Annotated in this window: 61 protein-coding genes, 2 tRNA genes and 4 pseudogenes (1 of these 67 only partly in view); 30 read left to right on the top strand and 37 right to left on the bottom strand. The window is 47.8% G+C overall.

What is annotated here, in order from left to right; genetic code table 11:
• Positions 1-214: 214 nt before the first annotated feature.
• From HRE53_RS12080 to HRE53_RS12070, 3 genes and pseudogenes are all read left to right on the top strand, one after another.
• Positions 215-1,045, top strand: a pseudogene (locus HRE53_RS12080) (ABC transporter permease); the annotation flags it as partial.
• A gap of 4 nt (positions 1,046-1,049) precedes the next feature.
• Entirely contained in the window at positions 1,050-1,337 is a 288-nt protein-coding gene (locus HRE53_RS12075) for a hypothetical protein (RefSeq protein WP_212663650.1), read from the top strand.
• Positions 1,334-2,170, top strand: a complete 837-nt coding sequence (locus HRE53_RS12070; protein WP_235110714.1) for a prephenate/arogenate dehydrogenase — start codon at positions 1,334-1,336, stop codon at positions 2,168-2,170. Before HRE53_RS12075 ends, HRE53_RS12070 begins: the two co-directional genes overlap by 4 nt.
• A 12-nt stretch (positions 2,171-2,182) precedes the next feature.
• Here the strand turns inward: HRE53_RS12070 and HRE53_RS12065 are convergent, their stop codons facing one another.
• Positions 2,183-3,505, bottom strand: coding sequence for a leucine-rich repeat domain-containing protein (locus HRE53_RS12065; protein ID WP_235110712.1), 1,323 nt, complete (start codon positions 3,503-3,505; stop codon positions 2,183-2,185).
• Positions 3,506-3,816: 311 nt separating this feature from the next.
• On the opposite strand from HRE53_RS12065, the pseudogene HRE53_RS12060 reads away from it, so the two are divergent.
• A pseudogene (locus HRE53_RS12060) lies at positions 3,817-4,698 on the top strand (FAD-binding oxidoreductase); the annotation flags it as partial.
• A 199-nt stretch (positions 4,699-4,897) separates the two neighbouring features.
• On the opposite strand, the gene HRE53_RS12055 reads toward HRE53_RS12060, so the two are convergent.
• A complete protein-coding gene (locus HRE53_RS12055) occupies positions 4,898-5,440 on the bottom strand; it encodes a peroxiredoxin (RefSeq protein WP_235110710.1) in 543 nt (180 codons plus the stop codon).
• A gap of 26 nt (positions 5,441-5,466) precedes the next feature.
• Entirely contained in the window at positions 5,467-5,652 is a 186-nt protein-coding gene (locus HRE53_RS12050) for a diguanylate cyclase domain-containing protein (RefSeq protein ID WP_235110708.1), read from the bottom strand.
• Between the two features lie 148 nt (positions 5,653-5,800).
• Between HRE53_RS12050 and rpmF the strand changes: the two genes are divergently transcribed.
• Positions 5,801-5,980, top strand: a complete 180-nt coding sequence (gene rpmF, locus HRE53_RS12045; protein WP_212663645.1) for a 50S ribosomal protein L32 — start codon at positions 5,801-5,803, stop codon at positions 5,978-5,980.
• 5 nt (positions 5,981-5,985) lie between these two features.
• Positions 5,986-6,485: pseudogene (locus HRE53_RS12040) on the top strand (molybdopterin-dependent oxidoreductase).
• Between the two features lie 31 nt (positions 6,486-6,516).
• Here HRE53_RS12040 and HRE53_RS12035 read toward each other — a convergent pair.
• Positions 6,517-7,521, bottom strand: coding sequence for a vitamin K epoxide reductase family protein (locus HRE53_RS12035; RefSeq protein ID WP_235110706.1), 1,005 nt, complete (start codon positions 7,519-7,521; stop codon positions 6,517-6,519).
• A gap of 132 nt (positions 7,522-7,653) precedes the next feature.
• On the opposite strand from HRE53_RS12035, the gene HRE53_RS12030 reads away from it, so the two are divergent.
• The 7 genes from HRE53_RS12030 to HRE53_RS12000 all read left to right on the top strand — a co-directional run bounded on the left by HRE53_RS12030 (position 7,654) and on the right by HRE53_RS12000 (position 13,772).
• Positions 7,654-8,103, top strand: coding sequence for an ABA4-like family protein (locus HRE53_RS12030; RefSeq protein ID WP_212666438.1), 450 nt, complete (start codon positions 7,654-7,656; stop codon positions 8,101-8,103).
• A gap of 2 nt (positions 8,104-8,105) precedes the next feature.
• Positions 8,106-8,594, top strand: coding sequence for a GNAT family N-acetyltransferase (locus HRE53_RS12025; protein ID WP_235110681.1), 489 nt, complete (start codon positions 8,106-8,108; stop codon positions 8,592-8,594).
• Positions 8,595-8,598: 4 nt separating this feature from the next.
• Positions 8,599-9,642, top strand: a complete 1,044-nt coding sequence (gene trpD, locus HRE53_RS12020; protein ID WP_235110679.1) for an anthranilate phosphoribosyltransferase — start codon at positions 8,599-8,601, stop codon at positions 9,640-9,642.
• Positions 9,643-9,706: 64 nt separating this feature from the next.
• On the top strand, positions 9,707-11,254 hold the full coding sequence (locus tag HRE53_RS12015; RefSeq protein ID WP_212663640.1) for a helicase C-terminal domain-containing protein: 1,548 nt from the start codon (positions 9,707-9,709) through the stop codon (positions 11,252-11,254).
• Between the two features lie 114 nt (positions 11,255-11,368).
• Positions 11,369-11,596, top strand: coding sequence for a DUF2839 domain-containing protein (locus HRE53_RS12010; protein ID WP_212663639.1), 228 nt, complete (start codon positions 11,369-11,371; stop codon positions 11,594-11,596).
• A gap of 159 nt (positions 11,597-11,755) precedes the next feature.
• Positions 11,756-11,826 (top strand) — tRNA-Cys (locus HRE53_RS12005).
• Between the two features lie 650 nt (positions 11,827-12,476).
• On the top strand, positions 12,477-13,772 hold the full coding sequence (locus HRE53_RS12000) for a DUF1835 domain-containing protein (protein WP_235110675.1): 1,296 nt from the start codon (positions 12,477-12,479) through the stop codon (positions 13,770-13,772).
• 42 nt (positions 13,773-13,814) lie between these two features.
• Here HRE53_RS12000 and HRE53_RS11995 read toward each other — a convergent pair whose 3' ends face one another.
• From HRE53_RS11995 to HRE53_RS11980, 4 genes are read right to left on the bottom strand one after another with little or no spacing between them, the layout of a single operon-like run.
• Positions 13,815-14,663, bottom strand: a complete 849-nt coding sequence (locus HRE53_RS11995) for a DUF928 domain-containing protein (protein ID WP_235110674.1) — start codon at positions 14,661-14,663, stop codon at positions 13,815-13,817.
• Between the two features lie 31 nt (positions 14,664-14,694).
• Positions 14,695-17,817, bottom strand: a complete 3,123-nt coding sequence (locus tag HRE53_RS11990; RefSeq protein WP_235110673.1) for a CHASE2 domain-containing protein — start codon at positions 17,815-17,817, stop codon at positions 14,695-14,697.
• A 54-nt stretch (positions 17,818-17,871) separates the two neighbouring features.
• Positions 17,872-18,831, bottom strand: coding sequence for a DUF1822 family protein (locus tag HRE53_RS11985; protein ID WP_235110672.1), 960 nt, complete (start codon positions 18,829-18,831; stop codon positions 17,872-17,874).
• 35 nt (positions 18,832-18,866) lie between these two features.
• Positions 18,867-19,424, bottom strand: coding sequence for a sigma-70 family RNA polymerase sigma factor (locus HRE53_RS11980; RefSeq protein ID WP_235110671.1), 558 nt, complete (start codon positions 19,422-19,424; stop codon positions 18,867-18,869).
• Positions 19,425-19,494: 70 nt separating this feature from the next.
• Here HRE53_RS11980 and HRE53_RS11975 point away from each other — a divergent pair, with 70 nt between their 5' ends.
• Entirely contained in the window at positions 19,495-20,325 is an 831-nt protein-coding gene (locus tag HRE53_RS11975) for an IS1 family transposase (RefSeq protein ID WP_235108928.1), read from the top strand.
• On the opposite strand, the gene HRE53_RS34350 is transcribed toward HRE53_RS11975, so the two are convergent.
• Positions 20,307-20,441 carry a hypothetical protein gene (locus HRE53_RS34350; protein WP_255801402.1) on the bottom strand — a complete coding sequence of 45 codons (135 nt, stop codon included), beginning with the start codon at positions 20,439-20,441 and terminating at the stop codon, positions 20,307-20,309. The two genes, HRE53_RS11975 and HRE53_RS34350, sit on opposite strands and share 19 nt — an antisense overlap.
• Positions 20,442-20,809: 368 nt before the next feature.
• Between HRE53_RS34350 and HRE53_RS11970 the strand changes: the two genes are divergently transcribed.
• Together HRE53_RS11970 and HRE53_RS11965 are read left to right on the top strand one after the other, a co-directional pair.
• Positions 20,810-21,406 (top strand): thioredoxin family protein, encoded by a 597-nt coding sequence (locus HRE53_RS11970; protein WP_212663634.1) that lies wholly within the window; start codon positions 20,810-20,812, stop codon positions 21,404-21,406.
• Between the two features lie 122 nt (positions 21,407-21,528).
• Positions 21,529-21,828: a 30S ribosomal protein PSRP-3 gene (locus HRE53_RS11965; RefSeq protein WP_010478653.1), complete on the top strand. Its 300-nt coding sequence runs from the start codon at positions 21,529-21,531 to the stop codon at positions 21,826-21,828.
• 137 nt (positions 21,829-21,965) lie between these two features.
• Here HRE53_RS11965 and HRE53_RS11960 read toward each other — a convergent pair whose 3' ends face one another.
• Positions 21,966-23,429 (bottom strand): hemolysin family protein, encoded by a 1,464-nt coding sequence (locus HRE53_RS11960; RefSeq protein ID WP_235110669.1) that lies wholly within the window; start codon positions 23,427-23,429, stop codon positions 21,966-21,968.
• Between the two features lie 48 nt (positions 23,430-23,477).
• Positions 23,478-24,209: a hypothetical protein gene (locus HRE53_RS11955; RefSeq protein ID WP_235110668.1), complete on the bottom strand. Its 732-nt coding sequence runs from the start codon at positions 24,207-24,209 to the stop codon at positions 23,478-23,480.
• A 227-nt stretch (positions 24,210-24,436) separates the two neighbouring features.
• On the opposite strand from HRE53_RS11955, the gene HRE53_RS11950 reads away from it, so the two are divergent.
• Positions 24,437-24,509 (top strand) — tRNA-Ile (locus HRE53_RS11950).
• Between the two features lie 91 nt (positions 24,510-24,600).
• On the opposite strand, the gene HRE53_RS11945 is transcribed toward HRE53_RS11950, so the two are convergent.
• The 5 genes from HRE53_RS11945 to HRE53_RS11925 all read right to left on the bottom strand — a co-directional run bounded on the left by HRE53_RS11945 (position 24,601) and on the right by HRE53_RS11925 (position 26,844).
• A complete protein-coding gene (locus HRE53_RS11945; protein ID WP_235110667.1) occupies positions 24,601-25,047 on the bottom strand; it encodes a hypothetical protein in 447 nt (148 codons plus the stop codon).
• A 125-nt stretch (positions 25,048-25,172) separates the two neighbouring features.
• Positions 25,173-25,406 carry a hypothetical protein gene (locus HRE53_RS11940; RefSeq protein WP_235110666.1) on the bottom strand — a complete coding sequence of 78 codons (234 nt, stop codon included), beginning with the start codon at positions 25,404-25,406 and terminating at the stop codon, positions 25,173-25,175.
• Positions 25,407-25,431: 25 nt separating this feature from the next.
• A complete protein-coding gene (locus HRE53_RS11935; protein WP_235110665.1) occupies positions 25,432-25,722 on the bottom strand; it encodes a hypothetical protein in 291 nt (96 codons plus the stop codon).
• A gap of 4 nt (positions 25,723-25,726) precedes the next feature.
• The gene (locus tag HRE53_RS11930) at positions 25,727-26,167 is read right to left on the bottom strand and encodes a hypothetical protein (protein WP_235110664.1); all 441 of its coding nucleotides are present in this window, start codon (positions 26,165-26,167) and stop codon (positions 25,727-25,729) included.
• 194 nt (positions 26,168-26,361) lie between these two features.
• Entirely contained in the window at positions 26,362-26,844 is a 483-nt protein-coding gene (locus HRE53_RS11925) for a hypothetical protein (protein WP_235110663.1), read from the bottom strand.
• 286 nt (positions 26,845-27,130) lie between these two features.
• On the opposite strand from HRE53_RS11925, the gene ispF reads away from it, so the two are divergent.
• Complete coding sequence (gene ispF / locus HRE53_RS11920; RefSeq protein WP_212663629.1) at positions 27,131-27,616, top strand: 2-C-methyl-D-erythritol 2,4-cyclodiphosphate synthase; 486 nt, start codon at positions 27,131-27,133, stop codon at positions 27,614-27,616.
• A 23-nt stretch (positions 27,617-27,639) separates the two neighbouring features.
• Entirely contained in the window at positions 27,640-28,524 is an 885-nt protein-coding gene (locus tag HRE53_RS11915; protein WP_235110662.1) for an ROK family protein, read from the top strand.
• Here HRE53_RS11915 and HRE53_RS11910 read toward each other — a convergent pair.
• The 4 genes from HRE53_RS11910 to HRE53_RS11895 all read right to left on the bottom strand — a co-directional run bounded on the left by HRE53_RS11910 (position 28,498) and on the right by HRE53_RS11895 (position 31,850).
• A complete protein-coding gene (locus HRE53_RS11910) occupies positions 28,498-30,162 on the bottom strand; it encodes a CTP synthase (RefSeq protein ID WP_212663627.1) in 1,665 nt (554 codons plus the stop codon). The genes HRE53_RS11915 and HRE53_RS11910 overlap by 27 nt on opposite strands.
• A 62-nt stretch (positions 30,163-30,224) precedes the next feature.
• A complete protein-coding gene (locus HRE53_RS11905) occupies positions 30,225-31,013 on the bottom strand; it encodes an MOSC domain-containing protein (protein ID WP_235110661.1) in 789 nt (262 codons plus the stop codon).
• Positions 30,991-31,374 (bottom strand): VOC family protein, encoded by a 384-nt coding sequence (locus tag HRE53_RS11900; RefSeq protein ID WP_235110659.1) that lies wholly within the window; start codon positions 31,372-31,374, stop codon positions 30,991-30,993. The genes HRE53_RS11905 and HRE53_RS11900 overlap by 23 nt, the downstream gene beginning before the upstream one ends.
• Entirely contained in the window at positions 31,371-31,850 is a 480-nt protein-coding gene (locus HRE53_RS11895; RefSeq protein WP_235110658.1) for a VanZ family protein, read from the bottom strand. The genes HRE53_RS11900 and HRE53_RS11895 overlap by 4 nt, the downstream gene beginning before the upstream one ends.
• 191 nt (positions 31,851-32,041) lie before the next feature.
• Between HRE53_RS11895 and HRE53_RS11890 the strand changes: the two genes are divergently transcribed.
• Positions 32,042-32,674, top strand: a complete 633-nt coding sequence (locus tag HRE53_RS11890; protein ID WP_235110657.1) for a flavin prenyltransferase UbiX — start codon at positions 32,042-32,044, stop codon at positions 32,672-32,674.
• Between the two features lie 26 nt (positions 32,675-32,700).
• Here HRE53_RS11890 and HRE53_RS11885 read toward each other — a convergent pair whose 3' ends face one another.
• The 8 genes from HRE53_RS11885 to HRE53_RS11850 form a co-directional block, all read right to left on the bottom strand.
• Positions 32,701-33,132 (bottom strand): GFA family protein, encoded by a 432-nt coding sequence (locus HRE53_RS11885; RefSeq protein ID WP_235110656.1) that lies wholly within the window; start codon positions 33,130-33,132, stop codon positions 32,701-32,703.
• 58 nt (positions 33,133-33,190) lie between these two features.
• On the bottom strand, positions 33,191-33,634 hold the full coding sequence (locus HRE53_RS11880) for a DUF4079 domain-containing protein (RefSeq protein WP_212663622.1): 444 nt from the start codon (positions 33,632-33,634) through the stop codon (positions 33,191-33,193).
• Positions 33,635-34,278: 644 nt separating this feature from the next.
• Entirely contained in the window at positions 34,279-35,655 is a 1,377-nt protein-coding gene (locus HRE53_RS11875; protein WP_235110655.1) for a Rieske 2Fe-2S domain-containing protein, read from the bottom strand.
• Positions 35,656-36,438: 783 nt separating this feature from the next.
• Entirely contained in the window at positions 36,439-36,996 is a 558-nt protein-coding gene (locus HRE53_RS11870) for a GNAT family N-acetyltransferase (RefSeq protein WP_212663621.1), read from the bottom strand.
• 44 nt (positions 36,997-37,040) lie between these two features.
• A complete protein-coding gene (locus HRE53_RS11865; RefSeq protein WP_212663620.1) occupies positions 37,041-38,264 on the bottom strand; it encodes a hypothetical protein in 1,224 nt (407 codons plus the stop codon).
• 19 nt (positions 38,265-38,283) lie between these two features.
• Positions 38,284-39,591 carry a histidinol dehydrogenase gene (gene hisD / locus HRE53_RS11860; RefSeq protein WP_235110654.1) on the bottom strand — a complete coding sequence of 436 codons (1,308 nt, stop codon included), beginning with the start codon at positions 39,589-39,591 and terminating at the stop codon, positions 38,284-38,286.
• Between the two features lie 226 nt (positions 39,592-39,817).
• Positions 39,818-40,261: a hypothetical protein gene (locus tag HRE53_RS11855; protein WP_235110653.1), complete on the bottom strand. Its 444-nt coding sequence runs from the start codon at positions 40,259-40,261 to the stop codon at positions 39,818-39,820.
• A 99-nt stretch (positions 40,262-40,360) separates the two neighbouring features.
• Complete coding sequence (locus HRE53_RS11850; RefSeq protein ID WP_315876586.1) at positions 40,361-41,173, bottom strand: Nif3-like dinuclear metal center hexameric protein; 813 nt, start codon at positions 41,171-41,173, stop codon at positions 40,361-40,363.
• 165 nt (positions 41,174-41,338) lie between these two features.
• Between HRE53_RS11850 and HRE53_RS11845 the strand changes: the two genes are divergently transcribed.
• The 3 genes from HRE53_RS11845 (at position 41,339) to HRE53_RS11835 (ending at position 43,215) form a co-directional block, all read left to right on the top strand.
• Entirely contained in the window at positions 41,339-42,184 is an 846-nt protein-coding gene (locus tag HRE53_RS11845; RefSeq protein ID WP_235110650.1) for a hypothetical protein, read from the top strand.
• A 239-nt stretch (positions 42,185-42,423) separates the two neighbouring features.
• The gene (locus tag HRE53_RS11840; protein WP_212663617.1) at positions 42,424-42,774 is read left to right on the top strand and encodes a PipX family protein; all 351 of its coding nucleotides are present in this window, start codon (positions 42,424-42,426) and stop codon (positions 42,772-42,774) included.
• Positions 42,775-42,975: 201 nt separating this feature from the next.
• The gene (locus HRE53_RS11835) at positions 42,976-43,215 is read left to right on the top strand and encodes a DUF1830 domain-containing protein (RefSeq protein WP_212663616.1); all 240 of its coding nucleotides are present in this window, start codon (positions 42,976-42,978) and stop codon (positions 43,213-43,215) included.
• 42 nt (positions 43,216-43,257) lie between these two features.
• Here HRE53_RS11835 and HRE53_RS11830 read toward each other — a convergent pair whose 3' ends face one another.
• Genes HRE53_RS11830 through HRE53_RS11815 form a run of 4 tightly spaced genes read right to left on the bottom strand, consistent with a single transcriptional unit; the run spans position 43,258 to position 44,911 of the window.
• Entirely contained in the window at positions 43,258-43,791 is a 534-nt protein-coding gene (locus tag HRE53_RS11830; protein WP_235110648.1) for a DUF6155 family protein, read from the bottom strand.
• A gap of 27 nt (positions 43,792-43,818) precedes the next feature.
• Complete coding sequence (locus HRE53_RS11825) at positions 43,819-44,106, bottom strand: TMEM165/GDT1 family protein (protein WP_212663614.1); 288 nt, start codon at positions 44,104-44,106, stop codon at positions 43,819-43,821.
• A gap of 19 nt (positions 44,107-44,125) precedes the next feature.
• The gene (locus HRE53_RS11820) at positions 44,126-44,542 is read right to left on the bottom strand and encodes a TMEM165/GDT1 family protein (protein ID WP_212663613.1); all 417 of its coding nucleotides are present in this window, start codon (positions 44,540-44,542) and stop codon (positions 44,126-44,128) included.
• An 18-nt stretch (positions 44,543-44,560) separates the two neighbouring features.
• Positions 44,561-44,911 (bottom strand): YkgJ family cysteine cluster protein, encoded by a 351-nt coding sequence (locus tag HRE53_RS11815; protein ID WP_212663612.1) that lies wholly within the window; start codon positions 44,909-44,911, stop codon positions 44,561-44,563.
• A gap of 190 nt (positions 44,912-45,101) precedes the next feature.
• Here HRE53_RS11815 and psb30 point away from each other — a divergent pair, with 190 nt between their 5' ends.
• Entirely contained in the window at positions 45,102-45,221 is a 120-nt protein-coding gene (gene psb30 / locus HRE53_RS34345; protein ID WP_212663611.1) for a photosystem II reaction center protein Ycf12/Psb30, read from the top strand.
• Here psb30 and HRE53_RS11810 read toward each other — a convergent pair.
• Together HRE53_RS11810 and recJ are read right to left on the bottom strand one after the other, a co-directional pair.
• Positions 45,218-45,805: a hypothetical protein gene (locus HRE53_RS11810; RefSeq protein WP_235111315.1), complete on the bottom strand. Its 588-nt coding sequence runs from the start codon at positions 45,803-45,805 to the stop codon at positions 45,218-45,220. The genes psb30 and HRE53_RS11810 overlap by 4 nt on opposite strands.
• 12 nt (positions 45,806-45,817) lie before the next feature.
• A pseudogene (gene recJ / locus HRE53_RS11805) lies at positions 45,818-47,609 on the bottom strand (single-stranded-DNA-specific exonuclease RecJ); the annotation flags it as partial.
• Between the two features lie 102 nt (positions 47,610-47,711).
• On the opposite strand from recJ, the gene HRE53_RS11800 reads away from it, so the two are divergent.
• Together HRE53_RS11800 and psbA are read left to right on the top strand one after the other, a co-directional pair.
• Complete coding sequence (locus HRE53_RS11800) at positions 47,712-48,122, top strand: hypothetical protein (RefSeq protein ID WP_235110646.1); 411 nt, start codon at positions 47,712-47,714, stop codon at positions 48,120-48,122.
• 257 nt (positions 48,123-48,379) lie between these two features.
• Positions 48,380-49,462, top strand: coding sequence for a photosystem II q(b) protein (gene psbA / locus HRE53_RS11795; protein ID WP_010482631.1), 1,083 nt, complete (start codon positions 48,380-48,382; stop codon positions 49,460-49,462).
• 56 nt (positions 49,463-49,518) lie between these two features.
• On the opposite strand, the gene HRE53_RS11790 is transcribed toward psbA, so the two are convergent.
• Complete coding sequence (locus HRE53_RS11790) at positions 49,519-49,746, bottom strand: hypothetical protein (protein ID WP_235110643.1); 228 nt, start codon at positions 49,744-49,746, stop codon at positions 49,519-49,521.
• Between the two features lie 78 nt (positions 49,747-49,824).
• Between HRE53_RS11790 and HRE53_RS11785 the strand changes: the two genes are divergently transcribed.
• Positions 49,825-50,727, top strand: coding sequence for an alpha/beta fold hydrolase (locus tag HRE53_RS11785; protein WP_235110641.1), 903 nt, complete (start codon positions 49,825-49,827; stop codon positions 50,725-50,727).
• A 96-nt stretch (positions 50,728-50,823) separates the two neighbouring features.
• Here HRE53_RS11785 and HRE53_RS11780 read toward each other — a convergent pair whose 3' ends face one another.
• Positions 50,824-52,101 (bottom strand): MFS transporter, encoded by a 1,278-nt coding sequence (locus HRE53_RS11780; RefSeq protein WP_235110640.1) that lies wholly within the window; start codon positions 52,099-52,101, stop codon positions 50,824-50,826.
• A gap of 57 nt (positions 52,102-52,158) precedes the next feature.
• Between HRE53_RS11780 and HRE53_RS11775 the strand changes: the two genes are divergently transcribed.
• The 3 genes from HRE53_RS11775 (at position 52,159) to HRE53_RS11765 (ending at position 54,380) form a co-directional block, all read left to right on the top strand.
• The gene (locus tag HRE53_RS11775; protein WP_235110638.1) at positions 52,159-52,908 is read left to right on the top strand and encodes a sucrose-phosphate phosphatase; all 750 of its coding nucleotides are present in this window, start codon (positions 52,159-52,161) and stop codon (positions 52,906-52,908) included.
• Positions 52,905-53,531 carry a Holliday junction branch migration protein RuvA gene (ruvA, locus tag HRE53_RS11770; protein WP_235110636.1) on the top strand — a complete coding sequence of 209 codons (627 nt, stop codon included), beginning with the start codon at positions 52,905-52,907 and terminating at the stop codon, positions 53,529-53,531. The genes HRE53_RS11775 and ruvA overlap by 4 nt, the downstream gene beginning before the upstream one ends.
• Positions 53,532-53,897: 366 nt before the next feature.
• A complete protein-coding gene (locus tag HRE53_RS11765) occupies positions 53,898-54,380 on the top strand; it encodes a hypothetical protein (protein ID WP_235110634.1) in 483 nt (160 codons plus the stop codon).
• Here HRE53_RS11765 and HRE53_RS11760 read toward each other — a convergent pair.
• Positions 54,377-55,245: the 3' portion of a cobyrinate a,c-diamide synthase gene (locus HRE53_RS11760; RefSeq protein WP_235110632.1), read on the bottom strand. The gene runs 550 nt beyond the window's last position; only the last 869 of its 1,419 coding nucleotides appear in the window; the start codon falls outside the window, past its right edge; the stop codon is at positions 54,377-54,379. The genes HRE53_RS11765 and HRE53_RS11760 overlap by 4 nt on opposite strands.

The raw sequence follows: 55,245 nt of genomic DNA, 5'->3' as shown, positions 1-55,245 counted from the left end.
ATCCGCTTTTAGCCCTGATCGGACCACCTTCGTCACCAACGCCGGCAAAACCGTGCGCCTCTGGTCCCAAAAAGATAACCAGCCTTTGGGCAGTTTGGAGGGCAAGCAAGGGCCTCTTAAAGGTTTACAGTTTGCGGATAACGGAGAACGATTAGTCCTGATCAATGCCGATCAATCCGTGCAGGTGTGGCAGAAGGATCGGGTCTTACTCAAGCAGTATGGTCTCTGGCTGAAAAATATTTTTACCTTTGATTTTTCCCAAATTTGGAAAGGCCACTGGGGACAGATTTATCAAGGGGATTTTGGTGAAAGCTTTAGCTATCAGCGTCCCGTCACGGCGTTAATTTGGGAGCGCATTCCCAATACCCTGCTTTTGGCCCTTGCCTCCCTGGTGATTAACTGGAGCATTGCCATTCCCTTGGGCATTATTGGAGCCGTTAATCAGAATCAGTGGAGCGATCGCATTCTCCGTATCTTCAGCTATATCGGTCAGGGCTTTCCCAGCTTTATTACTGCCTTACTGCTGCTGTTTCTGGCCCAGAGTACGCCCCTATTTCCCGTGGGGGATATGACCAGCATCGATCATGCGGATCTCAACGGGTTGGGTAAAATTTTGGATGTGGGCTGGCATATGATTCTCCCCACTTTGGCCCTCAGCGTCACTGGATTTGCGGGCTTACAGCGGATTACTCGGGGCAATATGCTGGATGTCCTGCGCCAAAACTATATTCAAACTGCCCGCGCTAAGGGCTTACCGGAAAATAAGGTGCTCTATACCCATGCCCTCCGCAATGCCGTTAATCCTCTAATTACCCTGTTAGGGTTTGAATTTTCGAGTCTTTTGGGGGGTGCCTTTATCGCTGAATTCTTCTTTAACTGGCCGGGGTTAGGGCAGCTCTTGCTGAAAGCCGTGCAGGCCCAAGACCTGTATCTGGTAATGGCGGGTTTGATGATGGGAGCGGTGATGTTGATTGTGGGCAATTTACTGGCGGATATTCTCTTAGCCGTCGTCGATCCACGCATTAAGCTCAGTAACCTCAACTAGGCCTATGAACACCGTTCTCTACTACACGCTCCGTTCTCGGGCCGATGGCAATTATCTAGCAGCCCAGCCCGACCCCGAGGCACCCCAGCGCTACCTGCTGCTGTTTGCGGAAAATTATGATGCCCTCAGCTACCTCAATACCCATGCCCAAGCGGCAGCATCTAAGTTTAGCGTCGAGTCCATCGGTAAGAGTCAAATTCGTGGCATTCTGGACCGCTGGCAATATCAGGGCATTGGCATGGTCCAAGATCCTCTGATTCCCCGTATAGAATTTATGAGTTTGGCAGGATGAAAATTGGTATCGTTGGTCTCGGCTTAATTGGCGGTTCCTTGGCCTATGATTTTCGGGCCTTGGGATATCCCGTTTTGGGCGTCAGCCGCCAACCCCAAACCTGTGAAGATGCAGTCAAGCTCGGGGCAGTCGATGCAGCCAGTGCCGACCTCGCCTCCCTTGCCCCTGTGGATGTGGTGTTTATTTGCACCCCAGTGAGTGTAATTGATGGGATCGCAACTCGTTTGATTCCCCATCTGTCTTCAGACGCCATTCTCACGGATGTGGGCTCTGTCAAAGGGTCGGTGGTGAAGCGCTTAACCCCCTTATGGCCTCGCTTTATTGGCGGTCACCCGATGGCAGGCAGTGAGGAAACTGGAATTCATGCGGCCCAGTCCCAGTTGTTTGCTGGCAATCCTTACATTCTTACGCCAACCCCTGAGACGCCAGCCGATGTGATCCAGACGCTGAAAGATCTGGTGGGTAAGCTGGATTGCAACCTCTATGAATGCTCTCCCACCGTCCATGATCGCGCGGTGGCTTGGATTTCCCACTTGCCTAAAATGACGAGCGCAGCCTTAATTGCGGCTTGCTTAAGTGAAGCGGATCCTGAGATCTTGAAGCTTGCTCAATCCTTTGCTAGTTCTGGCTTTCGAGATACCAGTCGTGTGGGGGGAGGCAACCCCGAACTCGGCTGCATGATGGCCCAATATAACCGGGAAGAACTGTTGCGATCGCTCCAGCAATACCGCCAAAGTATCGACCAGCTCACAGATGTGATTGAACGTTCAGACTGGTCAGCATTAGAAAGCTGGTTGAGTCAAACTCAGACAGAACGACCTAAATTCTTATAACGCCAAGAGTAGTTAGCGCTGATATTGTTCCATCACTTCAGCGGGTAAAGGATTGTTAGATAAATCTAGATACTCTAGGTGTGTAAGTGCTTTCAGCTCGGAAGGTAGGCTCGTCAGTTGGTTATAACTTAGCTGTAGCCCCTGTAGGCTAGCGAGTTTGCCAATTTCAGGAGGTACGCTCATCAGCCTGTTATTACTTAGCCCTAGCTTCTGTAGGTTAGTGAGTGTGCCGATCTCAGGGGGTAAATTGAGCAGCATACAAGATCCAAGGTTAAGATCCTGCAACTGAGTGAGTTGGCCAATCTCGGGAGGGAGTGGATCAATTTTGTTAAAGGTTGTTGCGTATTCTTCCTTCAGGTGCGATTGCACGCTAAATGCCAATACTAATAGCGAATTACCCAGATGAAGGAACTTCAGATCGGTCAGTTGGATAATCTCAGTGGGGAAACGCTGCAGTTTATTGCTCGTTAAAAGCAGTAACTCTAAACGGTGTAGCTGAGAAATTTCTTTTGGCAGATGCGTTAACTGATTGAAATTTAACCTCAACTCTTGAAGACTGTTCAGTTGACCGATGCTTTCCGGTAGATGCTGGAGTTTATTGTATGGCAGGTCTAAGGACACTAAATTCTCAAGTTGACCGATTTCCGCAGGCAGATAGTTTAATTGGTTGTAATCAACCGCTAGCTTTTGTAAGTTATTGAGCTGACCTATCTCTGGTGGAAGAGTCTTGAGTTGGTTGTGGTGCAGCGTGAGTCTTTTTAGGTTCTTTAAGCCGCCAATCTCTGGGGGTAGAGCGCTCAACCGATTATTGCGAATATCCAGCCTTTGGAGTTGTTTGAGCTGTCCTATCTCGGGTGGAAGAGCACTGAGCTGATTCTGATAGAGGTTCAGCCATCGCAAATTCGACAACTGACCAATTTCTGGGGGCAGGCGATTGATTCTGCCCCCGGACAGATTGAGGGTTTTAAGCTGTTTGAGCTGCCCGATCTCCGGTGGTAGCGTTTGTAAGCTATTGCTCACAAGGTGAATGGTTTGAACATGTTGCAATTGACCGATTTCTGGTGGGAGTTTAACCAAACCTAATCCCTGAAGATCTAGGGTAGTCGCTTGTGTCTCACGGGCAGCTTGAATCCGTTGCTGAGCTTTGAGATAGCCTTGTCTATCGACTTTTGAGGCTGTAAGCGGTGCTGGCGTGGATGGTGCTGCAAAAGCAGGGGTCGTAACTGGTTCTGCACCTTGACTAGTCGTTAAATGACAAGCACTAGACATCGAGAGTATTAAGCACACCAAGCCTGTTCTAAGCCAATACTTGTTCTGAAGTTGCCTGATGTTCATAAGTTTGCTCTGGTTGAATGTGGGCGTGTAGCCAATACAGTTATATATGCAGCTTTACCCGTAAAAAACGCTATCTGCAAGATCAGGGGTCAGGTTCGTTGCAACGTTGAAACAGAGAGCTTCCCAATTTTGCATCATTCAAACTGAAAGATTGGATGCTGTTATGAGAAATCTAAAGACTCTTGGAAATTGTACTTATGGCGACAATGGGATCCAACGAATACCCCTAGGGTGATTGGAGTCTAAATGTATCTTGCACTTCTCGTTAAAGTGTAAATTCGCTAATCTAAGATTCAATATCTATGCAGTTAAAAGCTAAAATCCCCGTCAATATCTATCGTCCCAAAGAACCTCTGGTTAGCACTTGCATTGCCAATGATGAGTTAGTCCAAACCGATGGTGAGGGGTCTGTTCGCCACATCACATTTGATCTCAAAGGCAGTGATTTTCATTACCTTGAAGGTCAAAGCTTGGGGATTATTCCGGAAGGTACTGATGATAATGGTCGTCCTCATAAGCTCCGGCTCTATTCCATTGCCTCCACTCGCCATGGTGATCAGGGAGATGATCAGACCGTCTCCTTGTGCGTTCGGCAATTGGAATATAATCATACCGAGACAGGCGAGCGAGTATACGGCGTTTGCTCCAGCTATTTAAACCAGCTCCAGCCTGGTGCTCCTGTTAAAATCACAGGCCCAGTGGGCAAAGAAATGCTCTTGCCGGATGATCCTGAAGCCAATGTGATTATGATTGCTACAGGCACAGGCATCGCCCCATTTCGGGCCTATCTGTGGCGGTTGTTCCAGGAAAAGCATCCTGACTATCAGTACAAAGGCAATGCCTGGCTGTTTTTTGGTGTACCCTACACAGCCAATATCCTCTATAAAGAGCAGCTAGAAGCCTTATCCAATCAATTCTCGGATCAATTCCAGCTCACCTATGCCATTAGTCGTGAGCAGCAAAATGCTCAAGGCGGCAAGATGTATATCCAACATCGCATTGCTGAACAGGCAGATACCCTATGGGAGCTAATCCAGGACGAGAAGACCCATACCTATATCTGTGGCCTGAAAGGCATGGAAGGGGGCATTGATGAAGGTATGTCCGTTGCTGCCGAGAAGCATGGTATTGACTGGATCGAGTATCGCAAATCCCTCAAAAAAGCCGGACGATGGCATGTTGAGACCTACTAAATTGAAGGGCTATTAATTATTTCTTTGGCATTCGCGATATCTTCACTTTTGGTTGATATCTTTATTTCAGAGATAAGCAAACCCTTTAAACCTCATTAGCGCGTTGGGTCGTCATCAACCCAATACGTGCATTCCAACAAACATGCCCCCTTTCGGGGGCATTTTTTTTGCTTATCTGGGGTTTGTGTTAGCTAGCAGCCTATAGTTCGTCTAAGCGAGCTAACACTTCTTCGCTATGAATGATGGGACGTACCTTAACGTACTGTTGCCGTAGGATCCCTTCCGGGTCAATCAAATACGTGTGCCGCAGGGAAAAGTAGCTCATCCAGGAGCCATAGGCTTTACTCACACTGCCATCTTCATCGGCTAATAACGGAAATTTTAATCCTTCAGAATCACAAAATTCAGCGTGGCTGTCTACAGAATCAACGCTAACGCCAATGACCTGCGTGTTGCGCTCTATATATTTGGGTAGGTCTTGCTGGAAACGCTGGGCTTCGACCGTGCATCCCGGCGTAAAGTCTTGGGGGTAGAAGTATAAAACGACCCATTGACCTCGATAGTCTGACAACGACACCTCACCATCCCCTGTATTGCTGGGTAATGTGAAAGTTGGTGCAGGTTGATCCAGAGGAGGTGGGTCACCCCCCATGGCAAAGGCTGCAGGGGCAGCCACAGCTAGGGAAAAAATCAGTCCCAGAACCAGACTGATGCGGGTTAGATGATGACGTAGCGGTTTCATATTTTGGTTATACCTGGAAAAAGAGATCACATGCACATCACTTGATTGCGCCCTGCTGATTTGGCACGGTAGAGATAATCATCGCTTCGTTGCATCCAGGTCATCCAATCTTCTTTTGGGTGAAGGGTGGCTACACCAATGCTGACCGTCACTGAATGATCGGGGAGGAATGGCTGGGTTCCAATTAAATGGCGAAGGTCTTCAGCAACCATATATCCACTCTCGGCATCTAGTCGCTAAATTTGACTCTGGAGATTGTTTGAGGCGATCTCTATCCTGTGTCTCCTAGCATGGTTGGCTCTTACTCAAGAGTTCAGTGCTAAGATAGCAAAGCTGTATTTTTATTCCTAATCGATACCCATGGCTGTCCCCAAGAAAAAGACATCCAATTCTAAGCGCGATTCTCGTCGAGCCCATTGGAACCGCAAAGCAAATTTAGCTGCTCAAAGAGCCCTGTCTACGGGTAAATCTGTTCTCACAGGCCGAGCTAAAGGCTTTGAATATCCCACTAAGGATGATGACGAAGACGAAGATGAGTAAGGAGCGTGGGTAAATATTTTCGCAAACCCAACACTAGCGAAAAGCAACGCGTTCCCCCAGGTCAGCATTTAGCCAATCGGTTTCCAGTTCTGACCTATGGTGAAACACCGCAAATTACCCTCGAAGATTGGCAGTTTAAGGTTTGGGGCCTTGTTAAAGAACAAACCTTTGTCTGGTCCGATATCTTAGCCTTACCTCAATCCACCTTCACCGCTGATTTTCATTGTGTGACTCACTGGTCCAAGCTAAATGTAAGCTGGGCTGGTTTTTCTGTATCTGATTTTATGCAGCGGATAGAGCTGCAGCCAGGCGTTACCCATGTTATGCAGCATTGTTATGGAGGCTACACCACAAATCTAACCCTCGACGTGGGCCGCTACGATTGGTTGTTCCCCACCTTTATGCCTGGAAGAGTGGCAAGTGGCTGAACGGTTTAGAGTTTCTAGATCACGAACAGCTCGGATTTTGGGAAGAAAACGGGTACCACCGACGCGGAGAGCCTTAGGCTGAAGAACGCTACAGCTAGTCGACGAAAATTACTTCAGTGCATTCTTGAAATCTTTGGGACCGGTGTAACCGGAATATTCTGCCAAGTCTGTTAAAGATTGCTGTCCAGAATAGTAGTTATCGCCAATCTTCCATGTTGGGAACCCCGCATCTCGACCAATAATGGGTCGCAGCTTCTCGCTAGCTTTGCCTAATTCCTCACTACATACCTCTACTTGAGGGCTAGGACCTTCCGGTGCACATTCAACATATGGCATTTCAGAAATGGCTTGGACACCAAACAGCTTTTTCTGAGCTGCACAATGTTGACACCAAAAGGCACCAAACATTTTGGCATCGGTTTGTTTGAGATGTTTAGCTAACTCTAGCTCAGCTTTTCCAGAGGAATCGGTGACGGTAAAGAATACCTGGCCCGTTGCAGATGTGATCTTGTACTCTGTGTCTGAATTGGCTGCTGCAGGCTTATCAATATGCGAGTAGATGCCTAAAGTGCCAACTAACGTCACCACTGAAACAATAATGCCTGTAAAGACAAGCTGACCGACATCCTCCCATGACCGTCCCAGAATGGTGAGGAGGAACATCAAGGTGGCCAGAGTCGCTGAGGCAATGCAATAGATGCAAATAGCGCCAGCGCCAAAGGGCACCACGAACTTAGAGTACATGATGTACATCAGGTACCAACTGAAAAACATCATGGCTGTGGATCCCATAAATAAAAGGAACCAAGTGATGTTTTCAGCGGTTGCTCGCAACTCTTTGTTGTCGCCACCGATGGCCAGCGGAGCCAGGGCAAAAACAGCCATTGCAATATACGCCAGCAGGCCAAACAACGCTAAGGGCTGACCTAAGACGGTGGCATATTGGCTAGACAGAACGAGATCGCATCCTTTTGTGGGGCAGGCTGCTTCTCCACCTGCTAGTTTGGTGGCCGTCAAATATCCTGTATTCGTAGCCCCCAACACAGCAAGGGCTCCAATCAGTGGTCGTGACCAACGATGTAACCCAGAAGTCTTCGTACGACGGCGTGGCATAGGTGTTCCCTAAGTTCAATAGTGATAGACGCAAGACTCATTCATCTTAGATCATAACCCTAGGAACTTCTTGCTCAGATAGTCCCCAATCAGTTGACAATAGGGGAAATGGTCGCAGTAACGGTCTTGATGATGACGATCTCTCAATGGTTTACGATTGCCAACGTATTTGTGCTGCCCTTCTGGGCATTAATGATTATTCTGCCCCAGTGGGATTGGACCCGTCGCCTTCTTACGTCTTATTTGCCCTTTGTGGGCTTGGCGATTGTGTACACTACTCTATTTGCTGTCGCCCTAACCCCCGAATCAGCAAAGGTCTTAGCGAATCCTACCCTGGCTGATGTTGCCCAGTTGTTTGGCCAAGAGCAGATAGCGGCGGCGGCTTGGGTTCATTTTTTGGTGATGGATTTGTTTGTGGGACGCTGGATTTACTGGGAAGGTCAGCGTACGGGCATCTGGACGAGCCACTCGTTAGTTCTATGTGTGTTGGTGGGTCCCATTGGCCTGCTCTCGCATATTATGACGGCTGCGATCTCGGAGCGTTTTTCGTCTACCAATACCGTTACGGCGGCTGAGGAATAGAAATGGCGAATGTAACTATTTCAATTCGTGCCGTTGAGAAGAGGGATGTCTCAGCATTGTTTGGGCTGATTCTAGAACTTGCCCAGTATGAGCATTTAGAAGATGCGGTCACTGGCAGTGTAGACGCTTTAGAGAATCACTTATTTGGTGATAGACCTTACATAGAAGCGCTAGTGGCTGAAAGGGATCAGCAGATCATCGGCTATGCCCTGTTCTTTACAAGCTACTCGACTTTTTTAACTCAGCCCGGTTTGTACTTGGAAGATCTGTATGTGCAAGAGCGCCATCGGGGGCAAGGGATTGGTAAAGCATTGCTGCAGCGCTTAGCAAACTTAGTGACAGAGCGGGATTATGGTCGCTTGGAATGGAGTGTGTTGGATTGGAACGAATCTGCGATCGCATTCTATGAAACACTAGGAGCAACCGTTCTCCCCGACTGGCGAATTTGCCGGGTCACGGGGTCTGCTCTCACCACTCTCGCCTCAGGATAGTTTTATGACGTTAGCGCCAGAGACCCTGGATGGGTCTCAACTCCTACAACAACTCCTAGAGGGTCAGTCCTTGACCCAAATTGAAGCCTCTCAATTGATGGAAGGCTGGCTGCAAGATGCCGTGCCTCCGGTGGTGTCAGGGGCGATTTTGGCAGCACTGCAGGCGAAAGGAGTATCGGCGGACGAGTTATCGGGGATGGCGACCGTACTGCTGCAGCAATCTGTAGAGTCACAGGTGGTTATGCCTTCTCCCCTGATTGATACCTGTGGGACTGGGGGAGATGGCGCTTCAACCTTTAATATCTCCACTGCCGTGGCCTTTACGGCTGCTGCTGCTGGAATCCCTGTTGCTAAACATGGCAATCGTTCTGCCTCTAGCCGGGTGGGATCCGCTGATGTTTTAGAAGCCTTGGGTATCAATCTGGCTGCTCCACCGGAGAAAATTCAGGCTGCTGTGGCAGAGGTGGGGATTACGTTTTTGTTTGCCCCCGGCTGGCACCCCGCCATGAAAGCAGTGGTGCCCCTGCGCAAAACCCTGAAAGTGCGCACCATCTTTAATCTTTTAGGACCATTAGTCAATCCCCTCCGACCCACAGGACAAGTCCTAGGGGTCTACGATCCAGCCTTGCTTTACCCCCTCGCTTCAGCGCTCAAGACTTTGGGTGTGCAAAGAGCCGTCGTTTTGCATGGGCGAGAAAATTTGGATGAAGCCGGATTGGGCGATCTGACTGATATCGCGGTTGTTGATGATCAGCAGGTGAGTCAAGATATTTTGGAGCCTGCGGAATTAGGGCTGACGGCAGCGCCCCTGACAGCCCTACAAGGGGGTGGCGTGGACGAAAATGCCGAAATTTTGCAGGCGGTGCTCCAAGGCAAAGGCACAGCCGCCCAAACGGATGTTGTGGCCTTGAATACAGCATTAGCCTTATTTGTCGGTCATGCTGTAGAGACCTATGGTGAGGGGGTGACCCAAGCCAAAGCCATTCTGGCTAGCGGTGCTGCTTGGGAGAAGCTGCAAGCATTAGTGGCCTTTTTACAGCAGGCTTAAGGCGGGTGTTCGGCACAATCTAGAGACTGTGCCAGAATGAAAGTCATGCATTGTCATTTCATTTTTGATTGTGATTGAGGTCGAAGTCCACCGCCAACTCCATGCTTTTTTGCGGGATCAGGGATCTGATCAATGGCCTCATCACCTCACCATTGCTCGCCTCGTTGCCCGAGCCTTCCGATTGCGACGGAGTGCCCTCATCCAAATTAGTGCTGCCGCTAAACATCAGGGGCTCCACCGTCTCAGCTATTTGGCGCCTCTGATGATCTGGCGAGAAGCCGTGATTTTAGTGGCCCCTTTGGCTGCACAACAGCAACTGCTCCGGGCTGAAATGCCCCATCTCCACGAATGGATGCAGATTAAGAAGCCAATTTTGGCCTCTGACCACTGGCCCGGCGATCACTTTAAAGGGGTGTTACTAGTGACCCCCGAGGCGTGGTTCCGAGACTATCTCACCCAGACCTATCAGTTTCCCACCGATATCCCCACTCTGATTGATAATGCCGACCAAATCGAAGGTTGGGCTCAGCAGCAGCTCACCCTGTCCTTACACCCACCAGACTGGGAGCAACTCACTTGGTGTTATCCGCCGCTGTTAGAGCTGATTCGAGAGACTCGTGTCAAGCTGACCCGTGCTCTCTTTCAGCATCCTGAAAATCCCTATGGCCACACCCTGATTGAGCAGAAAGAGCGTCATGTCCTAGCCCAGCTGCATCTGGCGGTTCTGGCTCATGATATGACCCTTAGTCCACCGAATTGGCAGCAGTTCTGGCAAGCCTATCGGTCCGACCATCATTTACTTTGGAGTGGTCTGAACCGCGCCAACGGTGCTTTTATTTTGCACTGTGCCCCCAATGAAGTGAATCGCAGTTTGCAGGGGCTATGGTCGCGACAGCCGGTGGTGCTGATGGGCAGTAGTTTTGATCTCGAACCCGAGGCGAAGCTGTTTCGCCAGCAATTGGGCCTCGAAGACATGACCTATGTCCAATTTGGAGCCAACCGGGAAGCAGAAGCGGTGCAGCTGTATCTGCCAGATGGCTTACCCATGCCCAATACCCCTGCTTTTCAAGGGGCCTTACTTAAGCAGCTGCATCTACTCATGGTGGCTAATGCTCAGCCCGGTGGACCGACGGTCATTATTATCGAAGACACGCCGATGCAGCGTCAAATGGCAACAGCGATGGCATCTGAATTTGGCTCTCGGGTGCAGATGGAAACGTCAGATCTGGACGCAGAAACAATTCTGATTACAGGTTGGGACTATTGGTTACAGCATCAGGCCACCCTGCCCATTCCTGCCCTGCTGGTTGTGGCGACTCTACCTATCCCTTCCTTGGAAGATCCGCGGGTCGCGGGTCGGGTGGCTTACTATAAGCAGCATCGCCAAGACTGGTTCCGTCTCTATTTATTACCCACGGCTTTGCGAACGCTACAGGCTGCGATCGCACCCATCAGACGTCATCAAGGCATCGTGGCTCTATTCGATAATCGGGTCTTACATCGCAGCTATGGCCAACAAGTCTTAACGGCAATGAGTCCCTATTCGCGCATTAACTATCTGGATGACAGCTTATTCGCGACATCATCAACATCTGGTCACCGGCGGCTCTAGATAATTGAACCGTATCTTAAATCAGAATGATCCCACTGTAGTCCAACCCCATTTTGTCGATAAGATTTAAGCAGCACTGCTTGCTACTTTAGTTGTCTAGATTAGGGAAAAGAAATGGGTGAAGCAAAACGTCGTCAAGAAGCCTTAGGCAACGACTATGGTAAAGAATCTAGAATGGTGTCTTGGTTCCCTGTGACTAAGAGCCAGCTGGAGAAAATCTATAACCTGGTAATGAAAGGGAGTTGGGTTGGAGTGTTTATTGTCCTGCTCTCCTGGATAGTCGTTCGATTTGTGGGGCCGTCCTTTGGGTGGTGGGCTCTGGTTCCCAAAGAGGGCTTGTAATTCATGAATAAATGGGCTGCTGGGCTGAGCCTGCTGGAGTGATAACTCAAGTACTAGCGTCTATGCAGCCATTCTTCTCTAAACCATGATATGGTTAATGATTGCTGAGCTTTTTGTAAAATTGCTAACCTCAAGGTTAGTAACTAAAAGTTCTCCAATGGCGGCATAGCCAAGTGGTAAGGCAGGGGCCTGCAAAGCCTTTATCCCCAGTTCGAATCTGGGTGCCGCCTTTGATAAACAAGCGATGCACGGGAGCTTGCTCCGCTGTATCGCCGTGCTGAAAAAGCTATTGTCTGAAGTGTATTGTGTCAGGCATAGCCGTTGAAACTTGCATTACTCTGACACGACGGAGTAACCACATTAATAGAGGTATTCTCTATAGCTCAAGACTAGTGAGTCCTGGAAATGGCTGGTGTGCAGTCTTGAATTTTGTGTATGTTATCTATCTTACTTAAGTAGTTATAGTTTTCTTTTTTGTAGATAATGTTTTCTATATTTCCTGTAGCAAACATTGTCTTTTTGATTTGAGAATGATGTGGAAGTTAGCCTCATTGGCCAATGATTTGGGTATTTAAATGGGTTGTTCTCAGTATCGTCTAAATATTGCTATAACTTATACCTCATAATCTTTATGAGAAGAGCAAACATTCACTTTTTCCCAAAAAATGATGAATCTAAGACGTTTTCGGGCATTGGATTAACGCTAGTTTCTTGCTATTGCTCAACGTAAAAACTTCTTGTGCAAATAAAAATATTGCTGGTATATTTACTCAATAGAGTGTTGTGAGCACCACCACGTTCGCGGAAAGGGCTGCGCCCATCATTAGTTACGCTAAAAACCTTTTCCTGAGGAGCGAACGCAGGTGACTTTCTTAACTAAATGCCCCAACACCCTGATTCAAAAAATGATAGCCACTTGAATCTTGAGCAACAACGCAAGCGTGCTAAAGATATTTTGAAAAAGGCAAAAGCGGGAGATCCTGTATCGATTGATCGCTTTCAGAAGTATCATCCTGACTGTCGGCCAGGACAAGTCATGTTTATGAATCTGCTGCAGTTAGCAGATGCTCAGCTGGTGATTGCTCGAGAAAATCGGTTTTCCAGCTGGTCGCAAATGAAAGCGCACATTGACCAAATGGAGCGGATTCGGAACAAGCTAAAGGCTCCACAACTCGTGCCTCAGGATGCAGATTGTCCCACGCTCCATATCCGCTGTGGTTCTGATCTGGAGCAGAGTCTACAACAGGCAGGGTTTGTGGGGGATTATTTAGCGTTTACCGATCCGTTTTGCCAAGGGCCGGTGCAGTCACTTACCAGTCGGTCAGAGTATATTGAACGACGGGCTGGATTTATGGCCTCGGCCTATCAAATGGAACTGGAAGCCGTCCGCAATCGCCTTCGTCTGGAATACCATCAACTGCAGGGCAGCCATCGCTATCCTCGCATTGTGTTGTGGTTTGAGGCTGATAGTTATGACCAGCTCAGTCTTTCCTACCTATTGCATTATTTTAGGTATGAATTGGGAGATGCCCAAAAGCTAGAATTGATCTGCATTGATTCCTTTCCGGGTATTCAATGTTTTCGGGGGTTAGGGCAGTTACCCGTAGAAGCCTTGCCGTTGCTGTGGTCCCAGCGTCAGTCCATTACCACTGAACAGATGCACTTATGCGATCGCACTTGGCAGGCGGTGACGGCTCCTTCTCCCAAAGATCTATGGTCAATTGCGACCAGTGATACCTCTAAATTGTCTGCTCTCGCCCCTGCTCTCATGCGCCATTTACAAGAATTCCCTTGGGTAGAAGATGGTCTCAGCCTAACGGAGCGTTTGACTTTGACGATTTTGGCTGAAGGGGCCTGTCTTGGCCAGGATCTGTTTCAGGCTTTGATCCATGAGCGAGATCCCCTCCCCTATTTGGGAGACACCATGTATTGGTTTGTGCTGCAACAACTCCTCGATGCTCCTAATTCGCCCCTCACCGTCCAGCCGGGAACCCTAGACTTACCGTGGCCGCAACGCCTATTCGACATTACCCCCCTCGGACTGGCTCTCCTCCATAAACAGCAACATTGGCGATCGCTACAAACGTGCGATCGCTGGTTAGGAGGCGTACAGATTCAGCCCAACCAGCCTTGCTGGCAATGGAATCAAAAGACTCAAACCCTGTCTTATTCCTAACGGTTTATCAACAGCCATAATCAGGCATCATCAAAGACCTGATTATTTGAGGGATAAATGGGGTTCAGGGGTACAACAGGACAGCATGGGTTCAGTGGCCAGTTCTTTGAGATTGATATTGTCTAACAAACTGTTCCATTTTGAGATCAGCGTTAGATCTTGGGGAGCATCTTGCTTTAAATCAACCAACATCGAAATTGCATCAAACCATAAGCCTTCTTCCAAATAGATTTCCAAACGCTTCAAGGGGGAAGCTGTTGGCAATTGCTGCTGGCGTTGGGTGTCCATCTGTACACGGTAGATTCTGCCGTGTACATAATTGGTCTCGTTCGGTCCGAATTTTGTCAAAAGCGTCCAGGTATATCGCTTGCCCACCTGTAAAGGATCTCGGTTTGCAGGAATAGGAATACGAATGATGCCACCTTCCGTCAACGGTAAAGCAAAACGGGTTTTGTGGACGTATTGATCGTTCTCGTCTTGCAAGACGAATTCAATGTTCAGGCGTGTGGTTTGGGGTTGTTCTGGGGTTCTGAACTTCGATAAGTAGAAGAGGAATTCCGGGTGATCAGCTGTTGTCAGCCCCCAGATCTGTTTTTCTGCATCAATTTCAGGTACTAGAGCGGTTAATCGGGACGTTGCGCATTGTTTGTTGGCTGCTTCTGCTTCCGTCTTACACAAAGTGTAAATTTTATCGCCACGACTGCTTCCACCTTCACGCCGACCGGTCGGTGCTCCGGGGTCGCTGGGGGGAGTTGGCATGGTAAAGGTCAGATGGTGGTGCTGATGCATGGCCATTGCATGGGGTGTGTGCCCAGAAAGTCCTGCACTTGCCATGGTACAAACCGCTAAGGTTAGCAGCATTGATCGAGAAAAAGGTTGGGCAGTCAGCATAAACGAAATCTCCTTTACTGGGGATGAGGATTTAAGAAGCTGGATGATCATGATCAATTTTTTTGGTGCGCACTAACAGCACCGCAACGGTCGTGATGACAAAAGCTATCAGGGACGGTATGAGCGGCATCCAGATGGCCTGTATCAGGCCCCATAAACAGAGGCTGAACAATCCACTCACTAAAACAGTGCTGATCACACCGGTGCGAGTTGTGAGTTTGAAGACAATAGCAACGATGCCGCCCATCATTGCCCAGCCCCAGATCCAAAGACCATCAGCCCATTGAGGCCATATTTTGAAGCAGGAACGTTGATCTTCAACGGCACTGATGATCTGACTGGCCATATGAGCCTGGACAAAAACACCTGCCACCTTCTGAGTGGGGCCAGCACCGTAGGGAGTAGACCAAAAATCTCCAGATCCACTCGCTTGGACTCCCACTAAAACAACCTTGTCTTTAATCGCATTGGCATTAACTTGTCCCGCCAGTACTTGCTCCAAAGTTACCGTTTTGGCGATGTCTGTCGGTCTCTTTAAGGCTCGATAATTTAGCATTAATTGCAAGCCTCTCATGCGGTCATCGTTAATACCTTGATAGCCGCCATGGGGCTGTAGTTGCTTAAAGATTGTGGTTCGTGTTGTTCCGGTACCAGGTTGATCCGTTTGAACCTGCAACTCCAAGGGGTGGCCCTCGGGTTCAGCAAACTTGAGGGAAAATGTCTGGGGTGACTGCTGTTCCAAGTAATGGAAGGCTAACAGAGAACCGAAGGAGAAAGACGCTTGACAGGGAGAGGCAGGCTCATGGTTCATATGAAGGATATGGCGGCGTAACACCCCATCTCCATCTTCGATAAAATCTGTAAAACCGATGCGATTGGGTGCTTGTACTTCAGTTGGAGGCGCGATGCCATCTGTATTACTGGATGAATCACTCCCTTTACAGGGAACCACTAAGCGCTCATTGTTCTTGAGTTGGGTCGCGAGTTGGGGGTAGTTCGGATCAACGGTAAAATCTCTGTAAATGTCTAAGCCGATGGCCTGGGGTTTAGCCTTGTTTAACTGAGTCAGGAGTCGAGTCAGGGTTGGATCATTTAAAGAACTCCGCTTCGTCTGATCCCCTTGGGCCTTAATATCTTTATCCGTGACCAATACAATTAATAGCCTGGGATCGGGACCTTCATTTGGTCTGAGGCGCAGGAGCTGATCAAATGCCCAAAACTCTATGGGCTGTAGAATGCCTAGCCCTCGAATGCCAATAATGGCAGCTGTCAAACATAGACTGGTAGGCAAGGCGGATAAAAGGGGACGGTGACAAAAACGGTGAACTTTAGAAAAGAGAGATACTTTTTCTAGAGGCAGTTCCGCAACAATGGGTGCCACAGCAGTTGGCAAAGTTTGTTCTACTTCCGGTGACTGTCGGTCTTGATGGCGAGAATTCGAGACCGTGGATGGTGTATCTCGCACCGGACGGGGTTGCCGATTGTCCCAGAGAATTTCGAAAACAGGTACACAGCCGATTCCTTTGAGGGAGCAATGGTCATGGTCATACACCGTAATATCTGTTAGGCCTGCATTGCGCAGCAACACGGCTGAGACTTCTGACAGTAGGATTTGTCCACCATCAGCTAAGTCAGAAATGCGATAGGCATAGTCTACTTCTTGGCCAATGTAGTCATGATCTTCAGCCTTCAATAAGGGGCTGCCTGTATGCATACCGATTCTGACTTGTAAGGGGCCAAACGGTGTCGTAATCGGATCTTGTTCATGGTGCTGTTGCAGGGCGATGGACCATTGTGCAGCCTGCATGGCACCTGGAAAGCTTATAAGAAAGCCATCCCCTTCTGTTTTGACCAAGCGACCACCAAAGGCCGTTAAGCTAGCTGTGACGCGTTGGCGGTGGGGTTGGAGAATTGTGTCGTAATACTGGTGGTTACGGGTTGTGACATCCAGGCCAGGCATAGCCTGTTTAATGGCAGTAGAGCTGACTAAATCGGTGAAGACAATCGTGACGATTTGAGCTGCTGAGTCATTGTCATGGCGCCATAAAGAATAGTCGTCTCCATCACTTTTACTCAGCTTTTGCCATGTGGGTGGAATCTCGGCTGGATTTTGGCAAATAATCGGCAGCCACGTGGCACATGGAAAATGAGGCTCAAGATCATGGAGTCGTTCCCGAGCTTCGCGGACGGCTAAATGAAAAGGTTTGCCTTTGGAAAAAGCAGTTAAGAAGTACTTGAGAAAATACTGGGCTACTTGATCAGGGATGGGTTCGCGCATGATCACCATGGCTGGCAGATGGATGTCAGCCAGTTGATGGGCGAGTCCTAAACCGTCACAAGAGTTGAAAATAGCAAGCTGTAACCCTTTGCTAATGGCTTGCTGCAGAGCATACTTTAGCTGATTGATATTCAGTGTTTCATGAGCATTGAGGCAAATATGGCCTGTGTCACAGGGATTAGAGCTATGGCTATGGCCTGCGAAAAATAAAATATCCCAGTTTTGATCCCATAGCTGATCGGTGAGTTCTTGCCGCTGTGGTTCTACTAGAAACGTCACATTTGCATTAGGAAGCTGATTCAGCAACCCTTGATCTGCTTGAGTATTGATGCCTTGGCTGCTCCCCAGAATGGCAAGAATCTTGATGCCAGTAGTGGAGCTTGATTGGCGTTGAATGCCTTCATAGGTAGGCGCGCTTAAGACCAGTTCTGCAAAAGGGTAGCGTGTTAACAGTTCCCACTGGTGCCAGGGTAAGCGCTGTAGTTGCGGGTTATCTGTTTGTAAAATAATGCGGATATGATCTTGTAGAGACAGTTGCTCCAGCCATTTATCCCGAACAGGTCGAAAGGTGTCTGCTAGAAGCCATTGATCTAATGCATGATGAAGGGTTTGGGCTGCCTGTTCGCAGTTGATTTGGAGTTCTTGCCAATCGATGTTGGTTAATTGTTCTGTGGGAGCATCTAAACGGGTGGTTAGTCCCAAGTTGAGATAAGCCGTTTGCCACCCTTGATAATACTGAGGAATATTAGGATTGGGAGGAAGAAAACCAACAATTTCAGTCGAGGGTCTGTCGTTTTCTTTGCCAACTTGAAGGGTCACAGGAAAACCCTGTGTAAAGCTACCTTCTCCCATGCGCAATACGACTAATTTATCCACGGCTTGTTCTCTTTATAGAGGCATCTCCTTTCTATGCAGCCAGGGCAAAAATTTCTAAATAATAAATGTTTCAGTTAGGATGTGGTTGCCTTGCTCTAGATCGAGATGGAACTGTTCTCCTGGTAATCCGCTGAACTCAAGCTGTAAGTAGTTGTCCGCTTGTCGTGATTGGGCTTCTAAAAACGTATTGTGCTGGTTGTCCAGCACCCTAAGCACTAAATTAGCGGGTAATGATGTGCATTGACCTGCGGGTCGGAGCTGAACACAGAGCATCCGCTGGCTATCTGTTTCAGTTTGCAGAAGATTCATGATCAAGACGAGGGGAATTTCTTCTGCATCATTTTTGAATTTGACTAATTTGGCCCGCTTAATTTGAACGGCATCGTCATCTAGCTCAACGGTTGACGTTGTGGCTGCACTTCTAAAGTGAAATGCTGGCTCTCGGGTTGAGGGTTGTAATAGATCTTCAACTACTTGCCAACTTTGATTAAAGATACCTTGTAGCCATTGACCCAGATCAGTCTGAACAAATGTTGGTGGTTTGGTGTCTACCAACATGAATTCACTAATATGAGCCAATAGGGATTCGAGGGGTTGTAAGTGCTCTATGGCGATTTGACCGGCTTGAGCAGTGGGCGTAAATCCTAGGATGCGAGCCCTCCGCTGTTGATCATCGATGACGACAACTAGATAACCGACGCGATCCGACCAGACTTCAGGGGGCAAGAGACAGGTAGGCGTGCCAGGCAAAATTGGGCGACATTCTAAACTGCCCATACCCGGAATGAGGAGATCGGCAACGTCTGCACAGAGTCGCACTACTGGATTCCAGCTATCGCTAGCTTCCAGATTGCAGGGGATTTCCATCAATGCCAGATACTCTTTAACAGCAAGGACCGCTAGGGTGTTGAGATAGACTTGCTGGCATTTCTCAGGTGTGGATTGCTGTTGCCCAAAGCCTTGGGCTATTTGCCTCGCGGTTAGGGTAATGGGTAAGGCTAAAGAATCGCTCATCAAGGGAAGCATGGAGTCAAAATCAGGAACTTCTATTATAGATATCCTTGTGACAGACCAAAATTACGCAAGCGGGTCATACATTGTCGTTGGTAAAAACTACTCAGGGTAGAAATGGGTAAGCCAAATTCTTCAGAAACCTTTTCCCATCCTTGTTCCGGTGGCAGACGCCTTAATAGTAAAACTTGGCAGGTGACATCCGGTCGGTTTTGAATATGAACGTTTCTTAACTCACCTGAGGGGTCAGTTTCCACCCAATGACGGGTTGTTTCCAAAATTGGGGGAGTATCTGGAGGAGCAGCGAGATTATCCGTGACGTCTTGGTTTTTGTTGATGGCGCTAGGAGCTTTAGAGGTATATCTTGCGAGGTGCTTTTGTTTGTTAATGCGAAAGTCTTGTAAGCGCCATTTCAGATATCGGTTTAACCAGGTAACGACACTACTACGGTCGGGATCATATTGTTCGCCAGTACCGGCTTCACAAATATTTTGGCAAAAATAAACCCAGGTTTGCTGCAGGGCATCTTCATAGTAAGGAGTATGTTCATGCCAGAGCTTACGAGATTGTTCAATCAGTCGCACAATCTGCGTCAAACATTGGGTTGTGATTCAATCAAATGTGGGTCAGATAGAATAATACATTCCTTCTGCTATTAGAGTAACCATGCAATGCCCATTGTGCGGTCATCCCAAAGCCTATAAGCATGGCAAGATGGCCAATGAGAAACAACGGTATCACTGTCCTATTTGTAAACGAACTTTCACTGAAACCTTTGATACCCTTTACTATCGTCGACAGACCTGCCGAGAGACGATCCATCAAGTTCTCCAATCTCATGCAGAAGGCACGAGTCTCAGAGGCATTGCCCGAATCACTGGGCTTTCCTACAACACGGTTGTCTCCCTCGTGCGTTCTGCTAGCCAACGCTCTCAGCAACTTCATAATGGCAACGTTCAAGCAGTCAGCACCGATGATGTCAGTGCCGATGAGATGTGGTCCTTTGTGAAAAAAAAGCAAAAACATTGCCGACCATCAGAGCTAGAGGTGGGCGATTGTTGGATGGCGATTACGTTGGCCAACACCAGTGGTTTGATATTGACCTGTCGGGTGGGCAAGCATACCGACTCATTGTTGGATGAACTGATGACCAGCACTGAAGGCAAGACCGATTGCAAGTTTTGGAATAGTGATGATTGGGGCGGTTATGAGCGCATCTTAGGGCCAGACATTATCCACTACATTGGTAAAGACCGAACTCAACGATTGGAGCGTACCAATGGGATTGTTCGGCAGCAAACAGGTCGATGGCATCGCCGCCAAAATAAGTTTGGCAAAGTTTGGGAGCAAACGAAGGTTACGGCTCGGTTAGGGGTGAGCTATTTTAATTGGATTTGGACTCACAGCCGATTCAAAACGACTGCGGCCCAACGAGCAGGATTAGCTGATTGCCCATGGAACTGGAATGACATTCTTTGCTACCCCACAATTATTTGAGGCACGACCAAACATTGCTTTCGTTTCAAATGGCCTGAGGGATATTGGCGGGCTTCTATGACCAGTTGACGGAGTTGCTCGTCGAGCGGTAGCATCTGCTGATTTTTAAGTTTCATAGGCCCCCCACCTAAATCCCCTTATAAATGTTTTCTGAGAGTTGCTAAACGCTGATTAATTAGCTTGAGAGAAAATGCTGAGATCTTCTGACTGACCATTGTCCGGTCGCTATTGATTCCACATCGAATTGAGTGAGTGCTGTTGTGGAAATTATCTAGCAGATTACAAGATTAGAAGATAGATAGTTGTGAGGTAAATCACTGGCTAGGGTACGGAAAAATGTATGAGATCCGTCTCAACCTCTGATATCTAGGGAAATGAAGACAAAAGTGCCAAAGGTTCGATTTTATTGGTAAAGATGTGTGTACTCAGCCAGTGGATGACTAAACTGAGAATGGGAATGATTAGTCACAACCTTGGATACCTCATGACTTTAGATCCATCAGATATGCCGTCCAATCCTGAGGCTGATACAGCAACGACCAGTCAACGATTAAGAAATTTTTTGGTTGCTATGGTTGCGATTGCACTCAGTATCGCTCTCTTTTTCGGTTCTCGCCAGCAAACTGAACAACCTTCCTTATCAGCTCTAGCAGCTGATTCAACCCCCATAGAAATCGCATTAACGAATCAAAAACCCACCCTGATGGAGTTCTATGCGAATTGGTGTACGAGTTGTCAGGCCATGGCTGATGATATGCACAGCCTCAAACAAGAATTTTCTGATCAAGTTAATTTTGTGATGTTGAACGTTGACAACAGCAAGTGGCTGCCTGAAGTGCTCAAATTTGACGTTGATGGCATTCCCCATTTTGTGTATCTGGATGGTAGCGGTGAAGCCTTAGCAAGCTCAGTGGGACAACAGCCTCGACAGATTTTGGCAGATAATTTAGCTGCGCTAGTTGCTGAGGATACTTTGCCAACGTCGAAAGCAATGGGTCAAACATCTATATTCCAACCTGCAGTCAGGGGGAATCAAGACGATCCGCGGAGTCATGGCGGTATGCCAGCGGGTGGAATCTAAAAGTCTCCAATATCTCTGGGGGACTGAACAAAGGAAATCTCAAAGCTTTTGATGGAGATAAAGAGTTATCAACTATAATGGAGGGCTGTAGTGATAATTTTTTTTCAGTTTTAGGAGGCAGATTGTCAAAGTTTATTCTTAAAGTGCTCTGGCTTGATGAAAACGTTGCCTTAGCAGTGGATCAAGTGGTTGGCAACGGGAGTAGTCCCCTAACTTCTTACTTCTTTTGGCCTCGAAACGATGCCTGGGAAAATCTCAAAACTGAATTAGAGAAAAAAACCTGGATTGATGAAGTTGAGCGAATCTCTATCCTCAACAAAGCCACAGAAGTCATTAACTACTGGCAAGAAGAAGGACGTCGACGCCCACTCACTGAGGCAAAAGCGCGCTTTCCTGAAGTAGTTTTTACTGGTACAGCTTAGTTAGAGCGACTGGCTCTAATTGATATTGCCATAAGGCTTTAAGCCACCTTCATTTCCTCGATAGCGCTGTATTTACAAGTCGTTATCGAGAACTTTTTTTCGACCATTTTTATGGGCCAATAGGCTAGGATGTCCCCCTAATTGTTGGGAGTACTATCAGTCGTTGTGCCCAAATGGGTCGGTAGATCTGAGCGGATTCCGAGTTCTAATTTATGGATTTGGATTTGGTCAAGACGAGGACCATCTGTAGAGATGATCGTGAACTCTAGGTTATACAAGTGGTGAACTTCTCCTGGGAGAGGTAGCTTTTGCAGCTGAAACAGTAAAAACCCGCCCAAGGTTTGATAATCATCAACAATAGGCAACTCTAGCCCTAAATTCTCATTTACTTCATCTAAGTCTGTTTGAGCCTGGACGATGAACGTATGATTATCTAACTCTTGAATGGGAGGAGTGGAATCATGGCCAGCTGCATCATCGCCACCGATGATTTCATGAACGAGATCATTCAGGGTTACTAAACCCGCGGTCCCATTGACCTCTTCTTCCCTCACCATGACAATATCGAGGTGATATTTCTGCATGAGTTGCAGCACCTCATTAATTAATGTGCCTTCAGGAACGAACCAAGCTGTTTGTACCCATGCTTTGATGGAGGTGTCATTTTGGAGGTCTCCTTTAGCAAAAGCAACGGCTAGCTCTTTGAAGCGAACAATGCCGCGAATATCGTCCAAAGACTCTCCGATAACTGGATAATAGTTATGGCCAGACCGGGCTACCTCTTCTAGCAGCATTTGAAAGGTCACAGATTCTTCCAACGCGTCAATCCGGGTGCGAGGAATCATCACTTCTTCCACCAAGACATCTGCAAACTCGAAGACATTGGTGAGTAACTCTCTTTCGTCAGCTTCTAATCCAGTGGATTCCGTGGAGGTTGCAATCATTAACTGCAGCTCCTCTGGGGTGACTTGGTGATACCAATCTCGATCTGAGTATTCAATGCCAGCCATGCCGAGCAAGCACCGAGTAGATTGGTTGAGAATCCAGATTAATGGGTTAAACAGCTTCGCAATCGTTAGGCTAGTTGGACCTAAAAATCGAGCGAGTTCTTCTGAATAGAGTAAGGCGAGGGCTTTTGGGCATAACTCCCCTAGCACAATTTGCAGATAAGCAATGACCAAAAAGGCTGTGGGAACGGCTAGGGTATGGGCGATAAATACTTGAGTTGAGTTGGAGAGAGCACTCTGTCGTAACCACGAGATAATCAGCACGGCGACAGTATGTTCGCCTATCCAGCCTAAGGCTAAGCTAGACAAGGTAATCCCAATTTGAGTCGTTGAAAGCAACCGAGCAATATCCTGCTGTAGTTGCTGAACTAACTTGGCTTGAGTATCTCCCTCTTGGACTAACTGATTGATGCGGGAGCGACGAACAGCAACGATCGAAAACTCAGCTGTGACAAAAAAACCATTGATGATAATCAAGGCTGCAATGGCTAACAACCGCGATCCAATTTCAGGCACACTCAGTACTGGAAATTGATCAGAAAATCGGGGAGTACTGAGCTGTGCCCAGTAGAAAAGCAGTGGGAGTGGAGTCATACCAGCCGCGATTTTGCCAGCCCCCTATGAGACATGTGCCATCGGCGCTTACTCATCAGCGACTGGGATATTTTGAATGTCTAGTTTGACGTTCTGGTCAGGATAGTCGTTTAAGGAAATCGAGACTTTTTCAACGGTTTCCGGCGGAACATCCAAAATTTTGATTGTGCCAAAGAAGATTTCTCCTTTGGGTTTAAACTCAGTTGGTAACCCTCGAATTTCTGAGAACAAGGCTTGCCCTTGATCGTCAGTAATATCTAAAAAAGTATAGACAAACTGAATTGTGTCATCGCTACTGTTCTGTAAAGCAACGTTAAGGATGAGCGTATCATCCTCACGGGCTAAAGACTTGACCTCAAAGTTCATTCCCTGATTGTTGACTTTGATCGGGAGAGACTTCGGCTGTGATTTTTGATCCTTTTTGGTGTCAGAAGATTTGGGTTTCTTCGGTTTGGGTGCTGTTTTTTGTTTCTCTTTGGCGATATTGGCACCGTTAGTCTGAGACTTAACTTTGGCAATTAGGTCTTTCTCGTTAAGAAAATCGGCCCCTTGGCGTGGGCGACGATCTAAATCGTCAGACTCCTTCAGAAATGGGTTTGTGGCAGGTTGTGTAATGCCTTTTAAAGATTGACGGGCGAACACATAACCTACGGCACCACAGATGGATCCGACTATCAACATAAACAGTAGGAGTAATACTGTGCGTTTGATAGATGGATCAATCTTGAATCGATTTCGGGGTTTGTTGGTTGAGGCCTTATTCGCTTTTGCCAAGATCACACGTTTGAATCAAGTTAAAAAGTAGAGCTATGTCTTTAGACGCTTTATCTGAGCGCAATACCAGGACGTGCATATAAAAATGACTTCCAGATTCAGTAATAATATAACTTAGGGGATAGTGCTATAGTCATTCTGGTATTTTCACTGGATTCTGTGGTTGAAAGTAGATAAACTGTTCAACTGCATTGCACAGTCATATCCCAAACGATATAAGAACTGCTATTTAGCCAGGGTTGGCCGAGCGGTTGAGGCAGCGAACTCATAATTCGCCCTAGGCAGGTTCAACTCCTGCACCCTGGATTGATTTCAATAGCTAAAGCGCCCAACTTGTGAGATGCAAGTTGGGCGCTTTAGCTATTCTGGATTTTGAGAATTAGTTTGGCTTTACTTTCTACCAAAGCGCAGGAACAGCAGGGGCTACAGCAGGAATATATTGGGGAGCAGATTCGGGTTCAGAGTTACCAATGCCTGATAGGCTTTGCAGTTCTAGCAATGATGTTGCGTAAGGATTGGCTAAATCGCGGGTGCGAACGGTGGGAAAATCATCATCTTGCTGCTGTAGTAAATCTTTGTAGATCACTTCAACACGCTCAGCAGCGCTTCGAATGGCTCCTTCTGGTGTACCCACACTGAAAAGAAACTTAGCATCTCCTCCGAGGGACTCATCTTCCCAGTAACTATCGAGGTTGGACTGCCGATCCAGCGTTTCAGATATGGTGGGTTGACGTAATGGCCGATCGAGAGGATCAACTTCTTGAGCTAGTGCAACGCCATTCCCTGTCAGAATCAAGGTGGCTAGTGCTATACCCCCACTCCAGTGCTTGAAGCTCAAACCCATGCTACTTATCCTTAACAATAAATTTTTTGTCTGATATGTCCTAGTTTACCCATTTACTAGGAGAACTTACCCCGTTGCTGATGTTTGTGCAGCTGCTTGCCCTAGGTTTGTCAGAATGGCAGCGCCTATGGTCGAATGGGGCCATTATACGTAACAGTGACAGTGCTATTTTGGGTCACTGTGACCACAGATTCTACAGTGGGATTGCGATAGCCAGGGACTCCTCCTTGGAATCTAAAGGTGATACTGCCATCTTGATTTTTTTGATGTGGGGTGCCAGCAGCAGGACCAAACATTGAAGTTTCAGGTCGATACTGGGCTAAACCCCCGTTCGCATTGATAGCGGCTTGCCTAGCCAAGTTTTTGGCGCGAGAGAGAAAGAAATCAGCGTTTTGGATAGATGTGTTTTGGATAGATGCTGGTGAGGTCTGAACTGGGCGGCTGGGAGTGCTCTGGGGGGGGGGTAATAGCAATAGCAGGTGTTGGCTGTGTCGCGATAGGTGGCAATGTTTGCCTGGGGGGGGGGATGACGGGTGCTGGCTGTAGAGTGGGTAGGCCAGAGCTGGGAGGGCGAGTGCTTGGTGCCTTTGGCTGAGCGGGTAAGGGTGGAGAAGAATTGGGCGGTAAGGGTTGAGAGCTGGGGATTAAAACAGGCTTTTCTAAAGAGTTGGGCAATTGATTAGGGGGTTGTGTTGGCTCTTGAGTTTGAGAGGGGGGTGGGCTTGACCTTGGCAAGGGCAACGGAGCGTAAAGGACCGTTGTATTGGAGACTGACTAATCCTTGGGGGGTAACGGTCGCGATAGTCTCTACTGTAGGCGTGACGAAGCCAGGTGATCCGCCTTTGAAGGTAAAGGTGACGCTGCCGTCGGAATTCTGTTGACTGGGTGCATCTATGGCAGGCCCATACATAGCAGCTTCTGCACGATAAAGTCTGAGACCCCCATTTTGTCGTTCGGCTGCTTGTCTGGCTAGATTCTTTGCCCGGGTCAGGAAAAAGGGATCTGTGGCTTGAGGAGGAGGAGTGACGGAGGGTGAGGATTGGGCATAGACCGCTACCTGCCCTATTCCCAAACAAAGGGGAAGCAATAAAACCTTTGAAAAAGCAACAAACTGGCGCATAGACACAACCCTAAAGAGAGATAAACAAAACCATCTGCCCATAGTAAAGGCAGAAAACACCCATAGGCTATCGTCTGGGATGCCTATCTGTGGGGGCGATGAATTCAGATGGCTGGTGATAGAAACGCGTTGTTCTGCGTTCTTTCGCTAGATCCGATGGATAAGGCGTCTATTCAACTAAATCTTTGATTTGGTCAATAATTTGAGATGGAACCTGGGGAATGGAAGCTGGGGCTGCCGGGGGTAGGGTCAGGCTCGGAGGGCTGAGCGGCTGCGGGACGAATGGGACCGTTGTAACCGATCGTAACGATGCCTGCAGGAGCAACGGTGGCTACTGTTTCTAGAGTCGGGGAAACAAACCCAGGAGCACCCCCTTTGAAGGAGAAGGTGACACTGCCATCTTCATTCTCGACATGAGGGGAATCGATGGCAGGGCCATACATCGATGTTTCAGCCCGGTACTGACTAAGGCCACCGTTTTCTCGTTCGGCTGCTTGCCGTGCCAGATTCTTGGCACGGGTCAAAAAGAAGGGGTCGGCTTTTACTGCGTCTTGAGCGATGACTAGGGGTTGAGCATAGGGAAGGGGAAGGTGAGAAACCGTTTCCTGAGCGTTCAGCGCTGGGGTAGCTGCTAAGGGGGCTAGAAGTATGGATGAAAAAAGCAGAAATTTTTGCATAAGTTGTGATTTGAAAAACAATAACAGTAACTGTAGGGGAACTGAGTGGGTATGCTTTTTGGGCATAACGTGTTGATTGTTTAGACGGTGACTCTGGGAACCTGTTCCAATCCTAAAGAGTGACCTAGGCTGGTGTAACGGTTATGGAGGGTGGACGATCGATGGTTCTTCCCTCCCAAAAGGATGTCTTTGCAGCCCAACGACTATTTCTATCAATAAGGAGGTGCCGTCATAGTATGGTACGAGAGCACTGGGCCGTTTTTCAATTCATTCCTGTAGCGAGACTATGACATCCATCCGTATTGGTAATGGTTACGATATCCATCAACTGGTTGAAGATCGCCCGTTGATTCTTGGGGGAGTTCAAATTGAGCATTCTCTAGGCTTGAAAGGCCATAGTGATGCGGATGTGTTGACCCATGCAATTATGGATGCCCTGTTAGGAGCCTTGAGTTTAGGCGATATTGGCCATTATTTTCCGCCAACGGATCCTCAATGGGCAGGGGCAGATAGTCTGAAATTGCTGGAACAGGTACATCAGTTGATTCTGGATCGAGGCTGGCAGATCGGCAATATTGACTCGGTGGTGGTGGCAGAGCGTCCCAAGCTGAAACCTCATATCAATGCAATGCGCGATCGCATTAGCAAAACCTTGAATCTCAGTCCTGATTTAATAGGTATAAAAGCCACAACGAATGAAAAACTGGGGCCTGTAGGACAAGAGCAGGGAATTTGCGCTTATGCGGTAGCATTATTGACCTCTGGTTCGTAGATAGGGTTTGAGTTGGATCTGCGATGACCGAAAACCTGGTGCTAGGGATTGATTTAGGGGGAACGGCCATTAAGTTAGGCTGTTGCAGTCCCCAAGGAACCTGTGTCCGCTCGATTACAGTGCCGACACCGCAACCCTCTACACCGGAGCCAGTGGTGGATGCGATCGCAACTGCAGTTCACGCTTTAGATCCAGAGAAAACCATGCCAGTGATTGGTCTGGGTATGCCCGGACCGGCTGATAATACAGGCCGTATTGCTAGGGTCTCAATCAACTTAGATGATTGGTTAGATGTGCCCTTAGCCGAGTGGGTAGAGGATAAAACGGGACGACCCACCACCATTGCTAATGACGCCAACTGTGCAGGGCTTGGTGAAGCTCTTTATGGGGCCGGACAGCCATTTCAGAATTTGATTATGCTCACCTTAGGTACAGGGGTGGGAGGTGCCATCATTATGAATGGCGAGCTGTATACAGGACGAGATGGGGCGGCAGGAGAATTGGGACTGATTACCCTATGGCCCGATGGTCCCCCCTGCAATAGCGGCAATAATGGGTCTTTGGAACAATTTGTATCGGTGCAGGCGATTCGCCGAGACCACCAGTGTGAACCCCATGAGCTAGCAGGACGAGAAGACGAAGCTGCTAACTCATTTTGGCAAGATTATGGCCGTAACCTAGGCGCTGGCTTGGCGAGTCTGATCTATGTGCTTACCCCTGAAGCTGTGATTTTAGGGGGTGGGATTGCGGCCAGCACTGAATTGTTTCTACCTTGGGTGCAAGCAGAAATCGAGCGCCGGGTGATGCCGACGTCCCGAGAAAATCTGGTGATTTTACCAGCTGCATTGGGCAACCAGGCAGGGATGATTGGTGCTGCCCAACTAGCTCGACAGCGATTCGGATACTAGCGATTCCGTCGGCAGGCTCTCATGGTGATTAGACGTGCCATTAGCTTGTAGACAAGCTCCCACTAAGCCTGCAAACAGTGGATGGGGCACATTGGGCCGGGAGCGAAACTCAGGATGGAATTGGGTGGCAATGAAGAAAGGATGAGAGGGCAGCTCAATCATCTCCACCAGGCGACCATCGGGGGAGGTACCACTAATCACATAGCCGGACTCTAAAAATAAAGGCCGATAGGCGTTGTTAAATTCATAGCGATGCCGATGGCGCTCATACACAATGGTCTCCTGGGGATACAGGCGAGCTGCCAGGGTGTCAGGTAATAAGCGGCAGGGATATAGACCCAAGCGCATCGTGCCTCCGAGATCCACGACATCCTGCTGTTCAGGTAATAAGTTAATGACAGGATTACGGGTTTCGGGATTAAACTCAGCACTATTGGCATCCTCTAACCCAGCCTGATGGCGAGCCCATTCAATTACCGCACATTGCATGCCTAAGCAGAGCCCTAAAAAGGGAACCTGATGGTCGCGAGCGTATTGAATGGCTGCAATTTTGCCATCGACGCCCCGAATGCCAAAGCCACCAGGAACAATAATGCCAGCCGCACCTGCCAGATATCGATCCGCGCCGTGGGCTTCGATTTCTTCTGAATCTACCCAGCGAAGGTGAACGGCAATCCCTTGGGCAACAGCGGCATGTTGCAGGGACTCTACGACTGATAAATAGGCATCACTAAGCTGCACATATTTACCCACCAGCGCAATTTCAATGGTTTGTGAGGGATGATCAAGCTGATTGACGAGAGCTTGCCATTGGGTTAATTCGGGCTGCCGCTGCTCTAGGTGCATAAACTTGAGGACCTGTTGGGCTAAGCCTTCTTGTTCGAGAATGAGGGGGACGGCATAGATACTGCTGGCATCTTCACAGGTGATCACAGCTTCGACAGGGACATCACAAAACTCTGAGACCTTCTCTTTAATCCCTTTAGATAAAGGACGATCGCAGCGACAGACGAGAATATCGGGTTGGATGCCGATGGAGCGCAGCTCTTTAACGGAGTGCTGGGTGGGTTTAGTTTTCATTTCTCCCGCAGCGGGAATCCAGGGCATTAAGGTGACGTGGGTATAGAGAATATTGTCCCGACCCACATCTTTTCGGAACTGACGAATGGCTTCTAAGAAGGGCAAAGACTCAATATCACCGACGGTCCCGCCAATCTCGATAATTAAGACGTCCGGCGTCGCCTGTTTGGCTACTCGCTTAATGCGATCTTTAATCTCATTGGTGATATGGGGGATCACTTGCACGGTGCCCCCTTTATAGTCACCCCGCCGCTCTTTGTTTAAGACGGATTGGTAAATAGAACCTGTGGTGACACTATTGAGGCGCGACATGGCTGTATCAGTAAAGCGCTCATAGTGACCTAAGTCTAAATCCGTTTCAGCGCCATCATCTGTGACGAATACTTCTCCATGCTGGAACGGACTCATGGTGCCTGGATCCACGTTGATGTAGGGATCCAATTTCAAAATGGAGACGGAGTAATTGCGGGATTTCAGTAGGCGTCCCAAGCTAGCAGCCACAATTCCCTTACCAATACTGGAAACTACACCGCCCGTTACAAATACAAACTTAGTCATGTGCAGCTTTACTCTCTTTCGTCCATTCGACCCATTTTGCCATAGGTTCCTAGGGAGGATTGTTAAACTTCTACAATGCCTTTAAGGATGACTTGATCTCCCTGAGTTAAGACAGAATCTTGACCCTGCGGAATGCGCGTATTGACTGCCAAACGATAGAAATGATTGAAACGGGCGGGATTTACCCACTCGGGCAGCGCCTGCTTCCGGTTTTGGAGGAAAGTCTTTTGGAATTTGGGAGTTGCAACACCCGATTGGGAGTCACGGGTGGGGACGATGCATCTTTGGCAGGGATTGACGCCTTTTAGAATCACGGATCCAATTTGAAATTGAACTAGATGGTCAGCGTCAGTAAAGAGCTGATCTTCCCAAAAAGCAGGTACGCCGCCTATTTCTAGGTTAGTGCGCAGGCGGCGGCGTAGCTCTGTAACCGTCAAATCGTCATACCAAGCAGCGACAGTTTCGAGGGTAGCTGTACTAATTAGAGTCGGGCCGGGAGAGTCAGTATCGTCGGGAAAGCCTGCTGCTGAATTTTGGTGAATCTGGATATCCAGCTGAAAAAAGTCACTGAGCCATGCTTTTAAAGCGTCGCGTTCTTGGTCAATGTGAAAGGTTTGAGGATCGGTATGGGGGGCTTGTAGGGTTAGGGTTTGGTAGTTGTTGGAGACTTGCGATCTCAACTGATGTATCTGGGCGTATCGCTTGCCATTCACTACCTTTCCCTGGCGATCGAAGCAGGCATATTCTCGATCGTGTTCTAGGGCACCACTCGCCAAAATATTAGCGGATTGGACCGTAATGCCATCCAACGACTTAAAGGGATAGAGATCAATCCTGGCTAGGTGGGGCATCGACTTGACTCAGCTCAATAATATTGCCATCTGGATCGTGCACAAATAAAGCAGCCCGGCCCGAATGGCTTAATTGATAAGTTACTCCAGCTGCCGTTAACTGGGTTTGACAGTCTTTTAGATCAGAGACTGCCAGGGCCACATGGCAATTGCGTCCCCATCGTTCTTGATTGGCCTGTCGGGCGACATAATCGGGGGACACCATGACGTGCAGTTGCTGAGGGCCGATTTGATACCAAGCCCCTGGAAAATCAAATGGACGGGGACATTCCGTTAATCCCAACACCTCGCCATAAAACTGCCGAGATCGCTCTAAATCCTGCACGAGCAAGGCTGTATGTAATAACTGAGTAACCGTCATAGGTTTTGTGGGGGATTGGGTTGAAAACGAGTCTTCCAAAGACTAATCAAGCTGACTGCAATCAATGCACCGGTAATATCAATCAGCACATCTATAGGAGAAGCACCGCGATTCGGGACAAAATTCTGATGGATTTCATCAGTGATCGCAAAGAGTGCTGAACCTAGGACTGCAAAGGGTAAGACTGATTTCCAAGGCTTTTGGAACCCGAATGTCCCCATTGTGAAGCAAAGGGTGGTGAGAATGGCATATTCCGTCAAATGAGCACCCTTGCGAACGATAAAGTTCAAGGTGTGCAATTGCTCTGGGCTAAGCCCATTGAGCAGAGCTGGCACACTCAAATTTAGAAGCGCTGTCAGAATGGATTGGGTTTGTTCACCCCCCCATCGCTGGGTAGAAAATTGAACCATTATCGCCATCCAAAATAGCCAACTTAGAAGGGTTAAGCCTTTGGATGAAAAAAGAGTTTTGTTCACTCTGGGATCCTTCGTGCCAAGCTGCGTTTATGGAAGGCTTGCTCTATTCTCTGGTAATCCTATGGTACTGATTCTGCAAACGGAATAGGGTCTAGGTTGGGGATCGCTCTCTCTGTGAGGAATACAGAGTATCAACGTTATAATAAAACGTTTCGCTAAGGCGAAATACCACTCTTTTATAACCTACGCTTGTGTCTCACTCTAACTCACCGCTACCCGTTACTTTAGGCGTTTCTGGTGCATCAGGATTACTCTATGCCGTGCGCACCATTAAGTTTTTGCTCCGAGCAAATTATTCGATTGAGCTGGTGGCGTCTAAGGCCACATACCAGGTTTGGCAAGCTGAGCAAAATATTCGTATGCCCGCTGATCCCGTTAAGCAAGAGCAATTTTGGCGTCAGCAAGCCGATGAATGGGGTGGGACGTTAACCTGTCATGCTGCTACTAATGTCGGTGCAGGCATTGCCAGCGGCTCCTTTCGCACCCTGGGGATGCTGGTGATTCCTTGCAGTATGAGTACAGTGGCTAAAATTGCTGCGGGTCTCAGTTCTAGCCTCTTAGAACGAACTGCAGATGTTCACCTGAAGGAACGACGTCCTTTAGTGATCGTGCCCAGAGAAACCCCCTTTAGCCTGATTCACCTGCGCAATCTGACTACGTTGGCAGAAGCTGGAGCCCGAATTGTGCCTGCTATCCCTGCTTGGTACCACAACCCCCAAACTATCGAAGACCTAGCAGACTTTGTGGTAGCTCGGGCTTTAGATCAACTTGGGATAGATTGTGTGCCACTTCAGCGTTGGCAGGGCACTGAACCGACTGCCTAGCCTGTGAGATTTTCGTGAGAGAGCGCTTATCGGGTCTCACGGACTTTGGCATGGCTGCCTGGCCAGATATCGTGCTGGGGGAGGTCATCTGTAATGGTGAACCAAGGAGATTTAGACCCCACGTAAATGTGTCCTTCTGGTGCATTGTGAGGCGCTTGATCTAGCCCCCCTAATGGAATACCGATCTTATCAGGCGCATTGTCATAGGTGCTGATGAGATTGGAGCCACAGACAGAACAAAAATGCTTCACTACAAACTCGGAAGAATGGTAGCGAGACAGTAAGTCTTCACCTTTAATCCACTTAAATTGCTGAGTGGTAATGGTGGCTCGGGTGCGAAAAGCAGCTCCATGCCAGCGCCTGCATTTTGAGCAATGACAGTTAAAAATGGGACCCAGTTCGCCTGAAATCTCATAAGCTATCCCTTCGCAGAGACAGCGACCACTTAGTGCTTGCATAAGAAAACAGAGTACGCAGCATTTGCTGCGTACTGTCGACTCGATTATGAATCAGAGGTTACTGAGGCAAATAGTTCTGAAGCACGGACCAGCCTGTCCAAGACACGGCGGTTAAGGCTAGAAAAAGCATGCCATTAATGCTGACGTGGAGTGGACGAGCCCAAGGACGCTTGGGATGCACACGACTGGCGGCCCAAGCAGAAGCAAGGGTTAAACCAGCGACCAATAGGCCAGCAGGTAAGTGAGATGAATGACCGGAGGTTCCTTCATAAGTGGAGGCACCTAAAATACCGATGGTCATTAATTCTAAAATTGTCAGTACTAGTGTGATACCCAATCCATAGTGGATATAACGTAACCATCCCCAAGAAGCTTCACCGTGACGGAGTCGCAATCTTCGTAGGGTAATCCCTAGTACACCAAGCCCTATGTAAAGGAATACAGCTAGCGTCATCGAAAAGGCTGTGACTGACGCAAACAACATAGGAGGGGGCGAATCCATACGCGACCTCAACAACATCAAGCGTTTCTGTTCTAGAAGTATATCCTTCCACTCAGCTCAAACAGGCTAAGAAAAAATACTTAATACTCATGGTTTACATAGCTAGGACTCAATACAGTTCTTTACATATAAATTGTAATACTGATAATAATCCTTGTAAGCTTTTCCTTGTAAAGATTGTAAGGATTTGATCCCCGTTATGGCAGCTGAGCTGATCATGCGAATCGCATTCGCAATACTCTGTGTTTTAGCCAAGATTTTAATCTAAAGAATATATTTATGAAAGGGCTGAAATTTCCTCCTCATAAATGTTGTGGAAGTTACAATAGACCCAGTTTTGAAAGCTTTGGTTGTCAATAGACTACCAAATTAAATCTGCACGAAGAAATCGGTAATATTTCATATAAATTAATATGAATCAATGAAATAACTATAAAGGTTCTTATCTTGTAAAACTTTTTGTGGTAGTAACTCTTGGCCATAAACTTGTATCTTTTGGTTGTTAGGTCGATGGAATTCAGTTCACGGGTAGGCAGGTTCTATCGTTCATTGACCTCTAGCGGTTGATGTAACATCGCACAAAATAGCTTTGAAAAAACTTATGGACAGAGTGTTTCCAAGGCTTTTATATAAAAATCGGTTAATCAGTGGTGTGCATGGATATAATCCACAAAATAAAATTTGGGTTCAAGCCAATATTTCAACCCATAACAGATCCCTAACCCTAGAAGCCCTAAGAGAACCATGGGAATCCCCCACGTCACTCTTAAAGAATCAGGCAAGATTGCTGTTCCGCTGATTGCGATCGCAAAGACAGCTACCAAAATCTTTTGTAATAGCTTGATTCTGCTCAATGCTCGTCGACAGCTACTACAGATCAAGGTGTGTTGATGATATCGATCTAGAATTTGAGGTCGCTTCTCTCCTAGAGGCTGTAAATAGTCATAGTTGTTGGGAGCAACCGGCATCTGCTCATGGGCAGATCCCCAAGGAATTTGTCCGTGACCATACTTTTCAAACCATCGCCGATATTCAATCACGAGACGATCCGCACTGGTGGGGAGCTTGTAGGCTGTTTGCCAATTTTGGGTTTGGGTGTGCTGAAGAAGCTGTTTTTCTTGGGCACGTAACAAAATCATGTCGCCATCCAGCACTGGATTGCGGTTTTTCATATGCTCTACCCAGCGAGGAAGCACTTTCATGAGACCTGTGGCAAAATTGCGTGCAAACAGGGCTACGATGCGAGATCGACCTGGGGCAATGGGAATACAGTAGGTGACCATAGCTGCTTGTTTCCCTTCACCGATAGAAAATTGATATTCCAGGCGGCAGGGCGGTTGAAAGGTGATTGTGGTGGCGAACTTCCCCGTGGTCAAGACTTCAATTAGCTCTGGGGTGGAGGTCAGAACCTCCATAGGGATAGGAGCGGCTTGGTTGCGATTGCCTTGGACACCATGATGGGCAAAGGGAACGTGACTCGGGTCAGAGACGTTTTCAACTAACGTTTGCCAATCATAGGCCAAATCTCTCATGACAGAGGACCAGACAAAGTTTTGGTCAGCATTAATGAGGGGGGAGAGAGGCAAAGGTTGTGTGGCAGCAATTTCTCGGGTGTCTGGATCTGGCCATACCCACAACAGTCCACTTTGCGCTTGAGTGGGGACAGCAGTAACGCAGTACAGCTGTCCCTGCTTAGGGGTGACTGCTTCAGCTTGAGGAATGTGGGTGCAAAGACCCTCTTGATCAAACTGCCAACCGTGATAGCTACACATGAGCTGACCGGTTTGCTCGTCAATGCGACCTTCACTGAGGGGAGCTAAGCGGTGGGGGCACAGATCTTGAAATACTAGATATTGGTCAGAATGCTTGGGTTGCCAAATAACAAAATGTTGCCCTAATAACGTAATGGCAGTGGGGCGCTGTGGATCTAAGTCTTCTAAGGGAGCGACTGGATACCACTGTTGCCAAAAATTGAATTGAATATCTAAGTTGCTCGGATTGGAATCGGTTTGCGTTTCCATATCTGCTCTGCCATAAAAACTTTGAATGGATTCATTTCAGCGTATCAGGAGGGGCGTGCACTTATTGCCCTATGAATTTGTTGTGAATATTATAAATGTCTGTCTAAAGTTCCGTTTCTGTTATGGCTGTTATGACTTCTATTCAATAGAGCGAAAGTAAATGTGGGTGTATTTACTGGAGGTTTTTTGGTAACAGAAATAATAATTCCGTAGTTCTTCTCAGGTCTGGGTTTGGAAGATTGGTTAGAGTATAAACAACTAGTTAATTCATGCCATAAAAAACCCTCGGATGCGATGCATTCACTCATCCAGAGGGTTCCAATACCTCCCATATCGACCCAGCACCCCCCCGTGCTGGGTTTTTATTTGGAGACTAATTGATTAGATAATGCCCCATTTCTTATGGAAACAGACATCTTTTCTGTAGTAAATATTAAATAACTATTGTTTAAAAACTTTGAGGATAAAGATCCCAAGATTTCTAACTGTAGTTTCTATCGCATGTGTAGCAAAATGATAGGAAAAAATCTCAGGATTTTGTGAAGGCTAATATCTCAATTACGTGAGAGATAGTTGAAGTTATTTTTAACTTTCAAAAGAATAAAATTTGTTGTAGAGAGCTTGACGCTTCAAAAATAACTTCACAAGATTTTCAGTTGTGTTTATGGTCTAATTCTATAAAAAAAAGGGGGCTTGCGCCCCCCGTCGAACTTCCATGACAATAGCTACCTTTATTGTGCCCACGTCCTTTTCGGTTTGGTGACTGCCGGATCTAAATAAAATCTAAATATTAGTGTTGATGAGGCTAGTGAGCATATGGTCTTGCCATATCCCGTTAATGCAGAGGTATCTAGGGGCATATCCTTCCAGTTGAAAGCCTAATCGTCGTAGGAGTCTGCCGCTACGTTGGTTATGGGGCATATAGGCTGCCATAATCCGGTGCAAGTTGAGGTCAGAGAAGAGGTATGCGATCGCAACAGGTATCGACTCGGCCATATAGCCTTGACCTTGATATTGGTCGGCAATACTAAAGCCTAAGGTGCAGGACTGAAATGCCCCTCGCACTACATTTGAGAAGTTGATAGCCGCAATAATCTGCTGGGGATTGTGCCGATCAAACAGGAAGAACTTGATGCCTTGATCGTTGAGGAATGCATGGGTGCGATCGCGAATCAATACCCGCCAAAAGTTGGGTGTATAAAACTCCACCGGTTTAATCGGCTCAAAGGGGGCTAAATGGTCTTGATTAACGATGAAATACCTCAGGATGGCATCAATATCATCTTCTGTTGCCATTCGTAGAATGCCGCGCTTACACTGCAACTTGGGAAACTTCGGCATGGGTTGATTCCGAATTGACGGCCAATTGAAGCCTAACTTAGGGCTTATATGTTGAGTTGGTCCAGGGCAGTATCTAAAATGCTCTGGTTCTGGGAGGTGCTAGAACTGCCCATTTCTACTGCTAGGGATAAGCCCAGTAGCGTAATTTCTGGCGGAAAGCGTTGGGTATCGCAGAGGTTCATGGTTAAAAAAGGACAGCAAAACAGTGCCAACTTGAGTTCCTGTCGCCAGGTTTCAGGGAGTTGACCAGAAGCTTTTAGGCGCTCAAGCAAGGGCTGGAGTACATGCATGAGCTTTGATTGCAGGAATCTTAGACGTATAGCTGATGGTCGAAAATCATGATCCACTTGGATCTGGTCTGCTGAGATCTCTAAGTTAATGGATAGGTCTTTGGCGATCTCTTGGGGGAAATACAGCCAAATCGCAAATACGTTATGGAAGATCGGCTTCGTTAGATCTAAAAAGGGTGAATGCCGTCCGGCAAAGGCAGGATCAAAATAGATCAGGGTTTCTGCGTCTTCATCTACGAACACATTGCCATTATGAGCATCACCATGACCGACAACAGAGGGAGTAGAGGTTGGGACAAGCTTTTGACTGGCTGTTTGAATAATGTCAGCTAGGGTGTCTTGGTAAGGTATGCCATTAATCTGCCAGGTTAGTTGAGCGAGTGGGTCAAAGTTCAGGGTGTGTTCTGGTAGCTTGACTTCTTTGCCTGCGTAAAACTCGTGATATCGTCCTCCGACTAGGCGATGGACAAACAGTTGGTGAATGGGGACTTCGGCATGGTCTTCGGCTGATAAAGGCTGCAGGGTTTGCTGATAGATGGCCCACAGGTCTTGGTCTGCTTTTTCCTGCAGGGCAATAATCTGGTCAGCTCCGCCTCGCTGTCCCGTTTCAATCTGACGAGCCACATCAAACAGAGATGGGGATTCAAAAAACTCATAGACCAGCAGCTGCTTACCCCATTCTGTTGAGCTAAAAATGGGCTGAATAATGGGATAGCCTGCCTCTGCCATGATCGTGGAGTTGTAATACTCATGAATCAGGCTTTGGGGTTCAACGTGGGTTTTGAAGAACAGTTTGTCTCCTTCCACGGTATGCAGAAATCCATTAATGGAGTTAAGGGATACCGCCGAAGGACGTACCTGTACCTGCTCCACATTGAAAGGGAAATTGTCATTGACGAAGTCCTTCAGCAGGGCATTCGCCGCTGCCTGATCAGAAAACTGTAACGTCTGAATCTGATACAGGAGTTGATCGGACACGGTAACCCTCCACCGCCCCTTACGGGAGCAGGTTCTTACGCTCACGAATGGCCATGGCATGGGCTGGGAAGTCTTCATGCTCCGCCAAGGTTTGAGCGGTATGACCTAAGCGATCAAAGCCTTCCTTCGTCAAATAGCCAATTCCAGTGCGCTTGAGAAAGTCGTATACGGAAACTGCTGAGTAGGAGCGAGCAAAGCCGCCCGTAGGCAGAATAGCGTTGACGCCAATGCAGTAGTTGGCCGTTGGAATCGGAGTGTAGGGGCCGAGGAGAATTTCACCAGCATTTTTGATTTTGCCAAGAACGCTCAGGGGATCTTGAACTAAGACTTCTAAATGCTCAGGGGCATAATCGTTGAGGAAATCAATCGATTCTTCTAGGCTGGAGGTGAGAATAATACCGCCATAGGAAGATAGGCCCTTCTGACAGAAGTTTTTGCGCCATTCAGGCAATTGCTGCATATAGTCGTCCGCATGTTTGGACGCGGCCTTGGCTAAGTCTTCGCTGTGGGTAACCAGTAAGCCTGCCGAATCGGGACCATGCTCTGCTTCTACCAGCAGATCTAAGGCTGCAATCCGGGGGTCAGTGGTTTCGTCCGTAAGAATAATCGATTCGCTGGGGCCAGCCGGTAAGCCAACGTCAACGGTGCCGTAGAGCAATCGCTTAGCAGCGGAGCCATAGACATTACAAGGTCCAGTGATTTTATCGACTTTGGGTACTGTTTCCGTACCGATCGCCATACCTGCAATCGCTTGGATGCCCCCTAATTTATAAACGTCTTTTACACCAGCGAGTTCAGCAGCGACCAGAGAGGCAGGCTCTACGGTGCCGTTTTTGTCCGGTGGTGTACAGACAACAATTCTTTCCACTCCGGCTACGACCGCTGGCACGCTGAGCATCAGCATCACTGAGGGAAAGGAGCCTTTACCCCGAGGCACATATAGTCCAGCACTGGCAATAGGGGTGACTTTTTCCCCAGCAAAGACGCCGCCATCGATTTCGGCAAGCTGCACTTCTTCTGGCATTTGCCGTTCGTGCACTTCTTTGATGTTGCGATAGGCTTGCTCAATCGCGGCTTTGATTTCGGGCTCGACTTGCTCGCGGGCAACGGCAAATTCGGCTTCGGTCACTTTCAGATTTTCGGTTGTGGCACCGGGAAAATCAAATTTGCGGACGTATTTGATCACACCCTGATCACCGTCAGCGCGAATCTCGTCGATCACTTCTTTGGCGACAGCTAGCGCCTGTTCAATATCTAACTCGGCCCGTCGTTTGATGGAAGCGAGTTCTTCAGATGTCATCTCTGACAACCGGAGAATCCTGACCACGTGCTGTCTCCTTTAAATCAATAATCGACGACCGATATATGTCGTCGAGCGGTGTGTAAGCATTACTAGCTTAGCTCAGAAGCGGGGGCAACAAAATTGAATATATGAGTAAGGTTGATTTGAGCAATCCTTGATGACGGTTGGTAGTGATTTTTTAGAATCTGGAACCCTGAGTGAGCGTGTAAAAGCTAATGAAAGGGGCAAATATTGCTAAACCTTCTTGTCTTTATCTGTTGTCTTCTTCACCTAATGTTTGCTCTAAAATCCACAGTTCTGCTGCTTTGGGACTCAAGACTTGGTGGACAATCTCACCCACTCTCCGATCCTCAATCACATAATTGTCGTCACCATCTGGCCAACGACCATATCTGAAGGGTGATGATTGCAAAATCGATCTCCGAGAACGTCCTGCCAACAGCTGTTCAACTTTTTGCTGACGCATCTTTAACTGTTGATTAGCTTGGCGACTTTGACGCCATTGCTTGAGAGGCTGGATGCCTACAACCACCATAGTAATGAGCGAGAACAAAATGAGGACCAATACTGAGCCATCTGCGGCAATGTTTGCCAATATCACCATCAACAGAAGTCCAATGACGATACCGACTATCTCAATGCTGTTGGTGAGTGATTGGGGAAGTTGTCTATAAAGTTGACAAATCTGCTTCATCAATCTGCTGAAATGTAAGCCCTATAATCTTATGCACACGACTGGAGAAATAGGATAAGATTCCTAATTGTCCAAGCCTTTGTCTCGCAAAACCGCAATTTATCTAAGTTTTTGCCAGAAATTACGAAAATCTTCATCAGCATGGCTAAGTTGTGCCCATTCAACGCCTTTGTCTACAAATTTTTCGGCTAGCCGCTTACATGCAGGTTGTTCTGTTGCATAGTGTCCGGCATCAATCAGAATCAGGTTGCGATCGCGACTTTCTTGAAATTGATGAAACTTACAGTCCGAAGTCAGATATGCCTGGGCACCTGTTTGGCTCACGGCAGAGATATAGCTAGCCCCAGAACCACCCAATACCGCTACCCGTTCAATAGACTGCTGTCGATCTGCTGTGGGTGATACCAATAAATCGGTAGGCTTCAGAGTAGCTTGAATGTTGGCGAGGAGCTGTTGCAGTGTTAGAGCGGGTTTAAGATTGCCGACGCGACCGTATCCCAGGCCATCTTGGGTTGGTTCTACGGGTTCGGCATTTTGCAGCTCTAAGAGTTGAGACAATACATCTGCTGTGCCATCTGCGACTTGATCAAAATTGGTATGGGCACTGTAAACCCCAATCTGATGAGTGATGGAGAGGCGAACCATATCGCCAATGGAATCGCCCTTTTGTACTGACTTCAGAGGGCCAAAAATTAAGGGATGATGGGCAAAAATTAAATTAATAGGTGTGTTCTGCTGCTGAAGTGCGATCGCTTCTTCCATCACCGCTAAGGTTGGCGTTAAGCAGACCAGTACCCGAGCTGGTTGATCCAAAATCCCCGGTTCAATCTGCCAACCACAGTTATCCCACTTCTCCTGCCAGGACGGGTTAGCCCAGCTTTCAAACCACTCAATCAGTTCACTAATTTTCATCGTCATCACTTACCTTGCTGAGATGCTCAGGCTTTGGTTCGGTCGTCGTTGACCGATTCGTCTATCCAACTTTCAACCTTACAATAGTGGCGATTTGCCTTCACGCAATACACCTAACATTCTTATACCTATTAAATGAAACTCACCAACAAGTTGAATTTGCCCATGCCCTTATATCGGGCTGTGGAATGGCAAAATGCTCATCATTCTGTGGGGAAGGCAGATCTATCTTGTACCCAGTTGATCGATGCGCCGCTAATTGCCTGGTTGAGACGTCAATACAGTGATCAGCTAGAAGAAGATATATCAGAACGACTGTGGCCCCTGTATGGCACCCTGATGCATTCGATTTTGGAAGAGTTTGCAGCAGAGGGAGAGCATGTAGAAACGGAGGCTATTGCTGAGGTGGATGGCTTTCGGATTTCGGGTCATATAGATTTGGTGGTGACCGCTGATGGCCTGTTGCAGGATTACAAATTCACCAGTTCATGGGCCGTGAAATCTGCCAAGACCGAGGGCAAAGTGGAATGGGATCGACAGCTGAATGTCTATCGATTTTTGTTGGAAAACGCCATTGATGGCTCAGGGATTCCCCATCTTTCAACAATAAAGAAGCTGCAAATTGTGGCCCTGCTTCGCGATTGGGGGCCACGCCATGAAAGGGATGGCTTAAAACCTGTGGAAGTGATTGAGGTGCCCTTATGGTCTGAGGCTGAGTCTTTGGATTATATGCGATCTCGCATCCAGCTCCACCAAGCGGCTCAAGGTGATACGCCACCTCCAATGTGCTCACCGGAAGAACGTTGGGCAACCCCAACCACCTATGCCGTGATGAAAAAAGGCCGCCAATCAGCCCTCAAAGTATGCCACTCGGAAGCCACAGCTCAGGACTGGATGACAACCCATAAAAAAGGCGAGTGGGTCGAACAACGTCCGGGGCAGAATAAACGCTGTGAGTCCTATTGTGGGTTTGGTAAACAAGGATTTTGCCCGTATCAGGCCGTCAGTTGAGAAGAGGTACGGATTTCCGTAGCAGTTGTCTTGGGGCTAGGGTGAGTTTGTCACGGTATCATGATGCCTCTAACTTCAGTCTTCGATATATCCGTAACTTTAGATGCAGAAGTGTGGTGCCCAAAAGCTTAGGATGCCACCACACTAATAATCCAAATTTTTCATTTGCCCGAACTCAATGTACACAATGTCAATGGGCTACAAGCCTTAGGCATTTACCTCTTATTAGGTACACCGCTATGTCTAGCTATTCGGACCATTTGGAAAATGTGAGTCAAGAGCATTCCCAAAATGTATTTCCTACTGACACAAGCTCTGTTGTTGGTGAAACTTATTTATCTCATCCAGTGTTTGGCCTACTGGTAAATTTATGCGTTATTGATGCGCAAAGTGCACTATTTGCGAGTTTGTATGCCAAAAGACTTTTTTTTCTTGTGACTTCGTCTAATTTGAGTTTAGAAATCGATAGTATCAGCCGAGATGATGCAAGAGTTGCTCTAGAAAAACGATTAGCAGTTTTGCGTAAATCTGGTTTTAATCAAGATTATGAGCAGCTTAAAGGAGTCTACAAAAGTACCTTTAGCCGTTAATCAAAAGTATATGGGGGCTGAATATGATAGGAACCTTGACAATCTGTTTTTACTGCCAAAAGTGATGGCGAGTGAGAAGTCTGATGTCTGCTGTGAGATCTATTGCACTTTTCATAGATCTATACCTAATCGTTGAAGAATGTCCCCAAAGCGCTTCTGTTTGAGTAGTTAAAACCCATTTGAAATAAGGCTGTTGATTCAATGCTGTGTAGCTATGTCAACCAAACCCCTTTTCTTGAGATCATTCGCATCTCCAATATTCAGAATTGGTATTTTGAAAAGGTGGTTTTTCAGCAGCAGCGAATTCTATTTGATTGTCAGGCTCAAGCAATTTTAGAGGTCTATTCCAGTGAGTTTTCTACAGCCCTGCTGGTCGATAAAATTGCCTGCGAGGTTCTCCAAGTAGAAACGACAGAAGAATACTTTGAGCAGTCGGCATAGTTCTCAGAACTAACAAACAAGGAATGAGCCACGTTTGGGCTTCTATTTGCTAAAAGTTGCTTGATATATCTCACGAAGCGCATCGTGAAACCCCCAACCCGTTTGTGAGGTGTCTTGCACAATTGTGCGACATCGCCGTTCTGCCACACCCTGTAAGCCATATTTAGCAATGGCTTTAGTGGCCGACTCAAACATGCTCTCCATGCTGTTATAAAAGGGCTCATCAATATCGCCATAGGCATCGGTAAACTTAACCCCCTGTTCCACGTAGAACAGCATCATGTCCACTAAAGCAGCGGGATCACGGCAGACTTTCTTATAGTCATTCACCGCTTTGCGGGCCACTGACAGTCGGGCTTTGCCAAAGCCCCGCGCCGAGAAAAATTCATGCTCGATGGTTTGTTTGTAGTTTTCCCCTACATACTGCTCAGTTTCGGGGCTGAGTTTGAGTTGATAATATTCTTTGACGGACTTAAACGTTTTAAACAGCTCACTAATCTCATCGATGAGTTCCTCTTTTGAGGCTTGTTTGAAATGTTGTTTGAGTGTGGTGAGATTGGTTTTTGAAGGTGCCATTTCTTTCAAACCACCAGAGAGTTGATATTATTCCGCTTCAGCTTCAGCCGGAGACCATAAAAACGAGATGCCTAAGAGAGCAAAGCCAATGGCTGCAATTGCTTTCATAAGCTGTGTGGGCAGCAACTGGCCAACCCCTTCTCCTAACAACACACCTAACAAACTGGCAAAGATAAGTGCCGAGGATGTGCCTAAAAAAATGGCCCGAGGATGTTGGCAATTTCCGCTGAGAGTAATGGCTGCCAACTGACTTTTATCGCCCAGTTCCGCTAGAAACACGACGACAAAAGTGATCCCTAATAACTTCCAATCCATTCGCCTTGGCTCCTGAGTTCTAGAGGTGTACCGTATCCCAAATCAGCAAGACCGCAATGAACAACAAGCTGGCACCGGTCACGGTATTGAGTGTCGCTGCTGACACCCGACGAGCGAGCCACTGGCCAATGATCACCCCGAATAGGCTAGTTGTGATCAAGGCAGCAGCAGCACCCAAAAAAATAATCCAGGGCGATTGAGACTCTGCAGTCATCAATAGCGTACTCAACTGAGTTTTATCTCCTAGTTCTGCTAGGAAGACCGTGACAAAGGCTAGCCCAAATTCCTTGCTGAACCCTTTGCTGGGGTCAGGTTGTTGAGTATTCGTTGGTTTTGAAGCCTGATGATTAGCAGGGACTGAATTGATATCACTCACGGTAAGCCTAAACAAAAATGGACCTGCGACTACCTTCACATCGCAGTTGACTAGCCCCATTATGCCTGGAAGGGGGAGCTAGAACCCGATCTCACGTTCAAACCGGATGCTTTCTAAGCTGCGGTCACCGTAAATGGCATCGATTTGTTGGCGACAACATGCGATCGCAAAGTCACTCAAATCCTCAGGATCGACGCCATACATGCGTTGAAAGGATTTCGGCTCTACCCGGCAAAACTGAGGTCGATCCGCATAGATTTTGCATTTTCGATGGTCTGTATCAAAGTGAATGCACCAGCCGTCGGAGCCCACCAAACTTAAGTAATGCTTCCATTCTTCTGGGGTTAAATACTCTTGAACATCAGGGCGCTCCGTTGGATCGAGATGGCAACAGGCCCCACATTGCTCGATGCAACACCAATTTGCCATACCTTTGGACGACCTTATCCTAAACAGCTAATTACAGATTGCAGGATCAAGATTGAATAGCTTAAAACTTTCACCTTGATCAGAGCTAATAAGCTAATCCTATCAAAATCTCCCTTCCACGTGATCCCTTAACCAGGTAGAATAGAGGGCGCGTTCGCTAACAATATTTGAGTTAATCTGGGAGACAAGGATGGACTTACTAGCTGCAATCAATTTACAAGTTGTACTTCAACTAACTATGCTTGGCGCTGTCGTCATTGCAGGCCCAATTGTTGTTCTGTTGGTTGCTCTTCGGAGTAACGCAACCTAGGGTAACTTTGCCAATCTGTTGGCTGAACAATGATACCAACGCTGCAAGCGTTTTAACTCCTGCTCTAATAATCCCGTCTCCGGGAAATCAGAGCAGGGGTAACCTATTTCTCTAAAAGCAGAAACAATTGTACTCGGTGCAACCCACCATTGCTGTCCTAAGTTCAGTAAGTTGAGAGGTTCGTCACCGTTTTTTGCTATTTCAAACTTTAGTTTTGCCTTCAATTCCTCGGCTGGCAAAATCGCTGGACTATGGTTGCGGATATAAATCTGCTGAGGCCTTGCCAAGGATAGTAACCAGCGTAAATGGGTCCAAGAGGGCGGTAAAGACCATAGAATCAGGCAGTCACAGGGACGGCTAGGCCGATCATATTCTACGGTTCCAGGCAGGGTTGTTGTCGATACGTAGGGACGCTGGTAGCCGTACATCAATATATGCCCGTCGATGCCTTTGAGGACTTGGGGCCAGTCTCCCAAGCTTGACCACTTTATGGCTTGTAGTAGTGCAGAAGACACGGTTGGTTCAGGACAGTGTAAGGCTACTTGCTGTCGGACGACGGGTGCCCCTTTATCTGCTTGGGCCACCACAATGGGGGTATTTTTCTGTGGGTTGGGTTGGGCTTCAACGGGTAGCCGAATACCTAAAATCTCCAGCTCCAGATTGGTTTGCTGGTTCCAAGTGTTTTCTCTTAGGCGATAGGCAATGTCGAGGTGCTGGGGTAAAGGATGATAGGTGCCCCCACCGCCATGCCATACCTTTGATTAATTGGGTCTGCTCGTCGTCTGACTCAGATTGGGAGAGGGTGAGCTTGAGATGGGTTTTGTCTTTGCCGACAGGCCGCTGCTCCACCACCTCAACATTTGCAGTCCAAAAAATGGGTTCAGGATTGCCAATGCCGCAGGGATGCAGCTGGTTAATTTGCTCGTATAGTTCCCAATTAAGCTGAGAGAAATGGGCTTGGGCATCGACTGTCACTAGGGGCTTGAGCTGATCAGTCTGTAAGGTTTGGTGGGCGTAGTTACGAAGGTGCGATCTCATCTCATCCAACTGGTCTGTTGCTAAGGAAAAGCCTCCTGCTGCCCGGTGCCCTCCATAACGTCCTAGAGACTCATGACAAGCCTGTAGTGCCGCAAACACATCAAATTCAGGAATCCCCCGAGCTGACCCACGGATATGGGTATGGTCTTCCTCTTCATAGGTAGCAATAAACACGGGCAATCCATAGCGTTCTACTAACCGGGACGCCACAATCCCAATCACGCCATGATGCCAACCGGGATGAACCAGCACAATCACCCACTCGCCTTCTGGTTGCCACGGCGCTTTCCCCTGGCGGACTAGGGTCTCAACTAATTCGATGGCCTCTATCTCAATGTCTGCACAGAGCTGACGTCGATGCTGGTTGGCCTGCTCACACTGCATGGCTCGGGCAAACGCTACATCTGGATCATCTGTTGTTAGTAACTCAATAACCGTTTGTGGATCGGCAATCCGGCCCACGGCATTGATGCGGGGGCCTAGCCGAAACCCAATGGCATCGGGTTTAAGGGCTTGATCTGCAGATACACAGCCAGATACTTGCATCAAAGACTGCACCCCGGCTAACCGAGAGTGAGGCAAGAGGGCTAAGCCTCGCTGGAGCCAGCGGCGGTTGACCCCCACTAATGGTGCTAAATCAGCAATGGTGCCTAGGGTAAAAAGCTCTAGCAGTGGGGTAATCAGGGTGGCATTGCCTTGCTCTTGCGCAAGTAAGGTGGCTAAGACATAAGCAACTCCTACCCCTGCTAACCCTCGATAAGGGGAGTCTTCTGGTACTAACTTGGGATTAAGAATGGCATTGGCAGGGGGCAGTTGAGGGGGCAGATCATGGTGATCTGTGATGATCACAGTCAATCCCAGCTCTCGGGCTCTAGCAATGGGGTCATAGGCGGCAATACCGTTGTCTACGGTTAACACCAGCTTCACGTCATCTGCTGCGAATTCTTCGACGATGCGTTGGTTAATGCCATAGCCTTCCTGCATTCGGCTCGGGATTGCATAGTCCACTTCAGCATCTAACGCTCGCAGGACGCGCAGCAATAAAGCAGTGCTGGTCATGCCGTCTGCATCGTAGTCACCACAGATGGCAATTTTGTGTCGAGATGCGATCGCATCCTGTAACAACGTTAAGCTAGAGGCCAAATCCGGGAATGCTTCAAGAGGAGAGGGTAAGCTCTGTGACTCTGGTGCCAAAAACTGTTGCGCGGCTTCGACAGACTCTATTCCTTGATTGGCTAATACTGCAGCCAAAAGAGGCGATAATCGGGTTGCGATCGCAATCCTGTCTACTAGAGTTTGTTCTGGATCAGCAATTTGCCAGCGTTGCTGCGGAAAGGATGGTTTCGGCACAGGAAAAATTGCGTTAGGCCACTTCCACCATCGGTCATAGTGGGGCTCCACCCCCCAATCCGAGATCAATAAATTAATAATCCCTACATTTGACGAATTAGAATGGAATCATCGGAACAACCAATCCTAGAGAAGATGGCAGGACAGTCAGAGCGCACTGCCGTAGACTTCGATACAGAATTCCCGACAGCCTTAACGGAGGCTGAAAATACTCTCCAACAAATTAGAGATCGTTATCTAGAGATCAAAACGGCTCAGGCTGAGCAAGCTCAGTTGCAGAAAAAGCTAGCAGATGTGCAGACTGATATGTCTGCCAAAGCCCAAACAGAGCAGAATCTAGCAGCGCTGCAAACGGAGCTGGAACAAATTCAAGACCAGATCCATACCCTGGGTATGACCCTAGAAAGCCAACTCTGGAAGTGGCATGATTTAAAAGAGCCTTTCTGGCAATTTATTCGATACTTTGGGCTAGGGTTTGCCGTCGCAGTTGTAATCCATAAATTTGCAAGCTAAGGTCTCGTTTCTCAGAATCGATACAGTTGTAAAAGATTAAGGCTTCAGGTGACGTGTGAAAAAAAGTAATTGTTTAACCTCGCCAGAATCTTTGAATCCTTTTCCTGTTGGTGATTAAGCTCATTTTGACTGGACAGCCACGTCAAAAAAAACTGAATCTAAGTTTACAAAAAAAAATAAAATCATTATCATTAGTAACGTGGACACAGCTTTTATGTTCTGTCCCGTAGTTAATTTACTTAACCGCAATCATAACCATGACAACAGTCTTGCAAAGACGCGAAAGCGCCAGCGCATGGGAAAGATTCTGTAGCTTCATCACCAGCACCAACAACCGTTTATACATCGGTTGGTTCGGCGTATTGATGATTCCTACCCTTCTCACCGCTGTAACTTGTTTCGTAATCGCCTTTATTGGCGCCCCTCCCGTCGACATCGATGGAATCCGTGAGCCCGTAGCTGGTTCACTTTTATATGGCAACAACATCATCACTGGTGCCGTTGTTCCTTCCTCTAACGCTATTGGTCTTCACCTGTATCCCATTTGGGAAGCAGCTTCTCTAGACGAGTGGTTGTACAACGGTGGCCCTTACCAGCTAATCATCTTCCATTACATGATTGGTTGTATTTGCTACCTAGGCCGTCAGTGGGAATATAGCTATCGCCTAGGGATGCGTCCTTGGATTTGCGTAGCTTACTCTGCACCTTTGGCTGCTACCTACTCCGTCTTCTTGATCTACCCACTAGGTCAGGGCAGCTTCTCCGACGGCATGCCTCTAGGCATCAGCGGAACCTTCAACTTCATGTTCGTGTTCCAAGCTGAGCACAACATCTTGATGCACCCCTTCCACATGTTTGGTGTGGCCGGAGTCTTGGGTGGTTCCTTATTCGCCGCCATGCACGGTTCCTTGGTTAGCTCCACCCTAGTTCGTGAGACCACCGAAGGTGAGTCCGCCAACTACGGTTACAAGTTCGGCCAAGAGGAAGAGACCTATAACATCGTTGCAGCCCACGGCTACTTCGGTCGTTTGATCTTCCAATATGCATCCTTCAGCAACAGCCGTTCCTTGCACTTCTTCTTGGGTGCCTGGCCCGTTGTCTGCATCTGGTTGACTGCAATGGGCATCAGCACCATGGCCTTCAACTTGAACGGATTCAACTTCAACCACTCCATCGTTGATTCACAAGGTAACGTTGTGAACACATGGGCTGACGTTCTTAACCGCGCAAACCTAGGTTTCGAAGTTATGCACGAGCGCAATGCTCATAACTTCCCCTTAGACTTGGCTGCTGGTGAGTCTGCTCCTGTTGCTCTTACTGCTCCTGTCATCAACGGTTAATTTGGTTAGAGTTTCTAATCATTTAATCTAATAAGCAAGCGGTGTAACCTTCGGGTCTACACCGCTTGCTTTTGGGAATTTGCCAGATCTGGTGTTATCCAGATCTTTACTAAAAACCCCTCAGATTTTATATCTGAGGGGTTTTTAGCTGGCTTATTTTGTTGGAGTCGTTTACGGAGTTGTTTACGTTGTTTTTTGAGTTGTCTCAGGCGGGCGGCAGACCGTTTGGATTTGTCATTGCGCCGCCGACCGCGGCGGGGAGACTCCCAAGATTTCATTCTCATGGTGGTCAATATGGATTAGAAATGTACCCGCTATCCTAGCAAATGTTTAGAATTATTGAGAAGCATAGAGAAACGAATATGGTCACTTCGCGAGCGAGTCAACCTCAATCGGCCACCTGGGAATGGCAAGGTTTTTCGATTCAGTATCAATCTGCAGGGACAACTGGTCCAGCAGTCATTCTGATTCATGGGTTTGGGGCTTCTAGTGGCCATTGGCGCAAGAATATTGCTGAATTAGCCCAAGACCATCGCGTTTATGCTGTAGACCTAATTGGCTTTGGGCAATCATCAAAGCCAACACCGGGCACTCTCACACCTGGGCAAAGTATTGCCTATGAATTTGAGACTTGGGGCCAACAAATTGCTGATTTTTGTCAGGAGGTTGTGGGTGGAGCCGCATGTCTAGTGGGTAATTCGATTGGCAGTATTGTGGCCCTGCAGGCTGCAGTATTAGCGCCTCAACTCGCGACCAGTGTGGTGATGCTGGATTGCTCGTTACGGTTACTGCACGATCGCAAACGGACAGGTTTGCCCTGGTACAGAAAGTTCTCAGCGCCTTTGTTTCAATCCGTGCTTTCTGTGAAACCAATTGGTCATTTCTTTTTCCATCGCTTAGCCCGTCCTCGAACAGTACGCCAGATTTTAGAGCAAGCCTATGGCATAACGGAGGCTGTGACTGATGAACTCGTGGATATGTTGATTCAGCCTGCTTCCGAACCAGGGGCTGCAGATGTTTTCCTGGCTTTTATTAACTATTCCCAAGGACCGCTACCCGAAGATTTATTGGCTGAAATTGCGTGCCCTGTGTTGTGCGTTTGGGGGGCTGATGATCCTTGGGAACCTGTAGACCTGGCGCGTGAGTTAACCCAGTTCCCCATGGTTGAAGATTTTATTGTGTTGGATGGGGTGGGTCACTGTCCTCAGGATGAGGATCCACATCAAGTTAACCAGATTGTTAGTAACTGGATTGCGACCCGATGATCTTTAAACCATCTACCTTTTAGAGTAGTTGAGTAGTTGGTTTTGCTGGGTTGTTTATCTCCACATTTACGATAATTCTCTCTTTAGCTCAAGCAGTCAGTGTGAATGGTCTGATGTTAGGGCATTAGTCGAGGATATCCCTAGCAGATCATCCAAATGCTTTAAAACCATAAGGGCTAAACCAATACTGAGGGCAAGCAGTCCCCAGTACAGATCTGTGAAGGGTTGCTGTCGATCCAAAGCCAGCCCGCCTAGAGCAGGCCCTATAAAATAGCCGACTGCCCAACAGAGAGAATTGATGGATAGATACACTCCTCGGAACTCGATGGGGGCTAAATCAGCGACTAAAGAGGAGGCAATGGGCATGTAAGCGACGGTTGCGATCGCAAGTACGCCCAATCCCAAAATTGCCCATATCAGCGCGCCTTGGCTTGCTAGACCGGTCATCCCAATCAACAAAAATCCGAGGCCCCAGCAACCCACAGAGGTCATCAGACCTTGAGGATAGGGCCACCGCCGTAGAAAGCGGGCCACCGGCAGTTGACTCGCCACGCTTGCCCCCAAATGCCAAGAGAATAATCCCGTAATGACCACTTCTGAAAGTCCAACACCCTGCTGAGCAAAGTTTTTGAAATATAACGGCATAGTGCTATAAATCTGAGCAAGATAGGTGGTAATCACGATATTGGCAACAATGTAGGTGCGTAATCGTCGATCTTTGCTAGCAATCATCCAGCCTTGCCAACCATGACGACCCCGAGTGTGAGGATTTGAGGTTTCGGAGATTGTGAAATAAACAACCCCAAAAAACATCACAAAGGAGACGGCATCAATGATAAAAAGGGCTCGATAGGCTTGAGTGAAGGCAATCCAGCCACCTCCCAAGATCACCCCTAATCCTAAGCCGGCGCTGTCGGCGAATCGAGTAATGGTAAACGCTTCCTGGCGTTGTTCGCCTGCACTGAGATCGGCAATGATCGCCTCTGTGGCTGGCCAATAGAGGCCCACACCGAATCCCATCACTATATTCCCGAGGACCAGCATCCAAAACGATTGGGCAATGGCGATGATACCGGCTGCGATCGCAGCAATCAACAAAGACAACAGTAAGGTTCGCCGTCGACCCCACCATCGAGAATCTGTCATGGAGCCGCTCAATACTCTGCCCACAATTCCCGAGATGGAGGCACTGCCAATGGCAAATCCGACAGAGGTGGCAGTGAGTCCGACTTTATTCACAAAGAAAATTTGCAAGAAATACAGTGTGAAGCCCGTGCCCATTTGTGAAAGCAACCGTCCTGCCGCTAAAATCCATACTTGCGGGTCTAGGACTGGAATCCAACGGGTCCACCCCTGCCAACTGAAAAATTTCATTATGTTAAGCTTTCTCAGAATAATAGACTGAATATAGGGAGCGTTTTAGGAACTATTGTGGCGAAATTTCTCTTAATAACTGATTTAGACAATACGCTCGTTGGCGATCGACCCGCCCTCGAACAGCTCAACCAGACCCTCATGCAAGTCCGGCAAGAGCAAGGACTGTTGCTAGTCTATTCCACAGGACGTTCCTTAACCTCATTCAATCAATTGCGGTCCCAAGAACCGATGCTGCTTCCAGATGCTCTGGTGACGTCTGTAGGCACTGAAATTTACTATGGCGGTAGCACCACCCCTGATCCAGATTGGTCTGAAAAACTCAATCAAGGGTGGCAGCGTCAAGATGTTTTGTCGATTACGGCTCACTTTAATGATTTAGTACTGCAGCCTGAAGCTGACCAAGGTCCCTATAAAGTGAGCTTTATTCTCGAACCCACCTTAGCGGCGGATCTATTACCTCGTTTAGAGGTGGCCCTCCATATTCGAGGCTTAGACGTCAAGCTGGTGTATAGCGGTGGCAAAGATCTAGATATCCTGCCCCTCCATGGGGATAAAGGACAAGCCATGCAATACCTGCGGGGGCAATTTGGTATCCCTGCTGAGAAAACCGTTGCTTGTGGTGATTCTGGTAACGATCAGGCTTTATTTAGTACGGGACCAGAACGAGGCATTATTGTTGGTAATGCCCGCTCAGAGCTGCTGCAATGGCATCAAGAGCATCATAGGGATGAGATATACCTCGCCAAAGCCAAGTGTGCGGGCGGTATTTTAGAAGGGCTCCGTCATTTTAGTTATGTCAAATGATTGGTTTTCTTCAGGGATATGTAGTTAGCCTCCAGCAAACCAGTACCCATCGAACCTTGTTGACCTTGGATGTGAATCAGGTGGGATATGACCTCTATGTTCCCGGTCGGATTCGTCAACACTTGCCCCCAGATAATGAACCCCTGCGAGTGTTTACCCATTTGCAAGTTCGAGAGGATCAAATGGTGTTGTTTGGATTTGCGGTGGTGGCGGAGCGCGATCTGTTTCGTCAGCTGATTGCGGTAAGTGGGATTGGCCCTCAGTTGGCCTTGGCCTTAATCGATACCTTAGGTTTACAGGACCTGGTTCAAGCCATTGTTAATAGCAATACGAAGATGTTGGCTAAGACCCCCGGTGTTGGGGCTAAGACGGCTGAACGTATTGCCTTAGAACTGCGATCAAAATTGGCTGAATGGCGGGATCAGGCGGGTTTAAAAACCTTACCGAGTGCAGGGCCCATTGATAGTGTGCAAGAAGACGTAGAGATGACGCTCTTGGCCTTGGGGTATACCAGTCAAGAAGTGATGCGGGCGTTACAGGCTGTGGGGCAAAACACGGCGCTGGCCAAAAATGCAGATACTGAGGCCTGGATTCGAGAAGCTATTGCCTGGCTAAGTCAATAGCTTGCAGGCTTGAATGGATGGGGATGGCTTTCTGGAGTGGTTATGGGGCATATCTTGTGTCAGACAGGGTGGATCTGGGGGCGATATAGCAATACAATTCTTAACAAGCCCGTTGCGAATGAGGTCACTTTTTGTCACCTTTAGGTACTGACAAGGTCACTAAATTATTTTATTGAATTGAATATAGATATTTATGCTTATCTCTATTCCTTTAATAATGAAAAAAGATACCCAATCACCTTGTTAATCAATGGATAACAAAAAGCTTTTCAAAGCTACCTAGAAGATAAAGAACGCCAAATTTACTTAACACGAATACTGTCTCTTCTGACCCAGTCTGATCAGCTTTGGTCAGCAGATAGCCCTTTGTACGAAGAGGCATTGCAGCAAACCTTAAGCCAATTTTGTCAGGACTTCAATACATCTACTTTGGATGTTCAAGACTATGGAGAGTGGTTCAAGCTCGTCCAATCCTTTAATCGAGACTTGCAGCAGCGATTTCGGCAGTTGCAAGCTACTCAGGACTCAAATCGGCTAGATCGAGAAGATTTTTCGTCCATGAAAGACTCAGTCAAAGCCGTGTCGTCCTTAACAATTCAGATCTATGAATGGGTCAGAAGTGACATTAAGGGCGATTTAAAAGCGACTCATCTGACCAATTATCCAGCCGTGAACTGCCAAACCTTGATTGAGAGACGATTGCCACCCGAACAAAGCTGGGAAGATATTTCAGCCGATTTAGGACTCTCTGTGAAGGTGATCAGTCGTTTTTATCACCAAGAATGTTTGCCCCGGTTGAGGCGCTGTGCGATGGCTAGGAATGCATTAGTCAGACCGAAAGCTTGCTAGACTTTTGCTGCTTTGAAGTTTTGGCACTGCTGGATAAAACGTTGGGGTATCTCGGGCTGCTCTCCCCAGTGGAGGTGCAGGTACGAGGCGTGAACGTTATACCGATGCCAGCCTTCGGAAATCTCGGATGGGTGGGAGGCGGTCTCCCTAGAAAATGTGTAGATTGGGCTATCTCTGTCATGATCGAGTTCGGAGTGGTGGAATTCATGCCCCCAAACGGTTGTTCCTGCGGTGATTAGGGGCGTGTCTTGGGTTGCGATCGCACATCGATACCCAAGGGTTAATCGCTTCGCCATTTTGACGTTTGTCGGTAACACGCCGACCATCGGCAACGTTTTCCCCTGTAAAGTTTGTAAGGATTCACAGAGATACATCAGCCCGCCACATTCGGCATAGGTGGGTAACCCAGCAAGAATCGCGGTTTTGAGGGTCTGTCGAACGGTGACATTCTGGGATAAGTCAGCGGCAAACATTTCAGGAAAGCCGCCACCGAGATAGAGTCCATGGATATTATCGGGGAAGGTTTTGTCGTGGATGGGGCTCCAAAACACCAGCTCTGCACCGAGCTGCCGGAGCTGATCCAGATTGTCGGCATAGTAAAAACTAAAGGCTACGTCTTTTGCGATCGCAATTCGGATTGCACCGGACGGTATGGGAGCAGTCAAAGGACTAGATTGAGGCGGGATATGTACTGCCTGTGGCGCTGGAGAAGTGTGAGCGATGGCAGGGGCGGGCGCTTGCGTTGCTAATAAAGGCAATAAGGCTGACCAATCAAAACAACGATTCCCCACTGCTGCTAACTGCTGTAAAAGACCTGCAGTCCCTTCTAACTCCTCGATCGGGACTAGACCTAAATGACGATTAG

It is taken from the genome of Acaryochloris sp. 'Moss Beach', assembly GCF_021497025.1.
Taxonomy (GTDB): Bacteria; Cyanobacteriota; Cyanobacteriia; order Thermosynechococcales; family Thermosynechococcaceae; genus Acaryochloris; species Acaryochloris marina_A.
This window is presented reverse-complemented; position numbering and strand designations above follow the sequence as displayed.

What these genes read in the sequence shown, in the direction of transcription:
- HRE53_RS12070 (WP_235110714.1), top strand. Translation starts at nt 1,334, where the DNA reads ATGAAAATTGGTATCGTTGGTCTCGGCTTAATTGGCGGTTCCTTGGCC.
- psbA (WP_010482631.1), top strand. Translation starts at nt 48,380, where the DNA reads ATGACAACAGTCTTGCAAAGACGCGAAAGCGCCAGCGCATGGGAAAGA.
- HRE53_RS12010 (WP_212663639.1), top strand. Translation starts at nt 11,369, where the DNA reads ATGGGTGAAGCAAAACGTCGTCAAGAAGCCTTAGGCAACGACTATGGT.
- ispF (WP_212663629.1), top strand. Translation starts at nt 27,131, where the DNA reads ATGACATCCATCCGTATTGGTAATGGTTACGATATCCATCAACTGGTT.
- psb30 (WP_212663611.1), top strand. Translation starts at nt 45,102, where the DNA reads ATGGACTTACTAGCTGCAATCAATTTACAAGTTGTACTTCAACTAACT.
- HRE53_RS11785 (WP_235110641.1), top strand. Translation starts at nt 49,825, where the DNA reads ATGGTCACTTCGCGAGCGAGTCAACCTCAATCGGCCACCTGGGAATGG.
- trpD (WP_235110679.1), top strand. Translation starts at nt 8,599, where the DNA reads ATGACGTTAGCGCCAGAGACCCTGGATGGGTCTCAACTCCTACAACAA.
- HRE53_RS12075 (WP_212663650.1), top strand. Translation starts at nt 1,050, where the DNA reads ATGAACACCGTTCTCTACTACACGCTCCGTTCTCGGGCCGATGGCAAT.
- HRE53_RS11905 (WP_235110661.1), bottom strand. Translation starts at nt 31,013, where the DNA reads ATGCCCCACCTAGCCAGGATTGATCTCTATCCCTTTAAGTCGTTGGAT.
- HRE53_RS11850 (WP_315876586.1), bottom strand. Translation starts at nt 41,173, where the DNA reads ATGAAAATTAGTGAACTGATTGAGTGGTTTGAAAGCTGGGCTAACCCG.
- HRE53_RS12025 (WP_235110681.1), top strand. Translation starts at nt 8,106, where the DNA reads ATGGCGAATGTAACTATTTCAATTCGTGCCGTTGAGAAGAGGGATGTC.
- HRE53_RS34350 (WP_255801402.1), bottom strand. Translation starts at nt 20,441, where the DNA reads ATGAAACTTAAAAATCAGCAGATGCTACCGCTCGACGAGCAACTCCGT.
- HRE53_RS11930 (WP_235110664.1), bottom strand. Translation starts at nt 26,167, where the DNA reads ATGCGCCAGTTTGTTGCTTTTTCAAAGGTTTTATTGCTTCCCCTTTGT.
- HRE53_RS11835 (WP_212663616.1), top strand. Translation starts at nt 42,976, where the DNA reads ATGCTGTGTAGCTATGTCAACCAAACCCCTTTTCTTGAGATCATTCGC.
- HRE53_RS12035 (WP_235110706.1), bottom strand. Translation starts at nt 7,521, where the DNA reads ATGCCACGCCGTCGTACGAAGACTTCTGGGTTACATCGTTGGTCACGA.
- HRE53_RS12055 (WP_235110710.1), bottom strand. Translation starts at nt 5,440, where the DNA reads ATGAAACCGCTACGTCATCATCTAACCCGCATCAGTCTGGTTCTGGGA.
- HRE53_RS12065 (WP_235110712.1), bottom strand. Translation starts at nt 3,505, where the DNA reads ATGAACATCAGGCAACTTCAGAACAAGTATTGGCTTAGAACAGGCTTG.
- HRE53_RS11885 (WP_235110656.1), bottom strand. Translation starts at nt 33,132, where the DNA reads ATGCAAGCACTAAGTGGTCGCTGTCTCTGCGAAGGGATAGCTTATGAG.
- HRE53_RS11790 (WP_235110643.1), bottom strand. Translation starts at nt 49,746, where the DNA reads ATGAGAATGAAATCTTGGGAGTCTCCCCGCCGCGGTCGGCGGCGCAAT.
- ruvA (WP_235110636.1), top strand. Translation starts at nt 52,905, where the DNA reads ATGATTGGTTTTCTTCAGGGATATGTAGTTAGCCTCCAGCAAACCAGT.
- HRE53_RS12030 (WP_212666438.1), top strand. Translation starts at nt 7,654, where the DNA reads ATGACGATCTCTCAATGGTTTACGATTGCCAACGTATTTGTGCTGCCC.
- HRE53_RS11975 (WP_235108928.1), top strand. Translation starts at nt 19,495, where the DNA reads ATGCAATGCCCATTGTGCGGTCATCCCAAAGCCTATAAGCATGGCAAG.
- HRE53_RS11985 (WP_235110672.1), bottom strand. Translation starts at nt 18,831, where the DNA reads ATGAGCGATTCTTTAGCCTTACCCATTACCCTAACCGCGAGGCAAATA.
- HRE53_RS11815 (WP_212663612.1), bottom strand. Translation starts at nt 44,911, where the DNA reads ATGGCAAATTGGTGTTGCATCGAGCAATGTGGGGCCTGTTGCCATCTC.
- HRE53_RS11820 (WP_212663613.1), bottom strand. Translation starts at nt 44,542, where the DNA reads ATGGGGCTAGTCAACTGCGATGTGAAGGTAGTCGCAGGTCCATTTTTG.
- HRE53_RS11995 (WP_235110674.1), bottom strand. Translation starts at nt 14,663, where the DNA reads ATGCTGACTGCCCAACCTTTTTCTCGATCAATGCTGCTAACCTTAGCG.
- HRE53_RS11910 (WP_212663627.1), bottom strand. Translation starts at nt 30,162, where the DNA reads ATGACTAAGTTTGTATTTGTAACGGGCGGTGTAGTTTCCAGTATTGGT.
- HRE53_RS11915 (WP_235110662.1), top strand. Translation starts at nt 27,640, where the DNA reads ATGACCGAAAACCTGGTGCTAGGGATTGATTTAGGGGGAACGGCCATT.
- HRE53_RS11925 (WP_235110663.1), bottom strand. Translation starts at nt 26,844, where the DNA reads ATGCAAAAATTTCTGCTTTTTTCATCCATACTTCTAGCCCCCTTAGCA.
- HRE53_RS11825 (WP_212663614.1), bottom strand. Translation starts at nt 44,106, where the DNA reads ATGGATTGGAAGTTATTAGGGATCACTTTTGTCGTCGTGTTTCTAGCG.
- HRE53_RS12000 (WP_235110675.1), top strand. Translation starts at nt 12,477, where the DNA reads ATGCCCCAACACCCTGATTCAAAAAATGATAGCCACTTGAATCTTGAG.
- HRE53_RS12050 (WP_235110708.1), bottom strand. Translation starts at nt 5,652, where the DNA reads ATGGTTGCTGAAGACCTTCGCCATTTAATTGGAACCCAGCCATTCCTC.
- HRE53_RS11880 (WP_212663622.1), bottom strand. Translation starts at nt 33,634, where the DNA reads ATGGATTCGCCCCCTCCTATGTTGTTTGCGTCAGTCACAGCCTTTTCG.
- HRE53_RS11945 (WP_235110667.1), bottom strand. Translation starts at nt 25,047, where the DNA reads ATGGGTTTGAGCTTCAAGCACTGGAGTGGGGGTATAGCACTAGCCACC.
- HRE53_RS11875 (WP_235110655.1), bottom strand. Translation starts at nt 35,655, where the DNA reads ATGGAAACGCAAACCGATTCCAATCCGAGCAACTTAGATATTCAATTC.
- rpmF (WP_212663645.1), top strand. Translation starts at nt 5,801, where the DNA reads ATGGCTGTCCCCAAGAAAAAGACATCCAATTCTAAGCGCGATTCTCGT.
- HRE53_RS11970 (WP_212663634.1), top strand. Translation starts at nt 20,810, where the DNA reads ATGACTTTAGATCCATCAGATATGCCGTCCAATCCTGAGGCTGATACA.
- HRE53_RS11800 (WP_235110646.1), top strand. Translation starts at nt 47,712, where the DNA reads ATGGAATCATCGGAACAACCAATCCTAGAGAAGATGGCAGGACAGTCA.
- HRE53_RS11830 (WP_235110648.1), bottom strand. Translation starts at nt 43,791, where the DNA reads ATGGCACCTTCAAAAACCAATCTCACCACACTCAAACAACATTTCAAA.
- HRE53_RS11780 (WP_235110640.1), bottom strand. Translation starts at nt 52,101, where the DNA reads ATGAAATTTTTCAGTTGGCAGGGGTGGACCCGTTGGATTCCAGTCCTA.
- HRE53_RS11855 (WP_235110653.1), bottom strand. Translation starts at nt 40,261, where the DNA reads ATGAAGCAGATTTGTCAACTTTATAGACAACTTCCCCAATCACTCACC.
- HRE53_RS11845 (WP_235110650.1), top strand. Translation starts at nt 41,339, where the DNA reads ATGCCCTTATATCGGGCTGTGGAATGGCAAAATGCTCATCATTCTGTG.
- HRE53_RS11870 (WP_212663621.1), bottom strand. Translation starts at nt 36,996, where the DNA reads ATGCCGAAGTTTCCCAAGTTGCAGTGTAAGCGCGGCATTCTACGAATG.
- HRE53_RS11960 (WP_235110669.1), bottom strand. Translation starts at nt 23,429, where the DNA reads ATGACTCCACTCCCACTGCTTTTCTACTGGGCACAGCTCAGTACTCCC.
- HRE53_RS11840 (WP_212663617.1), top strand. Translation starts at nt 42,424, where the DNA reads ATGTCTAGCTATTCGGACCATTTGGAAAATGTGAGTCAAGAGCATTCC.
- HRE53_RS11900 (WP_235110659.1), bottom strand. Translation starts at nt 31,374, where the DNA reads ATGACGGTTACTCAGTTATTACATACAGCCTTGCTCGTGCAGGATTTA.